This is a genomic window from Rhodococcus maanshanensis NBRC 100610, assembly GCF_001894865.1.
GTDB classification, from domain to species: Bacteria; Actinomycetota; Actinomycetes; order Mycobacteriales; family Mycobacteriaceae; genus Rhodococcus_G; species Rhodococcus_G maanshanensis.
This window is the reverse complement of the sequence record NZ_BCXA01000015.1, coordinates 57,672-98,794: the sequence shown is the minus strand read 5'-3', so window position 1 is coordinate 98,794 and position 41,123 is coordinate 57,672. Positions and strand designations below refer to the sequence as shown.

Here is a 41,123-nt window from a genome sequence, read left to right as displayed (position 1 = left end):
CAGTTCAAAACGGACGGACCCCCTCGTCCGGCCTCAGCGTCCCGGACGCGCGTGTGTCAGGTGGGACACCGATCCGTTCGCCGGCCACTTCTTCAGGCCGACGCGGTCGGGCGTGACCCGCTTCTTCACGAACCGGTCCTCGAGTTCCGGGTCGGCGGTGCCCGTGAACCGCCACAGCGCGGTGTCGGTGGTGCGCGAGACCATCGCCCACGACTCGGCGCGGTACACGGACCGAACGATGTTGTCCGCGAACACGATCACCGGAATCCCGGCCGATTCGCGTACCGCGGTACCGGCCGCCCACGACTGCCGCGCCATCGCGTAGATCTCGTCCGGCGTCGCGCCCCGCTTGGCTGCGCCCTTCACCTCGACCAGGAAGCACGGCGTGGGCAGGTCGGGTACCGGTTCCGCCTCATACTGCAGCACCAGGTCGTCGACAGGCACGGCCCTGAGGTCGGATGCGCCGCCGGCGAGGTTGGTGAGGCCGGGGGTCTCGGTCTCCGGCTCGATCAGGCCGAGCACGCCGACGAGCGCCCCGCCGATGCCCTCCGCGGTCCGATCGTCGTCGGCGGACGCGACCCGATGCGCCGCGATGTAGTGCTCCACCTCGTGGCCGGAGTCGTAGATGTCGCGGATGCGCGTGGTGGTCGCGGCCGTGACCTCGGCGAGGTCCGATTCCTGGCCCTCGAGCAACCGGAGGCTCTCGGTTTCCTCCAGCGCCGCCCAGACATGGCCGAACACGCGGTTGCCGCGACCACTCCCCACGTAGAAGACCGATCGATTGCGTGGATCCAGCAGCGCGTACACGTACACCCCGAGTTGCTCGGTCACCCTCGCGGGCAACGGCTTCGGCGCGGGGCGGGTCTGGTGGACCGCCGTCACGATCAGACGTAGCGCGGCGAGCCGCAAGGCCACCGGGACACCATGGCCTGCACCGTCGATCCGATCGAACAGCGCCGCCGATGCCGCGTGAACCGAGGTGAACGTCCGGCCCACATGTCGCCCGAGGGCCGAGGCCACATCGGCGAACTGCTCCAGCCGCACCCGCGGATCCGCGGATGCGTCGGCCAGGTCGTTGGATGCGAGGAAGGTCTGGACCTCGGGCGAGTGGAGCCAGCGGGTGTTGATGTCGATAGGAACTGTCCAGACGGTAGCCATCCCCCGACTCTAGTGAAGGTCGCCGGGGAGGTAGCCGGTCCCTATGAGCCCACCCGGATCCACTCCTCGAGATGCGGCGATTCGGTACCGATCGTGGTGCCGTCGCCGTGACCGGTGTGCACCTTCGTCTCCGCAGGCAGTGCGAACAGCTTGTCGCGGATCGAGCCGATGATCGTCGGGAAGTCGGAGTACGAGCGCCCGGTCGCCCCCGGCCCGCCGGAGAACAGGGTGTCGCCGGTGAACAACTCCCCCGCCTCCGGCAGGTACAGGCACGTCGAGCCCGGGGAGTGTCCCGGCGTATGGATGGCCTGGATGTCGGTGCCCGCCACCGCGATCCGCTGCCCGTCCTCGAGCGATCCGTGCCGCACACCCGGATGCGTCATCTCCCAGAGCACGTCGTCGGCCGGGTTCAGCAGGATCGGCGCGTCCAGACGCTCCGACAGCTCCGGGGCCACCGTCACGTGGTCGTTGTGGCCGTGCGTGCAGACGATCGCGACGACCTTCCTGCCTGCGACCGCGTCGATGATCGGCTGTGCGGTGTGCGCGGCATCGACGATGACCACCTCGGAGTCGTCACCGATCAGCCAGATGTTGTTGTCGACGTCCCAGGTGCCGCCGTCGAGGCTGAAGGTGCCGGACGTGACGACCCGATCCACCCGCACGCCGCTCACAGCACGACCACCGAACGCAGCACCTCGCCGCGGTGCATGGACTCGAACGCCTGCTCCACCTCGTCGAGTGCGATCCGCTCGGTGACGAACTTCTCCAGCGGCAGCCGGCCCTGCTGGTACAGGTCCACGAGCATCGGGAAGTCGCGTTCGGGCAGGCAGTCGCCATACCAGGACGACTTCAGCGATCCGCCGCGAGAGAAGAAGTCCACCAGCGGCATCTCCAGCGTCATGTCCGGGGTCGGCACGCCCACCAGGACCACGGTGCCTGCCAGGTCGCGCGCGTAGAACGCCTGCTTCCAGGTCTCCGGCCGCCCGACCGCGTCCACCACCACATCGGCGCCGAAGCCCCCGGTCAGCTCCTGCACGGCCTCGACCACGTCGTCGACCTCGGCGGCGTTGATGGTGTGGGTGGCACCGAGCTCGACGGCCCACTCCAGCTTGCGGGGGTCGCGGTCGATCGCGATGATCGTGCCCGCGCCCGCCAGCCGCGAGCCCATGACGGCGGCGTCGCCGACTCCGCCGCAGCCGATGACCGCGACCGAATCGCCGCGCCCGACGTTGCCGGTGTTCATGGCCGCGCCCATGCCAGCCATGACGCCGCAGCCGAGCAGGCCCACCACCGCGGGATCCGCGGTCGGGTCCACCTTCGTGCACTGGCCGGCGTGCACCAGGGTCTTGTCCGCGAACGCACCGATGCCCAGGGCGGGAGTGAGCTCGGTGCCGTCCTCGAGGGTCATCTTCTGCGTCGCGTTGAAGGTGTCGAAACAGTACTGGGGGCGTCCGCGCTTACAGGCGCGGCACTGACCGCAGACGGCCCGCCAGTTCAGCACCACGAAATCGCCGACCGCGACCGAGTCGACGCCCGCGCCGACGCTCTCGACGATGCCGGCCGCCTCGTGGCCGAGCAGGAACGGGTACTCGTCGTTGATGCCGCCGTCGCGGTAGGTGAGGTCGGTGTGGCAGACGCCGCAGGTGGCGACGGCGACGACCACCTCGCCCGGCCCCGGATCGGGGATGGTGATCGTCGCGATCTCGACCGGCGCTCCCTTCGAGCGGGCGATGACACCCCGAACCTGCTGCGACATGGCGTTGTCTCCTTCGAACTCGTGTGGATTCATGGCGGTACGAGCGCCGGGGTCGACGGTAACCCAACCGCCGTTCGCCGTGCTCGGACCGCGTCGAACGGACATAGTTGGCGGGGACCGATGAGTTTTCCGATCGGCGTCGGTCTAACTCTTCGACGACCTCGGAAGCCGAGGACGCAGCGACGCGTACACCCGATGACAGGAGCAGACAATGTCCCGAATGCTTTTCGTGAACCTGGCCGTGAAGAACATCGAGGCGACCCGGAAGTTCTTCGACGGGCTCGGCTTCGGGTTCAACGAGACCTTCAGCGACGAGAACACCGCCTCGATGCTCGTCAACGACATGACCACCGTGATGATGCTGACCGAGGCCAAGTTCAAGGAGTTCATCGCCGACGACATCTGTGACACGTCGACCTCGCGTGAGGCCCTGCTGTGCTTCTCGGCCGAGAGCCGCGAGGAGGTGGACTCGCTGGTCGAGACCGCCATCGCGGCGGGCGGTTCGGCGTGGATGGAGCCGCAGGATCACGGGTTCATGTACGGCCGCGCGTTCCGCGACCTGGACGGGCACGTCTGGGAGGTCATGTGGATGGACCCCGCCGCCATCGGGTGACAGCGGCTACGCCACCTGTGCGCGTGTTTCACCCCACGTGGGACGAAACACGCGCACAGTTGTCTGCATGGCCGAAGCGATCGACGAGCAGTTCGTCGAGACCGTCGCGGCGATGGCGGGCCCGACCTCCCGGCGCCCGCCCGCCCCGACGGAACCCGTCCGCGAGGGTTCGATGCTCACCGTGGCCCGCTGCCTGGAGCTCTTCGATGCCCAACTGGGCAGCAGACACCTCGATCTCGCGGCCCGCGTGCTGCGGGCCGGTGGGACGGGTTTCTACACGATCGGTTCGTCCGGTCACGAGGGCAACGCGGCCGTGGCCGGCGCTCTGCGGCCGACCGACCCGGCGTTGTTGCACTACCGGTCCGGTGGCTTCTTCCTCGAACGCGCGCGACAGGTGGGTGGCGGCGATCCCCTGCGGGACGTGCTGCTCGGGGTGGTCGCGGCCGCCGCCGACCCGATCTCCGGCGGGCGGCACAAGGTGTTCGGGCGCCATGACCTCGCGGTGATCCCGCAGACCTCGACCATCGCCTCGCACCTGCCGCGCGCGCTCGGTGTCGCGTTCGCGATCGGGAGGGCCCGCAGGCTGGGTGTCGATGCGCCCTGGCCCGCGGACGCCGTGGCCGTGTGCAGCTTCGGGGACGCCTCCGCCAATCACTCGACGGCGGTCGGTGCGATCAACGCGGCGGCGTTGGGCGCGTACGAGGGGATGCCGCTGCCACTGCTGCTGGTCTGTGAGGACAACGGCATCGGCGTCAGCGTGCCGACCCCCGGTGGCTGGATCGAGTCCGCGTACTCGGGGCGGGCGGGGCTCGAGTACTTCGCCGCGGACGGCTGCGACCTCGCCGCCGCCGCCGACGCGGCAACGCGGGCCGCGCACTGGGTGCGCGAGCGCAGGCGCCCCGCGTTCCTGCACTTGCGCACGGTCCGGCTGATGGGTCACGCGGGCTCGGACGTCGAATCGGCCTACCGATCTCCCGCGGTGATCGCAGCCGAACAGCGCAGGGACCCGCTGCTCGGCACGGCCCGGCTGCTCGTCGAGTCGGGCGCCCTGACGCCGGCCGAGGTGCTCGCCCGGTACCAGCGCAAGCGTGACGAGGTGCTTGCAGTCGCCCGCGAGGTCGCCCTGCTCCCCCGGCTGACGACGACCGCCGAAGTCATGGCGCCGCTGCGCGGGCCGGACCCCGAGCGGGTGGTCGCCGAGGTCGACGTCAACGCCGGGATGCGATGTCGAGCAAAGGTTTTCGATGGCACACTGCCCGAGCAGGCGGGCCTTTTCACCCTCGCGCAGGCGATCAACCGTGCCCTGCTCGACGTTCTCGCCGCCCACCCCGAGGCGATGGTCTTCGGTGAGGACGTCGCCCGCAAGGGTGGGGTCTACGGTGTCACCCGAGGGCTCGCGAACCGGGTGGGTGCCGCCCGGGTCTTCGACACGCCGCTCGACGAACAGACCGTGCTCGGGCTCGCGCTCGGCTCGGGCGTTTCCGGGCTGTTGCCCATTCCCGAGATTCAGTACCTCGCCTACCTGCACAACGCGGAGGACCAGATCCGAGGTGAGGCAACGACATTGGGATTCTTCTCGGTAGGACGCTACCGCAACCCGATGGTGGTGCGGGTTGCGGGCTACGGCTACCAGAAGGGTTTCGGGGGGCACTTCCACAACGACGACGCGGTCGCCGTGCTGCGTGACATCCCCGGCCTGGTGGTGGCCTCCCCCGCCCGGCCCGAGGACGCCGCCGCCATGCTCCGCACCTGCGTCGCCGCCGCGAAAACCCAAGGCGCGGTGTGTGTCTTCCTCGAGCCGATCGCGCTGTACCACGAGCGTGACCTGCACGTGCCGGGGGACGAGGGCTGGCTCGCGCCGTACGCGGGGCCGGACCGCTGGGCCGCGACGCACGTACCGATCGGGAGTGGGCGCACCCACGGGGACGGAACGGACCTGACCATCGTGACCTTCGGGAACGGACTTCGGATGAGCCTGCGGGTCGCCCGGCGGCTGCGTGCGCGTGGTCTCGACGCGCGGGTGTTCGACCTCCGCTGGCTGGCGCCGCTGCCGGTGGCGGACCTGATCCGCGAGGCGCGTCTGACCGGGCGGGTGCTGGTGGTCGACGAGACCCGCAGATCCGGCGGCGTCTCGGAGGGGGTGATCGCGGCGCTCGTCGACGCGGGTTTCGAGGGCCGGATCGCGCGGGTCACGAGCGAGGACAGTTTCGTGCCGCTCGGCGAGGCGGCGCGCCTGGTGCTGGTCTCCGAGGAGCAGATCGAGCAGGCGGCGGTCGGGCTGGTCGGCCGTCGCCGGTGACGGTCAGGGCCGGTCGAGCTCCATCGCGACCGCCCGCACGGGCGCGCCGTCGCCGCCCGCCAGCTTCAGCGGCAGGACGCTGATCAGCGGGTCGGGGAAGTCGACGAGCTCGAGGTTGCAGAGGTTCTCGGCGATCACGCCGCCGGCGTCGGCGATCAGGTGGTGCGCCGGATAGTCCGTGTCCTCGTCGCCGGACGGGTCGATGCTCGGCGCGTCGAGGCAGAACACCCGCACCCCGCGCTCGAGCAGCAGCACGCAGGCGTCGGCGCCGAGGAACGGGTGACCGTAGTAGGCGTCGGTGCCGTAGTGCCGGTCCCACCCCGTGTGGATCAGCGCGATGTCGCCGGGCCGCACCGATTCGGCGGGCCCGGCGACCATCGCCGGGGTGATCGACTGCCGGGGCGCCAGTCCGCGCACGTCGATGACGATGCCGCGGCCCACGAAGAGAGACAGGTCCATTCGGTCGATCGGGGTGTCGCCGTCCCGCAGGTGCGCCGGCGCGTCGACATGGGTGCCGGACTGGGATCCCATCTCCACGCGCAGGACGTTGTAGCCGTCGCGGGCCACGGTGCAGTGCGGGGTCAGTCTCGGTACCGGGTCGCCGGGGTACACCGGCATGCCGGTGTCGATCGGATGTGTCAGGTCCACGATCCTGCGCACCATGCTCATCGGCCTCACCTCCATCGGGTGTCGACCAGTATCACCCGCGCAGCGGGTACTCGAAGCCGGGCACGATCCGCCCTGCCGCCGCCGCGGCCACCAGCACGATCGCCACCGCGGGTATCAGGGTGTGCGGGAGGTAGCCGAGTCCCGGGTCGGTGAGCCCGATTCCACCTGCGCACAACGCCGCAGGGATGTGCGGTGCCCGCAGGATGGCCATCAGCGCGACCGTCGCGACGACCGAGACCGCGACGGCAGTCTCCGACGGGCCGAGGACCGCGGTGATGGGCAGGGCCGTCGCCGCGGCGGCCGGGTAGGCCCGCAGGATCGCTCCCGGTCTCGCCGGTGGCCCGGAGGGGGCGAGGGCGATCAGGGCGGCCGATGCCACGAACGGCAGCGCGAAGACCGCGAGGCCGAGCAGGTGTCCGGCCGTGGCCAGGGACGCGATGATGATCAGCGCCGCCGCGGCCGCGCTGAGGGCCGAGACGGTGGTGCCCCGGCGGGCGATCGTGGCGGAGGCGCTGGTGAGCACGGACATGGGGGCTCCTTCTGGCAAGCGTTGCGGGATCAGAGGTTTCGACGGAGGAAGTCCCGGATCAGGTCGGCGATCTCCTGTCCGTGGGTCTCCAGTGCGAAGTGGCCGGCGTCGAGCAGGTGGATCTCCGCGTCGGGGAGATCGGTCGCGAACGCCTCGGCGCCCGCGGGGCCGAAGATCTCGTCGCCGCGGCCCCAGGCCACCAACGTCGGCGGACGGTGGGTCCGGAAGTACTCCTGGAACGCGGGGTACCCGTCGAGGTTGAACTGGTAGTCCCAGAACAGCTGGAGTTGAATCTCCTTGTTGCCCGGTCGGTCCAGGCCCGCCTGGTCCGTCAGCCAGGTCTCGGGCGCGATCCGGTCCAGCCGGTCGGCTGGGACGCCGTGGGTGTACTGCCATCGCGTCGCGTCGAGCTCGAGCAGTTCGCGGACCGCGGGCTCGTGTTCCGCGCGGTTCTGCGCGTGCGCGAACAGCACGTCCCAGAAGGGGGTGAACCCCTCCCGGTAGGCATTGCCGCTCTGGGTGATCAGCGCGGTGATGCGGTCCGGGTGCTTGGCGGCGATCCGCAACCCGATCGGTGCGCCGTAGTCCTGGATGTAGAGCGCGAAGCGGTCGATGCCGAGCCGGTCGAGGAGCTGGTCGGTGATCTCGGCGAGGCGGTCGAAGCTGTAGTCGAACTCGTCGACCGTTGGCATCGCGGAGCGGCCGAAGCCGATGTGGTCGGGCGCGATCACGTGGAACTCGTCCGCGAGCTCGGCGATCAGGTTCCGGAACATGTGCGAGCTGCTCGGAAACCCGTGCAGGAGAACGAGAGTCGGGCTGTCCGGGTGGCCGGACTCCCGGTAGAAGACCTCGAGCCCATCGATCGTCGCGGTGCGGTGGCGGGTGTCAAAGCTGGACATGGCTGCTCCTGACGTTCGTGGGAGAACGATCGTTCTCTGTCTGACGTGTACAGTAGAGAACGATGGTTCTCCGCGCAAGTGTCGAGGTGAGAGATGGATCCGGATACCGCAGACGCCCAGCTGCTCGACGCGGCCGAGGCGCTGTTCAACGAGCGCGGCGTGCAGGCCGTCGGGATGGACGAGATCCGCTCGCGCTCCGGGGTCTCGCTCAAGCGCCTATATCGGCTGTATCCGGCCAAGGACCGGCTGGTGGAGGCGGTGCTGCACAGGCGCGACCTCGCCGTGCGGGAGGAGCTGGCCCGTTTCCTCGACCCGATCGACGACCCGCGCGACCGGATCCTCGCTGTGTTCGACTACCTGGACGACTGGTTTCGGCGGGAGGACTTCCGGGGCTGCACGTTCATCAACACCTTCGGTGAGCTGGGCGGCGGTAACCAGGCCGTCGCCGACATCGCGAAGGCGAACAAGGCGGCACTGCTCGGGTGTCTGCGCGAGCTCGTCTCCGCCGCGGGCCTGGCGGCGCCGCTGGCCGACCAGCTCGCGATCCTCGCGAACGGGGCGATGGCGACCGCGGCGATCGCCGGCTCACCCCTGCCCGCCCGGCAGGCAAGGGATGCCGCCCGCGTGCTGCTCGACGCGGCGCGCTGACGACCGAACGGGGCATCACCCCCGCCGGCGGACCCGCCGGTCGATCACCCGCGCGGCCGCGATCGGGTCCCACACCCCCGGGCGGGCACGAACGAGGGGATAGCAGGCGAGACCGAGGAATGCGGCGGTGAGGTGGCCGATGTCGGTGAAGGTGACGCCACCGAGCAGCGGTACCGCGTAGAAGACGAGCACGCCGGCCAGGTAGGCGTAGCGCCATGGCGCGGCGATCCGATACGTCAGCACCGCTACCACCCCCGCGAGGGCATAGCTGACCCCGTAGTCGAGGGTGTCGACCGCGGACTCAGGGGCGCGACCGTGCTGGATCGCCCAATACAGGACGCCCTCGCTGACGTAGGTGGCTCCGACGTGCGCGATCACGACGACGCCGAGCCACCGCAGCGTGCCGAGCCAGCGTTCGGCGGGCACATGGAAGACGTTGTAGACGACGAAGTAGGTGATCCAGCTGCCGCCGGCGAGCCAGAAGGCGCTGGTGATCAGTACCCGTACCGGATCCTCGGCCAGGTGGTGCAGGTTGGTCGACCGATCGCCGAGCACGTCGGTCAGCAGGTCGGGCGCGAGGTGGCGGCCCACCACGGACGTCACGAGCAGGATCGCCAGCCAGACGAACGTGCCCGGCGCTCTCCGTACGTAGGCCCACGCGGCCCTCGGGGCCGAGGTGAGGCGCCGAACCCTCGTGGCCGACCCGCCGCCCATGCCGCCGCTGACGTCAGCGACCTGGCGGACGGTAGCTCGCAGGCCGCTTGGCCGCGTCGTCGATCTGTTCGGGGGTCAGCAGGGTGACGGTCACTGTACGGGCCGCGCCGCTCGCCGCGGTGCGGATGCTCAGCGCCGCCGCGGCGACCTCGTCGGGCACCTCCCCGATGACGTAGAGATCGTGGCCGCCGAAGGCGAAATAGCAGCTCTCGACGGTCCCACCGACGCTCTCGACCGCCTGCACGATCGCGTCGCGGCGTCCCGATCCGCCTTCGGCGAGGAGGCCGTTGGCGCCATCCTGGGTGTAGCCGACCTGCCACAGATATTTGGGCATGATCATGTCCCTCGGCTCGGTTTCTGGTGCATCCATCGTCCTCCTCTCGTCCTGCGACCGGTGCGGTATCGGGGAAACCGCAGCGGATCTACGCTCTGCTCATGGCGGAAGTCCGTATCGGGATCTCCGGATGGACGTATCCCGGATGGCGGGGGGATTTCTATCCCGCCGGTCTCGTGCACCGGCGGGAGTTGGCGTACGCCGCGGCCAGGATGGCGTCGATCGAGATCAACGGATCCTTCTATGCTCTCCAGACCCCGGAGTCCTTCGCCCGGTGGCGGGACGAGACCCCCGACGGCTTCGTGTTCGCGGTCAAGGGTGGCCGCTTCATCACGCACATGAAACGCCTGCGCGACGTGGATACCGCTCTGGCCAATTTCTTCGCATCCGGCCCGCTCGCGCTGCACGCCAAGCTCGGCCCGATCCTGTGGCAGCTGCCGCCCACGCTCGCGTTCGACCCCGACCGCGTCGCCGGCTTTCTCGCCGCGCTGCCACGGACCACGACCGACGCCGCTGAGCTCGCCGCGCGCCACGACGACAAGGTGCCCGAGGACAGTGCGCTCACCGTCGCCGATGCGCCACGCCCGGTCCGGCACGCCCTCGAGGCGCGCCACGTCAGCTTCGGCGACCCGGAGGCGGTGGCGCTGATCGAGCAGAACGATGTGGCCCTCGTGGTCTCGGACTCGGCGGGCCGATATCCGATGTTCGACAGGAGCACAAGTGATTTCACGTATGTACGGCTGCACGGCGATACCGAGCTCTATGCGAGCGGCTACAGCGATCGTGCCCTCGACGGGTGGGCGACGAGGATCGGCGGTTGGCGTGCAGACGGTCTCGACGTGTTCGTCTACTTCGACAACGACGAGCACGGCCGCGCGCCGTTCGACGCAATCGCGCTACGACACAGGCTGGGCCCGGGCTGACGGCTCGGACACCGGCTCCCCGGTGGGGCCGATCTCCGCTCAGTCGTCGGGCAGCGCGACGCCCGAGGTGGCCACCCGCTCGGCAACCGCCTCGGGGAAGACGTTCCGGAACAGGTAGGGGTCCTTGCCGATCACCCACCCGGGAGCGAGCCGCGTGGCATACCGCTCGAAGTAGCCGAGCTGCTTGCCGAACAGGACCAGCTCCTCCGGGCTGGCGACTCCCCACTGCTTGCCGAGCTGGACCAGGGCCATGATGAGCGCGCCCAGATTCAGTTCGGCCAGGTCGTTGGTGAACACCGGGGCCAGGACGGCGGCGACCTGCATGCCGATCTCGGCGTCGCCCGCCTCGACCTCCGCGGTGTAGCCGAGGTCCCGGATGCCGCGCGCCACTCGGGCGAAATCGCCGTCGATGAGGTTGGCGTAGAACATGTCCCGCAGGATCGACCGCCATACCTCCGGCAGCTCACCGACGATGCCGAAGTCGAGGAAGGCGATGCGTCCGTCGTCGAGCGCCCACAGGTTCCCCGCGTGCACGTCGCCGTGGAACGGGCCGTGGACGGTGATCGACTCGATCCAGGCCTTGACGCCGCGCCGGATCAGCATCGTGGTGTCGTGGTCGGCGTCGGGGACGAACCGGTCGAGCGGTACGCCGTGCAGCCGTTCCATGCAGATCACGTGGGGGCCGCAGTAGTCCCAGTACACCTCGGGTGCCGTCACGCCCTTGTTGTCGCCGAATGCCCAGATGGCGTCCCGGAACCGGGTCTGCCTGTCGGCCTCGACGGCGCTGTTGAGCTCCGTCATCGTGGCAGCGTGGAGGTCCCGGATGATGGCCGTCGCGTTCGCGATCCGGAAGAACTCGAAGAGTCGCTCGAGCAGTTTGGCGCCGCCGTACGCGGTGCGCAGGTCGACGAGCATTCGGTGATAGATGCCAGGCCGCTGCACCTTGATCACGGCCTCGCGGCCGTCGGGGAGCACGCAGGCGTGCACCTGCGCGACGGACGCCGCGGCAAGGGGCTCGTCGTCGAAGCTCGCGAAGATCTCATCGACGCGCCCGCCCAGGTCGCCCTCGATCACCTCCCTGGCCTTCCGTGCCGACACCGGCGGCACGTCGTCGAGACAGCGCAGGCAGGCGTTGGCGAGCGGGGCGGGGAACACCCCGGAGGAGGAGGCCATCAGCTGCCCGAGTTTGACGAAGGTCGGGCCGAGCGCCTCGAAGGCGTTGACCACACCCTCCGATGCGGCGTCGGCCCAGGTCTCGCCGCGCCGCAGGAACGGCTTGGTGAGCACCGCGTATCCCGCGCAGGCGATGATCACCACCCCGACCACGAGGGCGCGCCACAGCTGGGCCGGGCCGAACTTGTTGAGGTCGGGCATGTGGACCGACAGCGCGGCCGCGGGCGGTCCCGACGCGTAGGGGCCGACGGGACTCGACTGGTTGGACTGTGACACCGTTCACCTCGATTCGGGTGCAGCCAGCGTAGGGGTGGTGGCGTTTCCAGTCGACACCCGGCCCGGGAGACGTGGAGTTCCCGCACGTCGATGTTAGATTCCGACGGCAACGTGGTTAGCCCGGTGGCGGGTCTGCGGGCCCGAGCAGTGCTCAACGCGGAGGTGCCATTGACACGCAGGCTTGCCGTCGCAGTCGCGGCCGTGGTGATCGGTTCCTGTGCGGTGGTCTACGCGGAGAAACCGGATGCCGTCGCCGCTCCGTTGGGTTCGGACCGGACAGGAGCGCAGGGGAGCGGATCCTGCGCCGCCGATCTGGTTACCACCACGGCGGCGTTGCTGCCGGAGAAACTCGAGATCCCGATCCCGGTCCCGGTGGTCACCGCGGTGCCGTTCCCGGCACCGACGACCACCCCGACCCGGATTCCCGCACAGGCGCTGCCGCAGGACACCTGCGTCGATCCCTGCCCTGACCTGACAGATGCGGGGCCTCCCGAGCCCGACACACTGGCGAAGGCGTTGCGGATCCCCGAGATCGGTCTCAAGTTCCAGCCGTTCCATCTGGGTATTCCGGTGCCAGGGCCGGATCCGGGGCAGCAGGCCGCGCGCCCAGCTCCTGTGTTCCCGCCGACGGAGGCGGCGGCGCACTCGACCCCCCGCCCGACGCCTGCGGTCGGCGCGGTCACCCGGGTCGCGAAGGAGACGGGTGCCGGTTCGATCAACCGCACCGACAAGCGCTGGCAGGTGAACGGCACCGATCTGGGCATCATGTGGGAGAGCGCGCCCGGCGAGGTCGCCGTCGCGTTCGGCGACACGGTCGGCAGGGGATTCCACCCGCCGGGCGGCCAGGGCGGCGACTGGCGCAGCAATGTGCTGGCCTTCAGTAGCGACGAGAACCTCTCGGACGGTATGAGTTTCGACTCCATGGTGCAGGACGGACGGTGTCACGCCGCGGAGCTGCTCGGCAGCCGGAAGCTGGACAACGTGGAGATCACCACCATCCCGACGTCGGGTTTCGCGATCGGCGACCGGCAGTACATGAGCTATATGTCCATCCGCACGTGGAACAGCATCCCCGGCACCTGGTTCACCAATCACGGCGGCATCGCCTACTCTGACGACCACGGTCAGACCTGGGTCAAGGATCCGTATGCGCGGTGGGACAACATATTCGGGCTCTCCAACTTCCAGGTGAGCGCGATGGTCCCGCAGGGCGGGTACGTCTACATGTTCGGCACCCCCAACACCCGGCTCGGGGACCTGGGGTTGGCCCGGGTGCCGGTGGGGGACGTGCTCAACACGTCGGCGTACCAGTACTGGCAGGACGGGGTCTGGACCCCGGTCGGCGGGCAGGCGGCCGCGACGCCGGTGGTGCGCGGCCCGGTGGCCGAGGTCTCGGTCCGATACGACGAGGTCAGGCGGGTCTGGCAGATGGTCTATCTGGACACCGCCAGGACCGCGATCGTCCTGCGCGAGTCCGATTCGCCGCAGGGGCTGTGGTCGGAGCCGGCGCCGCTGGTCAGCGTCACCGAGTACCCCGAGCTGTACGGTGGCTTCATCCACCCCTGGTCGACGGGTGACGACCTGTACTTCACCATCTCGACGTGGTCCGACTACAACGTCTTCCTCATGCGCGCCGAGCTGAACTGAGTCGTCGGATCCCACCCGCCGCCCGGAACTGGCGGGATCGGAATATGGTGCCGCCGGAATGAATTCGAAGGAGCAGAACCGCCCGATGTGGCCCACCGAATGGCCGTCCGCCGCCCGTGAGATCGCCGACGCGACCGACGCCGCCGTCGCCGCGGCACGCGCCACCGAACCCGAGCCCTTCGCCGAGGCGTCCGTCCGGCTCGCCGCCCTCGATCAGGAGCAGGTCACCGTGGTGCACGCGTCGATCGTGCGCGAGCTGCTCGAGGAGCTGCACCCCGACGGCCTGACCGGTGACGACGTGCAGGCCGTGCTGGGGCGCTGCGCCCGGTCCGCCGCGCCGTGGGTGCCCGATCTGGACGTATCGGTGCTCGTCGTTGTGCTCACCGGTGCGCTGGGGCTGACCGATCCCGAGGAGGATCCGCGCCCGCTGGCGCGTGCGGATCTGCCCCGGTACGCGGCCCTGGTGATCGCGGACCTGCTCACGGCCGCGGATGCGCCCGGGTCGGGCTACATCCGGCGGGCGATCGGCGAGGTCGCCCGCGCGGAGACCGTGGAGATGCCCTGACCGTCTAGCCGTGCAGCATGTTGGCGGCCGCGATCATCGCCTCGACGGACGACTCGGTCGCGGTGTCCGCGAGGCCGGCCGCCCAATGCCTGCGCCCGCCGTGCTCGCACAGCAGGAAGGTCGCGATGCGGCCGTCTCCGAGCTTCTGCTGGTGGAAGGACAGGATCTCCAGCGGCAGGCCTGCGTCGTAGAGCATCGAGGTGAGCGCCGCGATCGGTCCGGCGGCGGTGGCCTCGGCCTGGTGGATGGTGTCGCCGATGGCGAGGGTGGCCCGGTATTCGGAGCGGCCGGCGCCGAGGGTGTGCGCGGACCACCGGCCGAAGCGGATCGGGCCGCCGGAGGGCGAATAGGTGGCGAGGAACGTGCGCCAGCTCATCCCCGCGGCCTCGGTGCGCAGCGCGCGGGGGAGCGGCATGCCGAAACGCAGCGCGAACGGGTCAGACGCAGTGGTGGCGGTGTGCGAGGCATATGCCTGAAGAGAGTTCATTGAAGCGGTCTTCCTGAATGGAGAGGAAGGACCAACAGATAGCTCGACGACCCGCAGCGAGGGGTCGGTCCGAATCAGACCCCGCTACGGGCGGAATACGAGCTTGATGCGCTTCATGGGCACCGAGGGTAGACGGTCCGCGGCGGGGGTGCAACCGGCTCAGTAGGCGATCGGATCCACCGGTTTCGGCGATGGCTCCGCCGCAGCCGCTCGATGTTTGTTTCCTCTAACGATTTATCAAGTGCGACAGTAATATTCGGATTCATGCGCGGGGAGGGGTGTGCATCCATACGATGGCGCGACACGCGTTCGGGGGCGCGTGCCTCACCTACCGAACGGAGATCCCGCATGTCCCGTCCCATGATGCGCCGCCTCGTATCCGCCGTCGCCGCTTCGGCCCTGCTCGCCAGCGGTGGCCTGGCCCTCGGCACCGGCGCCGCGTCGGCCGCACCCAACCTGTTCGACTTCGGTTCCTCGGCGGGCGGCCCGGCTCAGCTGGACCTCGGTTCCACCGCGAACGGCCAGGAGTTGCCCGCCTCCGCCACGGTGACCAGCGACAACCTCGCGGTGACCAAGGCCGTCGTCGGCAGCAACAAGATCGCGACCACCGGCCAGGTCACCTATCGGACGACCATCGCGGCCACCGGCGGCCCGGACCGGATCGTCAACAAGATCACCGACATCTTCCCGTTCGCCCTCAGCTATGTGGCGGGGACCGCGACCGTCACCTCGTGGCAGGACGGCCAGATGAAGACCGAGGGTGTCGTTCCCGCCCAGGCCGGCGGGCGACTGGCCGTGACCAAGGATGTGGGCTGGGTCGTCTCGGCGACGGGCAACAAGACCGTCACCTTCGAGGTCACCTACCGCGTGCGTACCGACATCTCGTTCGACATCGATGTCTTCGACAGCGGCACCGCCATCGAGGTCAGTGGGCAGGCGGCCCAGGAGTGGCCCGAGATGGGCGTGAAGATCGGGCTGCTCGGACCGAGCGGCTCCTAGTCCGCGTCGAGCGCAATGGTGCCACCCGTGTCCCGGGTGGCACCATTGCGTTTAATGACAAACCCAGCGTGACAACAGTATTCGCATTCCATGTCGAAGTCGGGTGCCGGGCCATCCGTCGCCTTCACCGTCAGCTACCGTGTACCGCTGTTCGCACGGTACGGTGACGCGTTCGACACCGGAGTCGCCCTCGACGTGGCCGGGCATGAGGGCAGCGTGGGGTGGAATCCGATGGGCTTGCGCGTCCACATCGGAGACAGCCCCGGTGGCTCGACGGACCATCAGTAGTGGGCGGACGAACCCTGTTGGGTGATCGCGTGTGAGCCGGTGGGCGCGGCTCAACTCGCTTGACGCGACTCGAGTGTGAACGGGGCCGTCCGGGAATTCCCGGGCGGCCCTCGTTGCTCAGGCCATGTCGTCCTCGTCGCCGGGGGTCACCCGCCGCAACCCGCGATACGCCTCCGCGGGGGTGCGGCGGCCGGCGACCACCGCCTCCACCTCCGCGGCGATCGGCATCTCGACCTCGTAGTCGCGGGCCAGTTCCATGACCGTCGGCGCGGTCTTGACACCCTCGGCGACCTGACCGAGTTCGGCGAGGGTCTGCTCGATCGTGAGCCCGCGGGCAAGCGCCTCGCCGACCCGGCGATTGCGGGAGGCCGGGCTGATGCAGGTCGCGATCAGGTCGCCGACGCCGGTGAGCCCGGCGAACGTGCGCGGGTTGGCCCCCATCGCCTCGCCGAGCCGGGTCATCTCGGCGAGCCCGCGGGCGAGCACCATCGCCCGGGTGTTGTCCCCGACCCCGAGGCCGTCGGCCATGCCCGCGGCGATCGCGACGATGTTCTTGAGGATCCCGCCGAGCTCGCAGCCCAGCACGTCGGTGTTGCGGTACACGCGGAACACCGGCGAGGCGAACAGCGGCTGTAGCGCGGTGGCCACCCGGTCGTCCTGGGTCGCGACCACCGACGCGGCGGCAAGGCCGTCGACGATCTCCCTTGCGATGTTCGGTCCGGCCAGCAGACCGACCGGGTGTCCCGGCAGGCATTCGGCGATCACCTCGGTGGGGCGCTGCCTGGTGCCGGGCTCGAGCCCCTTCGCGAGCGAGAGCACCGGCACCCAGGCGCGAACCCCGTTGGAGATCTCGCTCAGCGTCGAGCGGACCGCGTGCGAGGGCACCCCGACCACCAGGACGTCGGCCGCGTCGGCGGCCTCGGCGATATCCGACGTCGCGCGCAAATCCGAGGGGAGGGCCCGGTCGCCGAGGTAGCGGGAGTTGCGATGCTCGGAATTGATCTCATCGGCGGTATCCGGGTCCCGGGACCACAGCAGCGTCGGGGTATTGCGCGCGGCGAGCCCCGCGACCGTGGTTCCCCACGAGCCCGCCCCAAGCACCACCACCTGTACCGGCCGCGCCATCACCGATCACCCAGTCCGCCATCGACAATTGCGATCATCGATTCAGGTTCCCACCCGCGCCGACGGCGCGGTGCGAAAATCTTGAAACTCGCTGCCCGCTCAGGGGGCGACGACACCCGCGATCGGGATGCGGCCGCCGACCGCGACGCGGAAGTCGACCATGGCGCGCTGCAGATGGTCCGGCGAGGTCACCACGACGGCGCTGGTGGCGCGGCGCTGAGCGAGGATCGCGTTGGTGTTCCGTGCGTTCTCGACCGTGGAGCGCGAGGTGTACTCCTCGGTGATCCGGAAGGCGGGGATGCCGTGCCCGATCAGCCAGTCGCGCATCGCGCGGGACTCGGTGATCCCGTTCTGCGGCACGCCGCCGCTGACGATGATCGGGGACAGCGGGTAGCGGTGGGCGACCTGCAGGGTGGCCTGCATCCGGGACTCGAGCACCGGCCGCATCGTGCCGTTCGGGAACAGCCCCGCGCCAAGTGCCACGATGTTGGTGCCGAAGGGATTCAGGTCGAGGACCACCGGGAACTGGGGGGTGAGGGTCTCGAGCCGGGTGCAGGTGAGGATCGCCTCGCGGAAGGGGGTCTGGCAGCCGCCGACGGTCGAGAGCACGCCGTTGATGAGCGTGGTCGGTGTCACGTCGGCACTCGCCGTCGCGGGCAGGGCAGCGCCCGCCGCAGCGGCGATGGCGGTGGCGGCGAGGATCCTGCGGGCAAGCAGAGACGGCGAACGAAACGACATGGCACTCCTTTACGAGCGAACGGCTCCTCCCCCGCAGGAGGGTGACGATCGGCGTTCATTCTGGACCAGGACGCGTGTCGGCGGTGGGACTTTCGGAAATCTGTGCTCTCCGAGCGCCATTCAAACACGCAACACGTCGGTATGTCGGGACGTACGCCCCCGGCGTTTCAGTCCTTCGCCTTCGCCAGCGCCGACGGCCACCAGATCCGCTTGCCGATGTCGTAGGAGAGGGCGGGCACCAGCACGCTGCGCACGATGATGGTGTCGAGCAGGACGCCGAACGCCACCGCGAACCCGATCTCCGCGAGGAACACCAGCGGGAGAACGCCGAGCACCGCGAATGTCGCGGCGAGAACCACACCCGCGGAGGTGATGACGCCGCCGGTGACGGCCAGGCCGCGCAGCACGCCCGAGCGGGTTCCGTGGGTGAGCGATTCCTCGCGCACCCGGGTCATCAGGAAGATGTTGTAGTCGATGCCGAGCGCGACCAGGAACACGAAGGCGAACAGCGGGAAGGCCTGGTCGGCACCCGCGAAGTGGAACACATGGGTGAAGAAGAACCCGCACACGCCGAGCGTGGCGGCGAACGAGAGCACCACGGTGGCGATCAGGATCAGCGGAGCGAGCAGCGCCCGGAGCAGGACCGCGAGCACCAGGAAGATCACCACCAGCACGATCGGGATGATCAGGTTCCTGTCGTGCACCGAGGCGGTCTGCACGTCGAGGGTGGCCGCGGAGTTCCCGCCCACCAGGGCGTCGGCGCCGGGGACGGCGTGCACCGCGGTGCGCAACCGCTCGATCGTCTCCAGCGCCGCAGGCGAGTCATAGGAATCGGCGAGGGTGGCGGTGACGACGGTGCGGCCGTCGATCGGCTGCACGGTCAACTGCGGCGGCGGGCAGCCGGTCGGTGCGGCCGCGGGTGCGCCTGTGCCCAGGTTCAACCCCGCGACCTTGGCGTAGTCGATCTGCAGGCACACCGAACCCGGTGCCGTCGCCACGCCCTCGACCCCGCTCGCGACGGCGATCACCTGCTCGGCGGCGTCGGCGTTGGTCATGATGATGGCGGGAGCGCCGGTGCCCTGAGGGAACTTGGCGTCGTAGATCGCCTGGCCCTGGGCGGCCTCGGGGTTGTTGGTGAAGTTCTCGGTCGCGGTGAGCCCGTCGGTCTGCAGGCTGCCGATCCCGATGGCGCACAGCGCGATCAACAGCACCGTGGTGCCGATCCACGCCGGCCGGGCCCGGTTGCCGACGGCGGTGGCGATCCGGCCCCACATGCCGCGCGCGGCGAGATCCGCCGCGTGATCGACATGAGGGACGCGCGGCCAGAACACCCACCGGCCCGCGGTGGCAAGCGCAACGGGGAGGAACGTCATCATCACCAGGTAGGTGCAAGCGATGCCGATGGCGGTGACCGGACCGAGGCTCTTGTTCGAGTTCAGTTCGGAGAAGGTCAGGCACAGCAGCCCGAGGATGACGGTCACCGCGGATGCGGTGATCGCGGGGGCCGATTCGCGCCAGGCCCGGATCATCGCGTCGAACCGGTTCGGGTACGCGTGCAGTTCCTCCCGGTACCGCGCGATCAGCAGCAGGGCGTAGTCGGTGCCCGCGCCGAGCACGAGGACCATCAGGATGCCCTGACTCTGGCCGGTCAGCGTCAGGACGTCCTGCTTGGCCAGGAAGTAGATGACCATCGAGGAGAGGCCGAGCGCCAGCATCGCGGACAGCAGCGGGAAGATCCACAGGACGGGGGAGCGGTAGACGACCAGCAGGATCAGGATCACGACGAGGAGGGCCGCGCCCAGCAACGCGCCGTCGAGTCCCTGGAAGGCGTCGATGAACGCGACGAGCAGCCCGCCGGGGCCCGCGGGCAGCACCTCGAGTTCGGCCGCGGCGGCGGATCTGGCCGCCTCCATCACGTGCTGCTCGGTCTCGGCCAGGATGTCGCCCTGGACCTGCGCGCCATCGGACTTGGCCACCAGGGGCACGAACAGGGCCGCGGTGGTGCCGTCGGCCGAGTACTGGACCGGGGCCATCCCGGTCTTGTCGACACCCGGCACCTGGGTCACCGCTGTCGCGGCGTCGGCGATCGATTCCTTGTCCTGCTCGGTCAACGGGCCGTCGCGGTGGAAGACCACGAATCCCGGGATGGTCTCGACCGTGACGAACTCCGCGGATTCGTTGGCGACGATGGTCGATTCGGCGGAGGCGGACAGGTAGCTGGCGTTGTCGTTCTTCTGTACCTCGGCGAGCTTGCTCTGGAACGAGCCGCCGACGCCACCGGCCAGGAAGGCGATCAGCGCGATCGCGACGACGGTGAAGACCGGCCAGCCGCGCCGGGGCTTCCTCGGCGTCACCGTCGAAGGCTCGTCGCTGAGGTCGAGTTCGGCCATCGGTTCTCCTCGGAAATGCCCGTCATCGCAGGTCTCCAACGGGTTCAAGTAGACCACGTGGTGAGCCGGGGATTCCGGGATTCCCGGGACCAGGTACGCGTTTCCCGACACGATGACGGGAACATGTTCTAACTTTGTCCTCGCTCGTGGTGCGCAGGCCGCGCCACCCACCTAGAGAGGGACATGTCGATGGCCGCAGGTCGTTCGGACCAGCAGACGGGGGGCGTCTCGCGCAGAGGCTTCCTGACCGCCGCGGCGGGGGCCGCCGCCCTCGCCGGACTCGGCTGGACGCCCGCGCAGGCGATCCCGTTCGGTGACGTCAGGGCGACCCTGCCCGCCCCGCCCGCCTTCCCCGACGGCATCGCCCTCGCCCAGCAGGGCTACGAGAACTGGGCGCAGGAGATCCGTTTCGACCAGGTCTGGACGTGCACGCCCCGCGATGCGCGGGACGTGGTCCGGCTCGCGAACTGGGCGCACGCCAACGGCTACCGGCTGCGGCCGCGCGGGACCATGCACGGGTGGAGCCCGCTGACCCTGGAGGCAGGCCAGAACGTCGACCGGGTGCTGCTGGTGGACACCATGGCCCGACTGAACGCCGTTCTGGTCGACCCGGCGGGCGCCGCCGAGGGCCGTGCCACGGTCACCGCGGGCGCGGGCGCCACCGTCGAGACCATCCTCACCGAGCTGCAGGCGCACGGGCTCGGCTGGGCCAACGCCCCCGCGATCGGCGGGCTCACCATCGCTGGGGTGCTCGCGATCGACGCGCACGGGGCCACGCTGCCCGCCGATGGTGAATCCGCGCTTCCTGGAGCATCTTTCGGGTCTCTGAGCAACCTGGTGACCGCGATGACCGCGGTGGTCTGGGACGACGTGGCCGGTCGGTACGAACTGCGGGAGTTCAGCAGGGCCGACGCCGCCATCCGGCCGCTGCTCACCCATCTCGGCCGGTCCTTCGTCACCTCGGTGACGTTGCAGGCCGGCCCGAACTACCGGCTCCGCTGCGAGTCCGTCACCGACATCCCGTGGCGTGAGCTGTTCGCGCCTGCGGGGGCGCCCGGCCGGACGTTCGAGAGCTACGTGGCCCGGTCGGGGCGCGTCGAGGCGATCTGGTTCCCCTTCACCGAGACGCCGTGGCTCAAGGTGTGGACGCCAACCCCGGTCAAGCCGCCGCAATCCCGGGAGGTGACCGGTCCCTACAACTACTGGTACTCGGACAACATCCCGCAGGCGGTCACCGATCCGCTCGGGCTCATCACCAGGGGGATCGGCAGCGCCACTCCGCTGTTCGGTCAGGCGCAGTTCGCGACCATCGCCTCCGGGCTCGCCGCCACCGGAACCGCGGACCTGTGGGGTTGGTCCAAGGACGTGCTGTTCTACCTTCGCGCGACGACCCTGCGGATGAACGCGGGTGGTGGTGTGGTGATCACCCGCAGGTCGAACATCGCGCGGGTGATCAACGAGTTCACCGGCTGGCATCACCGGCGCCAGCACGAACTCCAGGCGGCCGGCCGCTTTCCGATCAACGGGCCCTTCGAGGTGCGCCTGTGCGGTCTCGACGACCAGGGCGAGGTGACGGTGGAAAGCGCTGGCCCGCCGACCATCTCGGCGCTGCGTCCGCGTCCCGATCACCCCGAGTGGGACACCGCCATCTGGATGAACGTGGTCGGGGTGCCCGGCACGCCCGGCCAGGCCGCGTACTTCCGCGAGATGGAGCTGTTCATGCGGGAGAACTACAGCGGCGACTACGCCACCTTCCGGCCGGAGTGGGCCAAGGGCTGGGCGTTCACCGACCGGGCCGGGCACTCCGACGGGCCGTCCATAGAGACCGTCATCCCCGGCACCTACCGCGCCGGGGTGCCCGCAGGCGACGACTGGGACACCGCCCGCGCCGCGTACAACGCCAACGACCCGCACCGCATCTTCAGCAACGACTTCCTGGACAGACTGCTGCCATGAGCCGCGGCCGCACGGGCTGATCCCGCGCTAGCGGCCCGACCTGGGCCGGATGTGCTCGAAGATGAGGATCGTCTCGGTCGCCGCGACCTCCGGCCGGGCGGAGAGGTGGTCGAGCACGAAGTCGCGCAGCGCGCCGGTGTCGCGCATCGCGACGTGCAGCAGGTAGTCGTCGGCGCCCGCGATGAAGTAGACGTCGAGCACCTCGGGCGTCGCCGACATCCGCTCCGCGAACTGTGCCATGTGCGGGCGGGCGTCGGCGCGCAGCCGGACCGAGATCATCGCCTCGAGGTCGCGCCCGAGGGCCGCCGGGTCGATGTCGGCATGGAAGCCCCGGATGACGCCCTTCTCGACCAGTGCGCGTACCCGGGCCAGGCAGGTGGACGGCGCGATCCCGGCCATCTCGGCGAGCGCGTTGTTCGGGGTGCGCGCGTCGCGGGTGAGCTGTGCGAGCAGGACGTGATCGATCTCGTCGAGCCTGACCCCCCGAACATCGTTCGGGCGGGCGCCCCGCGAGGGCCCCTGCATCGAAGAATCACTAGCCATGAGCCGATTCTAGAGAATTATCAACACAAATCTGTGCACAGAATCGATGGAAATTCATACTTGACCCAGCGTCGATCACGCTAACCCCCAACCGAACCGCCCCCGAAACCCGAGGAAGTGTCATGAGGATCGGAATCCCCCGCGAGGTCAAGAACCACGAGTACCGGGTCGCCATCACGCCCGCAGGCGTCCACGAACTCGTCTCCCGCGGCCACCAGGTCGTCGTCGAACAGGAGGCCGGTGCCGGGTCCTCCTTCGCCGATGCCGACTACCGCGCGGCAGGCGCGCAGATCCTGTCCGACGCCGACGATGTGTGGGCATCCGCTGAACTGCTCCTGAAGGTGAAAGAGCCTATCGCGGAGGAGTATTCGCGGTTGCGTCAGGACCTGGTGCTGTTCACCTATCTGCACCTGGCGGCGTCGAGGGACTGCACGGACGCGCTGATGGCGGCAAAGACGACCGCGATCGCCTACGAGACCGTGCAGGCCCCCGACGGTTCGCTGCCCCTGCTCGCGCCGATGAGCGAGGTCGCCGGGCGGCTCGCGCCCCAGGCCGGCGCCTACCATCTGATGGCCAGCTCCGGCGGCCGCGGTGTCCTGATGGGCGGCGTGCCAGGGGTGCGCCCGGCCAACGTGGTGATCCTCGGCGGCGGGGTGGCGGGTCAGAACGCGGCGGCGATGGCCGTCGGGATGCACGCCGATGTCACCGTCCTCGACCTGAACGTCGCGCGGCTGCGCGAGCTCGACGACCGGTACCGCGGCCGGCTGCGGACCGTCGTGTCCAACGCCTTCGAGGTGGAGCAGGCGGTGCTCGGTGCCGACCTGGTGATCGGGGCGGTGCTGGTCCCGGGGGCGAGGGCGCCGAAGCTGGTGTCCAACGAACTGGTGTCCCGGATGAGGCCGGGGTCGGTGCTGGTCGACGTGGCGATCGACCAGGGTGGGTGCTTCGAGGACTCGCATCCGACCACTCATGCCGAACCCACCTACCGGGTGCACAACTCGGTCTTCTACTGCGTGGCGAACATGCCGGGTGCGGTGCCCCGCACGTCCACCTTCGGGCTGACCAATGCCACCCTCCCGTACGTCCTCGAGATCGCGGAACTGGGTTGGCGACGGGCCACCGCAGCCGACCGGGCGCTGGCCGCCGGGCTGAGCACTCACGACGGCGAGGTGCTCTCCACCGCCGTCGCGGACGCGCACGGCTATCGCGGCTTCGCCGCCGGTGCGCGCGTCTCACCCCACCTGGGGTAAGACACGCGCACGGTCGCGCACCGCCTACCCTTGGCCGCGACCGGAAGGAGTGCGCAGTGACCGAGGCAATCGTGGTGGAGCGGGACGGGGACATCGTCACGTGGACGCTGAACCGTCCGGAGACCCGCAACGTCATCTCCGAGCCCGACATGATCGAGGCCTTCGAGGCGGCGATCGCGGACGTCAATCGGGACGTGACGGTGCGCGCGGTGGTCTTGACCGCCGCAGGGCCGTCGTTCTCCTCGGGGGGCAACGTCAAGCACATGCGCGACCGCGAGGGCATGTTCGGCGGCTCGCCCGTGGAACTGCGCGGCGGCTACCGGCACGGCATCCAGCGGATCCCACGAGCGCTCTATCACTGCGAGGCGCCGGTGATCGCCGCGGTGAACGGCCCGGCCATCGGGGCGGGCTGTGACCTTGCACTCATGTGCGACATGCGGATCGCGGCGACCACGGCCACGTTCGCGGAGAGCTTCGTCAAGCTCGGCATCATCCCGGGCGACGGCGGTGCCTGGTTCCTGCCGCGCGCGGTCGGACTGGCGCGGGCCGCCGAGATGGCCTTCACCGGCGACGCGATCGACGCCGCGACCGCGCTCGAGTGGGGCCTGGTCTCCCGGGTGGTCGAGCCGGATGAGCTGGTGCCGACCGCCCGTGCGCTGGCCGAACGGGTCGCGGTGAACCCGCCGCAGGCCCTGCGGATGACCAAGAAGCTGCTCCGCGAGGGGCAGCACCAGAGCCTCGAGAGCCTGCTCGAGCTCTCGGCCTCGATGCAGGCGCTGGCGCATCACACGCAGGATCACCAGGAGGCGGTGGCCGCGATGCTCGAGCGCAGGCCGCCTCGGTTCACGGGGGCCTAGCCGGGGCCGGGGGCGGGGTGCCCGCCGCGGACCCGGCGCGGGCCCTTCGCAATGTCGGGGGGCCACCGTAAGGTGTCGGACGTGATCATCGTCAGCACGGACGGCTCCTGCCTTCGCAACCCCGGTGGCGCGATCGGCTGGGCGTGGGTCAACCACCTGGGGCCGAGCCGCTCCGGTGGCGAGCGGTCGGGCACCAACCAAATCGCCGAGCTGCGTGCGCTTTTGGAGGCCATCAAGGCGCATCCGGGTGACGAGCCGATGTTGATCGAGTCCGATTCGCAGTACGCGATCAAGTGCGCCTCCGAGTGGGTGTCCGGCTGGAAGCGCAGGGGCTGGCGTACGGCCTCCGGCGAACCCGTGAAGAACCTGGACCTGGTGCGCTCCATCGACGAGGCGATCGCCGAGCGGACCGGCCCGGTGCGCTTCCGCTGGGTGCGGGGCCACGTCGGCAACCATTACAACGAGGAGGCGGACAAGCTGGCCGGTGAGGCCGCCCGTGCCGTCGCGGCCGGGGCCGCCTCCGCCCCGGTGTCCACCCCGCGGGCGCAGGCGACGACGCACTCCGCGCCGGTGTCGCCGGCGAAGAAGGTCTCACGAGCCAAGTCGGTGGCGGCGCACACCGCCGTCCAGGCAGAGAGGGAGCCGACGCTGTTCGAGGTCTCCGAATCGGACGACTCGCTCACCCTGTTCTGATCACAGGTCGAACAGGCGCACTCCGTTGCCGTGGCACACCGCGCGGACCCACTCCGCCCCGAGGTCGAGCCGAGAAACCGCCTCCAGGGCATGGGCATACGGGTACGGGATGTTCGGGAAATCGCTGCCGAACAGGATCCGCTCCTGTAGGTCGAGCAGACGCGGCAGGTCGGACGGCAGCAGCGGCGCGGCATCGTTGATGAAATCGGTGAACGCCATCGTGGTGTCGAGCAGCACGCGGTCGTGACGCTCGGCGAGCGCCAGGAACTCCGCGTACTCGGGCATGCCCATGTGCGCGATGACCAGCCTCAGCCGGGGGTAACGGGTCAGCAGGTCCGCGATCGGTCCAGGGCCGGTGAAGCGCCCGGGCGCGGGCCCGGAGCCACAGTGGATCACGATCGGGGTGCCCGCGTCCTCTAGCACGCCCCATACGCCGTCGAGCAGCGGATCGTTCGGGGAGTAGTCGCCAACCTGGATGTGCGACTTGAACACCCGGGTTCCGGCCTCGAGCGCTTCGGTGACGTACTCGGCGGCGCCGGGCTCGGGGTAGAAGGTGGAGGTGTGCAGGCAGTCGGGGTTGCGGGCCGCGAACTCGACAGCCCATTCGTTGAGCCAGGCGGCCATGTGCGGCTTGTGCGGATAGATCATCGAGGTGAACGCACGGACCCCGTAGGACCGCAGCCGGTCGAGCCGGACGTCCTCCTCGTGCCGGTAGGCGATCGGCCACTCCATGCCGGTCAGCGGTCCGGCCGAGTCGAAGTACCTCCACACCTTGTCCATCACGTTCTTGGGCATGAAATGCGTGTGCACGTCGATGATTCCGGGCAGGCTCCACTGCTCACGGAACGCTGTCACCGCATCGATGTCGGCCTGCCGGGCTTCGGGTTCGTCGATCACGTGACCCACCCTGTCATGCCCGGTATCGCTTCGGCCAGAGCGGTCGACAAGGTCATGGCCCATCGTTACCGTAGCTGAGGATCGCGGTCCCGCGGTCCTCATCGGAGTGCTCTCGAGGAGAAATTCAAGCATGCTGACCAACGTGATCAACGGGTTCCTGGGTGTCGTCGGCGGAAGCTCGGCCGGCAGCAGCGGTTACGAGATCGCCCCGGGCACACTGCCGTTCGGTAGCTGAACCCAGCGTTGCCGCTGATCGGGTGGACCGGAGCGTCCCACCCGATCAGCTCGGCGCTCAGAATCCGCCGTCGACTCGGACCACGGCGCGCCCGGTATGGTCCCCGGCCCGTATCCGGTCCAGCATCGGGGCGACATCCCGGATCGGCACCTCGTGCGCGATCGAGGACAGGTGTCGCGGTCGCAGATCGCCCGCGAGGCGCGCCCACAGCGCACGGCGCTTGTCGATCGGCAGCTGCACGGAGTCGATGCCGAGCAGCGAGACGCCGCGCAGGATGAACGGCAGCACGGTGGTCGGCAGCGCCGATCCGCCGGTCAGTCCGCTCGCCGCCACCACGCCGCCGTACCTGATGGTGCTGAGCACGTGCGCGAGCGTCCGACCGCCGACGCAGTCGACCGCGGCCGCCCACTCCGCCTTGCCGAGCGGGCGGGGCTTCGCGTCCGGGTCCTCGGGCAGCCGGCCGATCACGGCCGCGGCGCCGAGCGAGGTCAGCAGGTCCGCGGCCTGCGGCTTGCCGGTCGACGCGATCACCTCGAACCCGGCCGCGGCGAGCAGGTCGACGCTCACGCTGCCGACGCCACCGCTGGCACCGGTGACCAGGACCGGCCCGTCGGCCGGGGTGATGCCGCGGTCGAGGATGGCCTGCACGCTCATCGCCGCCGTGAAGCCCGCGGTGCCGATGGTCGCCGCGTCGCGGGGGGAGAGCTCCGAGAGCCGGACCACCCAGTCGGCGGGGACCCGGGCGAGCTCGGCGTAGCCGCCGTGACGGCCGGTGCCGATCTCGTATCCGTGCGCGAGGACCAGGTCGCCGGGCGCGAACGAGTCGTCGTCGGAGGCGACGACCTCGCCTGCGAGGTCGATGCCGGGGACGATCGGGTACTCGCGCACCACCCCGCCCCGTGGCGTCACGGCGAGGGCGTCCTTGTAGTTGACGCTCGAGAAATGCACCTTGATGGTGACCTCGCCCGCCGGCAGGGCGCCGGTGTCGAGGATGTCGGGGGCGAGGGTGATCTCCCCGTCCTGATCGCGTGCGATGAGAGCCGAGAACGTCGTGGTCACCGTGCCGAGCCTAGGGCGTCCGCCACCTCACGGCCAGGTTCTACTTGCGCTCGGCGAGGAATCCCACCGCCTCCGCGACCAGGACCGGTTTGGCCCCGCCCTCGCGCTCGAAGGTCAGTTTGTTCAGGATCTGCGCGCCCCCTGCGATCTCATGGACCGCGACGATGGTGGCGCGCATGCGAAGTCGGGAACCGACCGGAAGCGGCGCGATGAACCTGACCTTGTTGTAGCCGTAGTTGAGTGCGTGCGCGAAGCCGTCGAAGGCGATCAGCTGCCCGGTGAAGAACGGGCCGAGCGAGAGGCTGTAGTTCCCGTGCGCGATGGTGGTGCCGAAGGGCCCGTCTGCAGCCCGCTCGGGGTCGACATGGATCCACTGATGGTCGCCGGTGGCGTCGGCGAAGGCGTCGATACGCTGCTGCGTCACCTCGTGCCAGGCGGTGGGGCCGAGCACGGTGCCGACCAGCGCGGTGAGCTGGGCGAGGGTGCTCGGCCGGACCGGGTCGGCGCTGGAATTCGTCATGTCTGTCGCTCCCCATGCTCCGCGTGGCGTCACGCCTTCCTCTCAGTATGGGCCGCAGCTGGGGAGCAGGCCACGGGCGCCGACGACCCGCGTTGCCGTATAAATACGGCATGTCAGGATCAGTTTCCGGGGACGATCGCGACGACGCGCCGCCGTCGATGGCGCGGTCCGGTCTGCTTCGGGAGCTACCCGCCACCGAGCGCGGGCTGCGGACCCGGGCGGCGCTGATCGCGGCCGCCAGAAAGGTGTTCGAGCGCTCGGGCTACCTCGACACCCGCCTGATCGACATCACCAAGGCGGCCAAGTGCTCGGCCGGGACGTTCTACACCTACTTCGCGAGCAAGGAAGAGATCTTCGCCGCGGTACTCGAGCTGGCGCAAGAGGACATGATGCACCCGGGCATGCCGCACGTGGAGGCCGAGGACGATCCCGCCGCGATCATCGCGGCCAGCAACCGGGCGTACTTCGAGGCATACAAGCGGAACGCGAAGCTGATGGGGCTGCTCGAACAGGTTGCCAGCATCGATCCGGAATTCCGCGTGTTGCGGCAGCAGCGCGCCGACGCCTTCATCCGCCGCAACGCCCGCAGCATCGCGAACCTTCAGCAACGCCGACTCGCGGATCCGGATCTCGATCCGTTGCTGGCATCGTCGGCGCTGTCGGGCATGATCAGCCGCCTCGCGTTCGGGTACTTCGTCACCGGTGGGAGCGACGCGGCGTCCCTCGACGACATCGTCGACACCGCCACCCGCCTGTGGGTGAACGCGCTCCGCATCGCCGCCCGCGGCTGACCCTCACTTCACCCGTTTGGCCAGGTCCTGGCACTGAAATAGTGCCATAGTTGAATCTGAACTCATATTTAAATACGCTGCGGCGATACTCGGATCACGACACTGATCACCGTGAGGGAAGAGGAATTGCTGTGAAGGTTGCGCAGAAGGTCGCCATCGTCACCGGTGGCGGCGGAGGAATCGGTGGCGCGCTCGCTGCACGGCTCGCTGCCGAGGGCGCGAAGATCGTCGTCGCGGACCTCGACGAGGCCGCCGCGCGTTCCGTCGCCGCGAGTGTCAATGCCGAGCATCCCGGTTCCGCGGTCGGCGCGGGCGCGGACGTCTCCGACACGTCAGCGATCCAGCAACTGATCTCCCTCGCGGAGTCCGAATTCGGCCCGGTGGACCTGTATTTCGCCAACGCGGGCATCAGCGGCGCGCCCGGGCTCGAGGCGACCGAGAGCGACTGGGACCTGTCGATCGACGTCAACCTGCGGGCCCACATCCGCGCCGCGCAACTGCTGGTCCCGCAGTGGCTCGACCGGGGCGAGGGCTACTTCGTCAGCACCGCATCGGCCGCGGGCCTGCTGACCCAGATCGGCTCCGCCACCTACTCGGTGACCAAGCACGCAGCGGTGGGCTTCGCCGAGTGGCTCAACGTCACCTATGGCGACCGCGGGATCCGGGTCAGCTGCCTGTGTCCGATGGGGGTGAACACCAAACTGCTCTACGAGGGCGAGGAGTCAGGGGATGTCCGCGGCGTCGCGGCGACACGCGCCGTGACCGCGGCGGGTGAGGTGCTGGAACCCGCGCAGGTCGCCGACGACGTGCTCGCCGCGATGGACGAGGAACGCTTCCTGATCCTCCCGCACGCGGAGGTGCTCGAGATGTACCGCCGCAAGGGGGCCGACTACGACCGGTGGCTACGCGGGATGCGGCGCTTCCAGGCCGGACTGCTGCCGGGCGCCTGATCCGCCCTCCCACGATTCCTCCCTCTCCACCTGTCAGGAGTTCACATGTCCCTGTTCGATGTCTCGGACCGCGCCGAGAAGATCCGGACCGACCTGCTCGAGTTCATGGACTCGCACGTCTACCCGGCGGAAGCCGTCTACGAGGAGCAGATGCGGGCCGCGGGAAACCCCCACTTCCAACCACAGATCATCGAGGAACTCAAAGTCGAGGCGCGAAAGCGGGGACTGTGGAACCTCTTTCATCCGCATCCAGGAACCGGGGCGGGCCTTTCCAACCTGGAGTACGCGCCGCTGGCCGAGATCATGGGGCGCAGTCACCTCGCCTCCGAAGCGTGCAACTGCAACGCGCCCGACACCGGCAACATGGAGGTCTTCGAGATCTTCGGTACCGACGAGCACCGCGAGAAGTACCTGAAGCCACTGCTCGACGGGAAGATTCGGTCCGCCTTCGCGATGACCGAGCCCGAGGTCGCCAGCTCCGACGCCACCAACGTCGAGATGCGGATGGAGCGTGACGGCGACGAGTTCATCCTGAACGGCCGTAAGTGGTTCGCCTCCAACGCAATGCACCAGAACTGCCGGGTTCTGATCGTGATGGGCAAGACCGATCCCTCGGCCGAGATCCATCGCCAGCAGTCGATGCTCGTGGTGCCGATCGATGCGCCTGGTGTCACCGTCGTGCGCAATCTGCCGGTCTTCGGCTACCACGACCGCGAGGGCCACGCGGAGATCACCTTCGAGAACGTGCGGGTTCCGCGGGGGGACGTGCTCAAGGGCGAGGGCGAGGGCTTCGCGATCAGCCAGGCCCGCCTCGGCCCCGGCCGCATCCATCACTGCATGCGGGCGATCGGTATGGCCGAGCGTGCGTTGGAACTGATGTGTACGCGCGCGCAGTCCCGGGTGACGTTCGGTCGCCCGATCGCCGATCGTTCCAATATCCAGGACTGGATCGCCGAGGCGCGCATCGAGATCGAGATGAACCGCCTGCTCACGCTCAAGGCCGCGTATCTGATGGACACGGTGGGCAACAAGGAGGCGCGCACCGAGATAGCCGCGATCAAGGTGGCCGCCCCGCAGATGGCCCTGAAGATCGTCGACCGCGCCATCCAGGTGCACGGCGGGGCGGGCGTCACCGATGACTTCCCGCTGGCGATGGCGTACGCGCACCTGCGGACCCTGCGCCTTGCTGACGGGCCCGACGAGGTACACAAGCGGGCCATCGCGAAGCAGGAACTGCGCAAGTACCGGGCCCACCGGCCCACCGGTGCCTGAGGTGGGGGAGATCGTCGGTCTCGACCCGGCCGCGGTCACGCGGTGGTTCGGCTCGCTGGGCGTGGAGTTCACCGCCCCGCTGAGCTTCGACCGGATCGGGCTGGGCCAGTCGAACCTGACCTTCCTGGTCCGGGATGCGGAGGAGCGCAGGTGGGTTCTGCGACGCCCGCCGTTGGGGCACCTGCTCGCCTCGGCGCACGACGTGGCACGCGAGGCGCGGATCATGGCCGCGCTCGCCGAGACCGAGGTGCCCGTGCCCCGGATCTTCGGGGTCGCACAGGACCCGTCGGTGTCCGAGGTGCCGCTGGTGTTGATGGAGTTCCTCGACGGCCAGGTCGTCGACACCATGCCGATCGTGGAATCGATTGCCCCGCAGCGGCGCAGGGCCATCGGGGTCTCGCTGCCGCGGGCCCTGGCCAAGATCCACGCCGTGGACCTCGAGGCGACCGGCCTGACCGACCTCGCCAGCCACAAGCCGTACGGCCAGCGTCAGCTCAAGCGGTGGTCCGGTCAGTGGGAGGTGTCCAAGACCCGCGAACTGCCCGAGCTCGACGACCTCACCAGGCGGCTGGCCGGGGCGGTCCCGGAGCAGCGCGAGGTCGCACTGGTGCACGGAGACTTCCACCTGCGCAACGTGATCGTCTCGCGCGAGACCGGCGACGTGATCGGGGCGCTGGACTGGGAACTGTCCACGCTCGGTGACCCGCTGGCCGACATGGGCAGCATGCTCGCCTACTGGCCGGAGCCGGGCGAGCACGCGATCGGCGACTTCCCGGCGTCGACGCTGGCGGGCTTCCCCACCCGTGCGGAGCTCGCCGAGATCTATCTCGACGAGACCGGACGGGACGCCGCGGCGTTGAAGTTCTGGCACGTGCTGGGTCTGTGGAAGATCGCGGTCATCGCGGAGGGCGTCAGGCGCCGGGCTATGGAGAACCCGCAGAACAGGGCGGCCGCGGGCACGCCCACCGTCGAACAGATCGACGCGCTCGTCCGCAGGGCCCGCGAGGTCGCGGCGGACGCCGGGATCTGATCGACTCCCATCCATCACCCAATCGACGTAGTTGTCAGGAGAGGCATCATGAAGGCTTGGCGCGTCAACGAACTCGGCGAACCCCGCGACGTACTGAGGCTCGAGGAGATCGCCGACCTCACGCCCGGCCCGGGCCAGCTCATGGTCCGGGTGCTGGCGGCGCCCGCGAACTTCCCCGACGTGCTGCTGTGTCGTGGCGAGTACCAGATCAAGCCGCCGCTGCCCTTCACCCCCGGCGTCGAGCTGTGTGGTGAGGTGGTCGCGGTCGGCGACGGTGTCACCGCGTTTACGGTCGGGGACCGGGTGATCGGCAACCCGAGCCTGCCCGGTGGCGGATTCGCGGAGCTGGCGGTGATGGAGGAGGCGAACACCTTCCCCGCGCCCGCCTCCCTTGACGACGCCGAGGCGTCCGCGCTGAGCATCGGCTACCAGACGGGCTGGTTCGCGCTGCACCGCCGCACCCAGCTGCAGCCGGGCGAGACCCTGCTCGTCCACGCCGCCGCGGGCGGGGTGGGGAGCGCGGCCGTGCAGCTGGGCAAGGCCGCGGGAGCCACGGTGATCGGGGTGGTCGGAGGGCCCGAGAAGGCCGAGTACTGCCGCAGGCTCGGCGCGGACCTCGTGATCGACCGGCACACCGAGGACATCGTGTCCGTGGTCAAGGACTTCACCGGCGGCCGCGGCGCAGACGTGGTGTTCGATCCGGTCGGCGGCGACGCCTACACGAAGTCGACCAAGTGCATCGCCTTCGAGGGCCGGATCATCGTGATCGGGTTCGCGGGTGGCACCATTCCGCAGCCGGCCCTCAACCACGCACTGATCAAGAACTACTCGATCATCGGGCTGCACTGGGGCCTGTACAAGGCGTACAACCAGCAGGCCATCGACGACTGCCACGTCGAGCTGACCCGGCTCGCCGACGAGGGGGCGATCAAGCCGCTGATCAGCGAGCGGCTCTCGCTCGCCGAGGTGGCCGACGGCATCGGCAGGCTCGGCGACGGCACCACCGTGGGACGGATCGTGTTCCAGCCCTGAGACGGAAGGCAGCGACCGATGGCTGACGGTGACCCCGAAGTGAGCGACTCGTTGACGCTGATCCGCGGCGTCAACGAGACCGCCCCGTTCAATCGCTGGGCGGGGTTCGTGGTGAGCGCGGCAGGCGACGGCACGGCCGAGCTCCGGCTGCCATGGCGAGCGGAGCTGGGCAGTACTCCGGATTCCTCCACGCCGCGGTGGTGGCCGGGATGATCGACACGGCTTGCGGTTTCGCGGCGGCCACAGTGGTCGGGCAGGTGCTCGCCGCGCAGTGTTCGGTGAACTTCCTCTCCCCGGCCGTCGGCGACGAGTTCGTCGCGCGGGCTGCGGTGGTGAAGGCGGGCAAGCGGCAGGTGTTCACCACGGCGGAGCTCTGTGCCGTGCGCGACGGGGTCAGCAAGCTTGTCGCAACCGGGACCACACTGCTGGCGATCCCGTCCTGAACTCGCGCCGCCGAGAGCGAGAGAGGGCATCCGGTGGTCGGTCGGGGAAGACGACCACCGGATGCCCTCCGCGGGAGCGGAACTCCGTTGTTACCGCTCGATCCCCAGCTCGCGCAGCCGCTCCCAGTAGAGCTCGACGTTGCCGAGCTTGACTTCCTCGTAGCCGCGGACGACGTCGGGCAGCGCGGCGATCTCGGTGGCGTTGTCGTAGTTGCCCGAGTCCAGTTCGTCCGCCAGTCGCAGCACCGTCGCGGTGTAGTGCGCCAGCAGTTCGCGCTCGACCTTGCGGACATGGGCGTAGCCGAACGGGTCGAGCTTGGTCCCGCGGAGCACCTTGCCCTTGGCCAGCATCTTCAGTGCCACATGTGACTTCGGTCGGAGGCCGATCTTCTTCTTGCGGCCCAGTGCCCGCAGTGCGGGCGGGTGCAGCTTGTAGGTGAGGTTCTCGCCACCGGGGACCTGGGACGCGACGTCCTCGAGGAAGGCGGGATCGACCAGCATCCGCGCGACCTCGTACTCGTCCTTGTACGCGGTGAACTTGAACAGCCCGCGGGCCACGGCCTCGCTGAACTCCATCCGGTCGGTGACCGCGCGCTCCGCGGTCCAGATGGACTGCACGGCGTCGATGTACCGGCGCGCGACCTTCGCGTTCTGGAACTCGACCAGCTCGCCGGCGCGGAGCTCCACCAGCCTGCGGACCTCACCGTCGAAGGTGCTGTCGGCGAGCAGGTGCGCCGGTGCGACGGCGGGGGTGCGCGTGACCCGCGAGGTGACCGCGGCGAACGCATCCGGATCGGCGAGGGCGATCCGACCCCAGCGGAAGGCGTCGATGTTCGCGGCGACCGCGATGCCGTTGATGCCGATGGCCTCCTCGATGGCCTCGGCGGGCAGCCTCAGACCACCGCTCTGGAAGGCCGCGCCGATCAGCAGGAAGTTCGCGGCGGCGGTGTTGCCGAACAACTCCTGCGCGGCGGCGAGCGCGTCGAATGCGGTGAGCGACTTCGATGCCGAGCCGAGGCGGTCGAGCAGCCCCTGCTCGTCCGGGTACCGGACGGACTTGTCGTAGACCATGTCGCCGGTGGGGGTCTGGCTGGTCGAGGCGACCGCGACGGTGGCGGCCGCATTGCCGTAGCCCAGGTTCTTGTTGTCGGTGGCGGTGAGCAGGTCGAAGGCGACGATGCAGTCGGCGCTGCCCGGCGTCAGCCGGTTCGACGGCTCCAGCGCGCCAGGGGAGAAGCGTAGGTGCGAGACCACCGGTCCGGCCTTCTGGCTGAGGCCGATCTGGTCAAGGGACTCGACCTCGTAGCCGGCGCGCAGCGCGGCGGTGGCGAGCACCTGGTTGACCGTGACGATGCCGGTGCCGCCGATGCCCGCGAGGAAGACGTTCTGCGTCGAGGTCAGCTCGCCGAGATCCGGTTCGGCCGCGAGCGGCGGCACGGGGCGCTCGGCCCGGGCGGATTTCTTCTTACCCGGCACCACCTCGACCGTGACGAACGACGGGCAGTCGCCGTCCAGACAGGTGTAGTCGGTGTTGCACGAGGTCTGGTCGATCCGGGTCTTGCGGCCGAACTCGGTGTCCACCGGCTGCACCGACAGGCAGTTGCTCTTGGTGCCGCAGTCGCCGCAACCCTCGCAGACGGCCTCGTTGATGATCACGCGGGTGTTGCGGGTCGGCAGGGTGCCGCGCTTGCGCTGGCGGCGGGCGTCGGCGGCGCAGTGCTGGTCGTAGATCAGCACGGTGACGCCCTCGACCTCGCGCAGCTCCTTCTGCGCCTCGTCGAGGCGGTCGCGGTGCCACAGCTTGGTGCCCTTGGCGAGCTGTCTCTTGTTGTGCCGCTTGGGATCGTCGGCACAGATGATGATCCGCTTGACGCCCTCGGTGGTGAGCTTGTGGGTGAGCTTCGCGACGGACAGCGCACCCTCGGCGTCCTGGGCTCCGGTCATGGCGACGACGTCGTTGTAGAGCAGCTTGTAGGTGATGTTCACGCCCGCCGCGACGCAGGCCTGCACGGCGAGCTGGCCGGAGTGGAAGAAGGTGCCGTCACCGACGTTCTGGAACAGGTGCTTGACGTCGGTGAACGGGGCCTGGCCGATCCACTGGCTGCCCTCGCCGCCCATCTGGGTCAGCCCTGTGACGGCGCTGTCCTCGCGATTGGAGATGGTGACCATGGTGTGGCAGCCGATGCCGCCGCCGCCGATCGAACCCTCGGGCAGTGCCGTGGAGCGGTTGTGCGGGCACCCGCTGCAGAAGTACGGGGTACGGGTGGCCGAGAGCACCTCGAGCGAGAGCTGCGGGGGCAGAGCCTTCTTCAGCTCGACGCGGTTCTTGAGTACCCGACGCAGCGGGCCGAGCAGCCGGCCCGCGGTCAGCTCACCGTCGACGGGCATCAGCGGCCGCCCAGCGGCGTCGCGCTTGCCGAGGATCTGCGGGGTGTGCTCGCTGCCGTAGAGGATCTCGCGGATCTGCGTCTCGATGAAGGCGGTCTTGTCCTCGACCACGATCAGCTGCTCGAGGCCGGCGGCGAACTCCCTGACCTTGTGCGGGCCGAGCGGGGTTGGCATGCCGATGCGCAGTAGCCGGATCCCGGCGGCGTGCAGCGCGGCCTCGTCGACGCCGAGGTCGAGCAGGCCCTGGCGCAGGGAGTCGAAGGTGGTGCCGGTGGCCGCGAAGCCGATCGTCGCGCCGGTGGGGTCGACCTCGATCACATCGAGATCGTTCGCGGCGCCATAGGCGCGCACCACCTCCCAGCGGGGCCCGTACAGGTCGGCCTCGGCGATGACGCTGTCCGTCGGCACCGCCATCGGGCGCTGCTTGTAGACGAACGGTTTACCCTCCCATTCGATCTCGGGGACGGTGATGTCGATGTTCGACACCCTGCCGTCGACCGTCCAGGCACCGTCGGCGACATCCGCGACGACCTTCAGCGCGACCAGACAGCCGGAGGCGCGCGACAGCGCGACGCCGTGCATGCCCATCGTGATCATCTCTTCGGCGTTGCGCGGGAACAACACCGGGATCCCCAGCGCCGCGAGGGACCGCTCGCTGACCGCGGGGACAGTGGAGGACTTGGAGGCGGGGTCGTCGCCGACCAGTAGCAGCACCCCGCCCTTGGGATTCACCCCGTACATGTTCGCGTGCCGCAGAGCATCGGTGGCGCGATCGACTCCGGGGCCCTTGCCGTACCAGACACCGATGACGCCGTCGTGCGTCGCCTGCCCGGCGGGCAGGTCCGCCTGGCTGCCCCAGACGGCGGTGGCGGCGAGCTCCTCGTTGAAGCCGGGCACGAAGGTGATGTCGTGCTCGGCGAGCACCTGCGGCATCCCGTGCAGCATCTTGTCGACGCCGCCGAGCGGGCTGCCCTGGTAGCCGGAGACGAAGGTCGCGACCCGTCGGCCCGCGCGGATGTCGTGCACGTGCTGCTCGACGAGCTGGCGCGCGATCGCCTGGACGCCGGTCAGCAGCACCGGGCCCGACCCGGACCGGTAGCGGTCGTCGAGGTCGTACGGGGCGGGCAGCGTCGCCGTCGGGGTGACGGGACGATCGGCCAGTTCAGTCATCGCGGTCCACCGTTCCTTTGCCGCATCGGGTCACGTTGCGCGCATTAATCGGGCATGGGGTGTAGCAATGATTTGCCCAGGTGGCGGGACCGTCAACACCCACTGAATGAGCTGACGGATATGATCAGTTGTGACCCACGACACTGGAATGAGGTCGACATTGTGATCAGCATCGATCGGCTCGACGCCTCGCTGCTCAAACTGCTCACCGAGGATCCGCGCGCCGGGGTGATGGAGTTGGCCGCCCGACTTGGCGTCGCCAGGAACACCATCGCCTCCCGGATGCGGCGCCTGGAGGAGACCGGGGTGGTCACCGGGTATCGCCCGGAGGTAGACCTGCCCACCCTCGGGCTGCCGGTGCAGGCCTTTGTCGGTGCCGAGCTGGAGCAGGGCCGCATCAACGACGTCATCGAGGACCTGCGCGGGGTCCCCGAGGTGCTGGAGGTGCACACCACGACCGGCCGGGAAGACCTGCTGATCCGCATCGCGGCGCCCTCGCACGAGGAGTTGCTGCACGTGCTCGAGAGCGTCCTCGGTCTCGACGGCGTCGCGCACACCACGACCACGCTCGCGCTGACGACGCCGGTGAAGTACCGGACTCAGCCGCTGGTCGATCACATCACCCGCGAGGCGGGTCACGGGCGGTCGGCCGCGTCCTACCGGGGTGAGGGCGACGAGGGTTCCCGCGGCCGCGAAGAGTCCTAGACTGTTCGAATGGAGCCGCCGGGGGTCCGGTATCTCGATCGTGACGGTCACGCGCTGGCCTACCAGGTCGTCGATGGCGCGCCGCACAACGTCGTGGCGTTCCTCGAAATCGGGATGCATCTCGATCTGATGTGGACAGATCCCCACATCCTCGCGCTCCTCGAGCGAGTCGCCGCCTATGCGCGAACCGTTTACGTACAGCGCAGGGGTTTCGGGCTCTCGGATCAGGTCGACCACGTCCCGACCGTGGAGCAGCAGGCCGACGACATCGCCGCCGTGATGGATGCGGCGGGCATGCGGCGGGCGACGCTGATCGGGTATGTCACCACCTGCGGCCCGCTGGCCCTGCTCGCGGCACGTTCCCCCGCGCGCGTCGCGGGGCTGGTGCTCGTCAACCCCGTCGCCCAGGGGCCGCTGTGCGGCGCAGCAGAGTTACACGGGTGGGAGGCCGCCGAGGCCGAGCACTTCGTGGCCGGTTACCTGGAGGCGTATCGCAACTGGGGCACCGGCCAGACGCTGGAGATGTGGGATCCGGCGCTGATGTCGCCGCACAACCGGCGGCTGATGGCGATGATCGAACGCTGCGCCGCCACCCCGGCGGCCGCCAGCGCCTTTCTCGACTGGGCGTTGCGGCTCGACCTCAGCGAGGTGCTGCGTTCGGTCCAGGCGCCCACCAGGGTGCTCTGCAACCCGGCCAATGCGGCCTCCGAGGGAGCCGTGAGGTACGTCGCCGAGCTCATACCCGGTGCGAGCTTTCACCTGCTGCCGCCGACGCGGCCGGGCGCCTCGATCGGCGAGGGCTCGATACCCATCTTCGACCAGTTTGAGGAGATGGTCACCGGAGCCAGCCATCCCGCCGACGTCGACCGGTTTCTCGGCTCGGTCGTCTTCACCGACATCGTGGGCTCGACCGAGTTGTTGTCCGGGCTCGGGGACGTGAGCTACCGGGAACTCCTGGCCGCGCACGAGCGACAGGTCCGACTGGAGGTTGCGAACTCGGGCGGTCGGGTCGTCAGCCTCATGGGAGACGGCACCTTCAGCGTCTTCGACGGCCCGAGTTCCGCGGTCCGCTGCGCACAGGCGATCTGCGTGTCCGCGGCGGAACTGGGCATCGCGGTTCGCGCCGGTGTACACACAGGGGAGATCGAACACATCGGCACGGACCTGGCCGGGATGACGGTGCACATCGGTGCCCGCGTAGGTGCCGCCGCCGGCCCGGGTGAGGTGCTCGTGTCGAGGACGGTTCGGGATCTGGTCGTCGGATCGGGACTGGTGTTCGAGGATCGTGGTGAGCGTGACCTCAAGGGCGTTCCTGGCCGCTGGGCCCTGTATGCGCTCGCCGACGGCGACCACAGTCCTATTGCTGTTCGCCAGGAAGCGCGAGGGCTCACCCCGATCGACCGCGCCGTACTCCAGGTCGCTCGCCGCGCCCCGCGTCTGGCGCGTGCCGCTGTCAGCATGGCAAACGCCAGGCAGCGACGACGGATGGGACCGGCCGGCGGCGGTTGATCGACCGGACCAATCGGCGGATGACATGTACACCCCGGGTGCCCGTTGCTTGACTGGACCTGTCGGTCTCATCGGAGAACGACAGGACACGGGAGGTGTCTCATGTCAGGTGAGCAGAACATCGAGATCGCGAAGAAGGGGTACGCGGCGTTCGCGGCCGGCGACGCGGAGGCGGCGATGACCGACCTCGCGGACGACCTCGAGTGGATCGTGCCGGGCAACAGCGCGGTCTCCGGCACCTATCACGGCAAGGTCGAGGTCGGCGGGTTGTGGGCGAAGTTGGCCGAGAAGTCCCTGACCACCACGCCCCAGCATTTTCTCGCCGACGAGGAGAGGGTCGTGGTCCTGACCCAGGTGAGTGCGGGCGGGGAGAGCTGGGACTCCGCCGACGTGCTGACCTACCGGGACGGGAAGGTCGTCAAGATCCAGACCGCGGGCGACACGGCCAAGTTCGAGAAGGTGTTCGGCACCCGATAGCCGGGTGGTGGGTCGTGAGGCCGCGCGAGTCCGCCGGCAGTAGGCGACCTATCGTCGGGGGATGACCACCCAGGCCGCACATCCCGATGCGGTGGAGACGACGCTGGTCAGCGCCCGACCGCTGGCGCTGGCCAGCACGCTCGCCCCGCTCGGCCGCGGCCCCTACGACCCCTGTCACCGGACCACCGCCGACGGTGCGCTCTGGCGGACGTCGCTGATGCCGACCGGCGCGGTGACCTATCGGCTGACCCAGGCGGGCGCGACAACGGTGTCCTGCCGGGCCTGGGGTCCCGGCGCGGCGGAGTTCGAGACCACCCTGGCCGACCTGCTCGGTGAGGCCGACGACACCGCCGGCTTCGCGCCCGAGCACCCGAAGGTGGCCGAGGCGCATCGGCGCTTCCCCGGGCTCCGGATCCCCCGCACCGGCCGGGTGTTCGAGGCGTTGGTGCCCGCGATCCTGGAGCAGCGGGTGCACACCGTGGCGGCCCGTGCCTCCTGGCGGCGGCTGGTCACCCGCTACGGCGCACCCGCGCCGGGCCCGGCACCGGACGGAATGCGGGTGCCACCCCCTGCCGAGGTGTGGCGCCGGATCCCGTCGTGGGAGTTCCATCGGGCGGGCGTGGATCCGCGCCGCTCCCGCGCCATCGTCACCGCGGCGGCGGTGGCGAACCGGCTCGAGGAGTCCGCGGCGATGTCGGCTCCGGACGCGGCGGCCCGGCTCCGGGTCGTCCCTGGGATCGGGGAGTGGACGGCGGCGGAGGTCGCCCAGCGGGCCCTCGGCGACGCCGACGCCCTCTCGGTGGGCGACTTCCACCTGTCCGCGATCGTCGGGTGGTCTCTGCTCGGCCGCCCGCTGGACGATGCGGAGATGGTCGAGTACCTCGAATCGGTCCGGCCGCACCGGCATCGGGTGGTCCGGCTGCTCCAGGTCAGCGGCCAGGCGGTCAAGCCCAAGTTCGGGCCGCGCACCCCGATCACCGATCATCGCGGGCGCTGAGTTCGCGGCGAGGGAGGTTCTTTCCCAGGCGACGGGTTCGTCTCGCCGAACCGGCCCGGCCGGGTGCACGATGGTGTTCGATTGACGACGGCGCGCTACCGACGCCACGGCAGTGGGAG

The 41,123-nt window shown here is 69.5% G+C and carries 41 protein-coding genes; 23 read left to right on the top strand and 18 right to left on the bottom strand.

Annotated features, from left to right (window positions below; genetic code table 11):
• Nucleotides 1-33: 33 nt before the first annotated feature.
• The 3 genes from RM1_RS08535 to RM1_RS08525 are packed head-to-tail and all read right to left on the bottom strand — an operon-like array spanning nucleotide 34 to nucleotide 2,914.
• Complete coding sequence (locus tag RM1_RS08535; RefSeq protein ID WP_072750889.1) at nucleotides 34-1,158, bottom strand: hypothetical protein; 1,125 nt, start codon at nucleotides 1,156-1,158, stop codon at nucleotides 34-36.
• 41 nt (nucleotides 1,159-1,199) lie between these two features.
• The gene (locus RM1_RS08530) at nucleotides 1,200-1,829 is read right to left on the bottom strand and encodes an MBL fold metallo-hydrolase (protein WP_072750888.1); all 630 of its coding nucleotides are present in this window, start codon (nucleotides 1,827-1,829) and stop codon (nucleotides 1,200-1,202) included.
• Nucleotides 1,826-2,914, bottom strand: a complete 1,089-nt coding sequence (locus RM1_RS08525; RefSeq protein WP_072750905.1) for an S-(hydroxymethyl)mycothiol dehydrogenase — start codon at nucleotides 2,912-2,914, stop codon at nucleotides 1,826-1,828. Before RM1_RS08525 ends, RM1_RS08530 begins: the two co-directional genes overlap by 4 nt.
• A gap of 211 nt (nucleotides 2,915-3,125) precedes the next feature.
• Here RM1_RS08525 and RM1_RS08520 point away from each other — a divergent pair, with 211 nt between their 5' ends.
• Both RM1_RS08520 and RM1_RS08515 read left to right on the top strand, forming a co-directional pair.
• Nucleotides 3,126-3,527 (top strand): VOC family protein, encoded by a 402-nt coding sequence (locus tag RM1_RS08520; RefSeq protein WP_072750887.1) that lies wholly within the window; start codon nucleotides 3,126-3,128, stop codon nucleotides 3,525-3,527.
• A 172-nt stretch (nucleotides 3,528-3,699) separates the two neighbouring features.
• Nucleotides 3,700-5,826 carry a thiamine pyrophosphate-dependent enzyme gene (locus tag RM1_RS08515; protein ID WP_439958205.1) on the top strand — a complete coding sequence of 709 codons (2,127 nt, stop codon included), beginning with the start codon at nucleotides 3,700-3,702 and terminating at the stop codon, nucleotides 5,824-5,826.
• A 3-nt stretch (nucleotides 5,827-5,829) separates the two neighbouring features.
• Here RM1_RS08515 and RM1_RS08510 read toward each other — a convergent pair whose 3' ends face one another.
• The 3 genes from RM1_RS08510 to RM1_RS08500 are packed head-to-tail and all read right to left on the bottom strand — an operon-like array spanning nucleotide 5,830 to nucleotide 7,923.
• A complete protein-coding gene (locus tag RM1_RS08510; protein WP_072750904.1) occupies nucleotides 5,830-6,495 on the bottom strand; it encodes a cyclase family protein in 666 nt (221 codons plus the stop codon).
• A 31-nt stretch (nucleotides 6,496-6,526) separates the two neighbouring features.
• Nucleotides 6,527-7,024: an HPP family protein gene (locus tag RM1_RS08505; protein ID WP_072750885.1), complete on the bottom strand. Its 498-nt coding sequence runs from the start codon at nucleotides 7,022-7,024 to the stop codon at nucleotides 6,527-6,529.
• A gap of 29 nt (nucleotides 7,025-7,053) precedes the next feature.
• Nucleotides 7,054-7,923 (bottom strand): alpha/beta fold hydrolase, encoded by an 870-nt coding sequence (locus RM1_RS08500; protein WP_072750884.1) that lies wholly within the window; start codon nucleotides 7,921-7,923, stop codon nucleotides 7,054-7,056.
• A gap of 93 nt (nucleotides 7,924-8,016) precedes the next feature.
• Here RM1_RS08500 and RM1_RS08495 point away from each other — a divergent pair, with 93 nt between their 5' ends.
• Nucleotides 8,017-8,571 carry a TetR/AcrR family transcriptional regulator gene (locus tag RM1_RS08495; protein WP_072750883.1) on the top strand — a complete coding sequence of 185 codons (555 nt, stop codon included), beginning with the start codon at nucleotides 8,017-8,019 and terminating at the stop codon, nucleotides 8,569-8,571.
• A 15-nt stretch (nucleotides 8,572-8,586) separates the two neighbouring features.
• Here RM1_RS08495 and RM1_RS08490 read toward each other — a convergent pair whose 3' ends face one another.
• Both RM1_RS08490 and RM1_RS08485 read right to left on the bottom strand, forming a co-directional pair.
• Complete coding sequence (locus tag RM1_RS08490) at nucleotides 8,587-9,285, bottom strand: rhomboid-like protein (RefSeq protein WP_072750882.1); 699 nt, start codon at nucleotides 9,283-9,285, stop codon at nucleotides 8,587-8,589.
• A gap of 13 nt (nucleotides 9,286-9,298) precedes the next feature.
• Entirely contained in the window at nucleotides 9,299-9,619 is a 321-nt protein-coding gene (locus RM1_RS08485; RefSeq protein ID WP_027503562.1) for a GYD domain-containing protein, read from the bottom strand.
• 101 nt (nucleotides 9,620-9,720) lie between these two features.
• Here RM1_RS08485 and RM1_RS08480 point away from each other — a divergent pair, with 101 nt between their 5' ends.
• Nucleotides 9,721-10,542 (top strand): DUF72 domain-containing protein, encoded by an 822-nt coding sequence (locus RM1_RS08480; protein ID WP_072750881.1) that lies wholly within the window; start codon nucleotides 9,721-9,723, stop codon nucleotides 10,540-10,542.
• Nucleotides 10,543-10,581: 39 nt separating this feature from the next.
• Here RM1_RS08480 and RM1_RS08475 read toward each other — a convergent pair whose 3' ends face one another.
• A complete protein-coding gene (locus RM1_RS08475; protein ID WP_083576607.1) occupies nucleotides 10,582-11,916 on the bottom strand; it encodes an AarF/UbiB family protein in 1,335 nt (444 codons plus the stop codon).
• A 243-nt stretch (nucleotides 11,917-12,159) separates the two neighbouring features.
• Here RM1_RS08475 and RM1_RS08470 point away from each other — a divergent pair, with 243 nt between their 5' ends.
• Both RM1_RS08470 and RM1_RS08465 read left to right on the top strand, forming a co-directional pair.
• A complete protein-coding gene (locus RM1_RS08470; RefSeq protein WP_072750903.1) occupies nucleotides 12,160-13,638 on the top strand; it encodes a glycoside hydrolase family 183 protein in 1,479 nt (492 codons plus the stop codon).
• An 85-nt stretch (nucleotides 13,639-13,723) separates the two neighbouring features.
• Nucleotides 13,724-14,203 carry a hypothetical protein gene (locus tag RM1_RS08465; protein ID WP_072750902.1) on the top strand — a complete coding sequence of 160 codons (480 nt, stop codon included), beginning with the start codon at nucleotides 13,724-13,726 and terminating at the stop codon, nucleotides 14,201-14,203.
• Between the two features lie 4 nt (nucleotides 14,204-14,207).
• Here RM1_RS08465 and RM1_RS08460 read toward each other — a convergent pair whose 3' ends face one another.
• On the bottom strand, nucleotides 14,208-14,690 hold the full coding sequence (locus RM1_RS08460; RefSeq protein ID WP_072750879.1) for an alpha-isopropylmalate synthase regulatory domain-containing protein: 483 nt from the start codon (nucleotides 14,688-14,690) through the stop codon (nucleotides 14,208-14,210).
• A gap of 348 nt (nucleotides 14,691-15,038) precedes the next feature.
• Here RM1_RS08460 and RM1_RS08455 point away from each other — a divergent pair, with 348 nt between their 5' ends.
• Nucleotides 15,039-15,689: a hypothetical protein gene (locus RM1_RS08455; RefSeq protein WP_143069506.1), complete on the top strand. Its 651-nt coding sequence runs from the start codon at nucleotides 15,039-15,041 to the stop codon at nucleotides 15,687-15,689.
• A 90-nt stretch (nucleotides 15,690-15,779) separates the two neighbouring features.
• A complete protein-coding gene (locus RM1_RS08450; protein WP_072750877.1) occupies nucleotides 15,780-15,977 on the top strand; it encodes a hypothetical protein in 198 nt (65 codons plus the stop codon).
• 117 nt (nucleotides 15,978-16,094) lie between these two features.
• Here RM1_RS08450 and RM1_RS08445 read toward each other — a convergent pair whose 3' ends face one another.
• From RM1_RS08445 to RM1_RS08435, 3 genes are all read right to left on the bottom strand, one after another.
• A complete protein-coding gene (locus RM1_RS08445) occupies nucleotides 16,095-17,102 on the bottom strand; it encodes an NAD(P)H-dependent glycerol-3-phosphate dehydrogenase (protein ID WP_072750876.1) in 1,008 nt (335 codons plus the stop codon).
• A 99-nt stretch (nucleotides 17,103-17,201) separates the two neighbouring features.
• Nucleotides 17,202-17,840: a YdcF family protein gene (locus RM1_RS08440; RefSeq protein WP_072750875.1), complete on the bottom strand. Its 639-nt coding sequence runs from the start codon at nucleotides 17,838-17,840 to the stop codon at nucleotides 17,202-17,204.
• A 167-nt stretch (nucleotides 17,841-18,007) separates the two neighbouring features.
• Complete coding sequence (locus tag RM1_RS08435) at nucleotides 18,008-20,230, bottom strand: MMPL family transporter (RefSeq protein WP_072750874.1); 2,223 nt, start codon at nucleotides 20,228-20,230, stop codon at nucleotides 18,008-18,010.
• A 189-nt stretch (nucleotides 20,231-20,419) separates the two neighbouring features.
• Here RM1_RS08435 and RM1_RS08430 point away from each other — a divergent pair, with 189 nt between their 5' ends.
• The gene (locus tag RM1_RS08430) at nucleotides 20,420-22,186 is read left to right on the top strand and encodes a cholesterol oxidase substrate-binding domain-containing protein (protein WP_072750901.1); all 1,767 of its coding nucleotides are present in this window, start codon (nucleotides 20,420-20,422) and stop codon (nucleotides 22,184-22,186) included.
• A gap of 27 nt (nucleotides 22,187-22,213) precedes the next feature.
• On the opposite strand, the gene RM1_RS08425 is transcribed toward RM1_RS08430, so the two are convergent.
• Nucleotides 22,214-22,729: an Lrp/AsnC family transcriptional regulator gene (locus tag RM1_RS08425; RefSeq protein ID WP_027503575.1), complete on the bottom strand. Its 516-nt coding sequence runs from the start codon at nucleotides 22,727-22,729 to the stop codon at nucleotides 22,214-22,216.
• Nucleotides 22,730-22,851: 122 nt separating this feature from the next.
• On the opposite strand from RM1_RS08425, the gene ald reads away from it, so the two are divergent.
• The 3 genes from ald to RM1_RS08410 all read left to right on the top strand — a co-directional run bounded on the left by ald (nucleotide 22,852) and on the right by RM1_RS08410 (nucleotide 25,529).
• Nucleotides 22,852-23,979, top strand: a complete 1,128-nt coding sequence (gene ald / locus RM1_RS08420) for an alanine dehydrogenase (RefSeq protein ID WP_072750873.1) — start codon at nucleotides 22,852-22,854, stop codon at nucleotides 23,977-23,979.
• A gap of 56 nt (nucleotides 23,980-24,035) precedes the next feature.
• On the top strand, nucleotides 24,036-24,836 hold the full coding sequence (locus RM1_RS08415) for a crotonase/enoyl-CoA hydratase family protein (protein ID WP_072750872.1): 801 nt from the start codon (nucleotides 24,036-24,038) through the stop codon (nucleotides 24,834-24,836).
• Nucleotides 24,837-24,917: 81 nt separating this feature from the next.
• Nucleotides 24,918-25,529 carry a ribonuclease H family protein gene (locus RM1_RS08410; protein ID WP_072750900.1) on the top strand — a complete coding sequence of 204 codons (612 nt, stop codon included), beginning with the start codon at nucleotides 24,918-24,920 and terminating at the stop codon, nucleotides 25,527-25,529.
• On the opposite strand, the gene RM1_RS08405 is transcribed toward RM1_RS08410, so the two are convergent.
• From RM1_RS08405 to RM1_RS08395, 3 genes are all read right to left on the bottom strand, one after another.
• Complete coding sequence (locus RM1_RS08405; RefSeq protein WP_425528724.1) at nucleotides 25,530-26,426, bottom strand: amidohydrolase family protein; 897 nt, start codon at nucleotides 26,424-26,426, stop codon at nucleotides 25,530-25,532.
• Nucleotides 26,427-26,718: 292 nt separating this feature from the next.
• The gene (locus RM1_RS08400; RefSeq protein ID WP_072750871.1) at nucleotides 26,719-27,720 is read right to left on the bottom strand and encodes an oxidoreductase; all 1,002 of its coding nucleotides are present in this window, start codon (nucleotides 27,718-27,720) and stop codon (nucleotides 26,719-26,721) included.
• Nucleotides 27,721-27,760: 40 nt separating this feature from the next.
• A complete protein-coding gene (locus tag RM1_RS08395) occupies nucleotides 27,761-28,240 on the bottom strand; it encodes a MaoC family dehydratase (protein WP_072750870.1) in 480 nt (159 codons plus the stop codon).
• A gap of 110 nt (nucleotides 28,241-28,350) precedes the next feature.
• On the opposite strand from RM1_RS08395, the gene RM1_RS08390 reads away from it, so the two are divergent.
• The 7 genes from RM1_RS08390 (at nucleotide 28,351) to RM1_RS26755 (ending at nucleotide 33,758) form a co-directional block, all read left to right on the top strand.
• The gene (locus RM1_RS08390; RefSeq protein ID WP_072750869.1) at nucleotides 28,351-29,031 is read left to right on the top strand and encodes a TetR/AcrR family transcriptional regulator; all 681 of its coding nucleotides are present in this window, start codon (nucleotides 28,351-28,353) and stop codon (nucleotides 29,029-29,031) included.
• Between the two features lie 131 nt (nucleotides 29,032-29,162).
• Nucleotides 29,163-29,981, top strand: a complete 819-nt coding sequence (locus tag RM1_RS08385) for an SDR family oxidoreductase (protein ID WP_072750868.1) — start codon at nucleotides 29,163-29,165, stop codon at nucleotides 29,979-29,981.
• Nucleotides 29,982-30,026: 45 nt separating this feature from the next.
• Entirely contained in the window at nucleotides 30,027-31,253 is a 1,227-nt protein-coding gene (locus tag RM1_RS08380) for an acyl-CoA dehydrogenase family protein (protein WP_072750867.1), read from the top strand.
• A 1-nt stretch (nucleotide 31,254) separates the two neighbouring features.
• Nucleotides 31,255-32,283 carry a phosphotransferase family protein gene (locus RM1_RS08375; RefSeq protein ID WP_072750866.1) on the top strand — a complete coding sequence of 343 codons (1,029 nt, stop codon included), beginning with the start codon at nucleotides 31,255-31,257 and terminating at the stop codon, nucleotides 32,281-32,283.
• A gap of 48 nt (nucleotides 32,284-32,331) precedes the next feature.
• Nucleotides 32,332-33,315 carry an NADPH:quinone oxidoreductase family protein gene (locus tag RM1_RS08370; protein ID WP_072750865.1) on the top strand — a complete coding sequence of 328 codons (984 nt, stop codon included), beginning with the start codon at nucleotides 32,332-32,334 and terminating at the stop codon, nucleotides 33,313-33,315.
• Between the two features lie 18 nt (nucleotides 33,316-33,333).
• Complete coding sequence (locus tag RM1_RS26760) at nucleotides 33,334-33,528, top strand: hypothetical protein (protein ID WP_245816149.1); 195 nt, start codon at nucleotides 33,334-33,336, stop codon at nucleotides 33,526-33,528.
• Nucleotides 33,525-33,758: a PaaI family thioesterase gene (locus RM1_RS26755; RefSeq protein ID WP_245816148.1), complete on the top strand. Its 234-nt coding sequence runs from the start codon at nucleotides 33,525-33,527 to the stop codon at nucleotides 33,756-33,758. The genes RM1_RS26760 and RM1_RS26755 overlap by 4 nt, the downstream gene beginning before the upstream one ends.
• Nucleotides 33,759-33,848: 90 nt before the next feature.
• Here the strand turns inward: RM1_RS26755 and RM1_RS08360 are convergent, their stop codons facing one another.
• Nucleotides 33,849-37,316 (bottom strand): indolepyruvate ferredoxin oxidoreductase family protein, encoded by a 3,468-nt coding sequence (locus RM1_RS08360; RefSeq protein ID WP_072750864.1) that lies wholly within the window; start codon nucleotides 37,314-37,316, stop codon nucleotides 33,849-33,851.
• A gap of 162 nt (nucleotides 37,317-37,478) precedes the next feature.
• Here RM1_RS08360 and RM1_RS08355 point away from each other — a divergent pair, with 162 nt between their 5' ends.
• The 4 genes from RM1_RS08355 (at nucleotide 37,479) to RM1_RS08340 (ending at nucleotide 41,004) form a co-directional block, all read left to right on the top strand.
• Nucleotides 37,479-38,021, top strand: a complete 543-nt coding sequence (locus tag RM1_RS08355) for an Lrp/AsnC family transcriptional regulator (protein ID WP_072750863.1) — start codon at nucleotides 37,479-37,481, stop codon at nucleotides 38,019-38,021.
• A gap of 9 nt (nucleotides 38,022-38,030) precedes the next feature.
• Nucleotides 38,031-39,530, top strand: coding sequence for an adenylate/guanylate cyclase domain-containing protein (locus tag RM1_RS08350; RefSeq protein WP_072750862.1), 1,500 nt, complete (start codon nucleotides 38,031-38,033; stop codon nucleotides 39,528-39,530).
• 102 nt (nucleotides 39,531-39,632) lie between these two features.
• Nucleotides 39,633-40,007, top strand: coding sequence for a nuclear transport factor 2 family protein (locus RM1_RS08345; protein ID WP_072750861.1), 375 nt, complete (start codon nucleotides 39,633-39,635; stop codon nucleotides 40,005-40,007).
• A gap of 61 nt (nucleotides 40,008-40,068) precedes the next feature.
• Complete coding sequence (locus RM1_RS08340) at nucleotides 40,069-41,004, top strand: DNA-3-methyladenine glycosylase family protein (protein ID WP_072750860.1); 936 nt, start codon at nucleotides 40,069-40,071, stop codon at nucleotides 41,002-41,004.
• Nucleotides 41,005-41,123: the final 119 nt, after the last annotated feature.

Coding starts and splice junctions, on each gene's coding strand:
- RM1_RS08535 (WP_072750889.1), bottom strand. CDS start 1,158: ATGGCTACCGTCTGGACAGTTCCTATCGACATCAACACCCGCTGGCTC.
- RM1_RS08525 (WP_072750905.1), bottom strand. CDS start 2,914: ATGTCGCAGCAGGTTCGGGGTGTCATCGCCCGCTCGAAGGGAGCGCCG.
- RM1_RS08520 (WP_072750887.1), top strand. CDS start 3,126: ATGTCCCGAATGCTTTTCGTGAACCTGGCCGTGAAGAACATCGAGGCG.
- RM1_RS08515 (WP_439958205.1), top strand. CDS start 3,700: ATGCTCACCGTGGCCCGCTGCCTGGAGCTCTTCGATGCCCAACTGGGC.
- RM1_RS08510 (WP_072750904.1), bottom strand. CDS start 6,495: ATGAGCATGGTGCGCAGGATCGTGGACCTGACACATCCGATCGACACC.
- RM1_RS08505 (WP_072750885.1), bottom strand. CDS start 7,024: ATGTCCGTGCTCACCAGCGCCTCCGCCACGATCGCCCGCCGGGGCACC.
- RM1_RS08500 (WP_072750884.1), bottom strand. CDS start 7,923: ATGTCCAGCTTTGACACCCGCCACCGCACCGCGACGATCGATGGGCTC.
- RM1_RS08495 (WP_072750883.1), top strand. CDS start 8,017: ATGGATCCGGATACCGCAGACGCCCAGCTGCTCGACGCGGCCGAGGCG.
- RM1_RS08490 (WP_072750882.1), bottom strand. CDS start 9,285: ATGGGCGGCGGGTCGGCCACGAGGGTTCGGCGCCTCACCTCGGCCCCG.
- RM1_RS08485 (WP_027503562.1), bottom strand. CDS start 9,619: ATGCCCAAATATCTGTGGCAGGTCGGCTACACCCAGGATGGCGCCAAC.
- RM1_RS08480 (WP_072750881.1), top strand. CDS start 9,721: ATGGCGGAAGTCCGTATCGGGATCTCCGGATGGACGTATCCCGGATGG.
- RM1_RS08475 (WP_083576607.1), bottom strand. CDS start 11,916: ATGCCCGACCTCAACAAGTTCGGCCCGGCCCAGCTGTGGCGCGCCCTC.
- RM1_RS08465 (WP_072750902.1), top strand. CDS start 13,724: ATGTGGCCCACCGAATGGCCGTCCGCCGCCCGTGAGATCGCCGACGCG.
- RM1_RS08460 (WP_072750879.1), bottom strand. CDS start 14,690: ATGAACTCTCTTCAGGCATATGCCTCGCACACCGCCACCACTGCGTCT.
- RM1_RS08455 (WP_143069506.1), top strand. CDS start 15,039: ATGTCCCGTCCCATGATGCGCCGCCTCGTATCCGCCGTCGCCGCTTCG.
- RM1_RS08450 (WP_072750877.1), top strand. CDS start 15,780: ATGTCGAAGTCGGGTGCCGGGCCATCCGTCGCCTTCACCGTCAGCTAC.
- RM1_RS08445 (WP_072750876.1), bottom strand. CDS start 17,102: ATGGCGCGGCCGGTACAGGTGGTGGTGCTTGGGGCGGGCTCGTGGGGA.
- RM1_RS08440 (WP_072750875.1), bottom strand. CDS start 17,840: ATGTCGTTTCGTTCGCCGTCTCTGCTTGCCCGCAGGATCCTCGCCGCC.
- RM1_RS08435 (WP_072750874.1), bottom strand. CDS start 20,230: ATGGCCGAACTCGACCTCAGCGACGAGCCTTCGACGGTGACGCCGAGG.
- RM1_RS08430 (WP_072750901.1), top strand. CDS start 20,420: ATGGCCGCAGGTCGTTCGGACCAGCAGACGGGGGGCGTCTCGCGCAGA.
- RM1_RS08425 (WP_027503575.1), bottom strand. CDS start 22,729: ATGGCTAGTGATTCTTCGATGCAGGGGCCCTCGCGGGGCGCCCGCCCG.
- ald (WP_072750873.1), top strand. CDS start 22,852: ATGAGGATCGGAATCCCCCGCGAGGTCAAGAACCACGAGTACCGGGTC.
- RM1_RS08395 (WP_072750870.1), bottom strand. CDS start 28,240: ATGACGAATTCCAGCGCCGACCCGGTCCGGCCGAGCACCCTCGCCCAG.
- RM1_RS08390 (WP_072750869.1), top strand. CDS start 28,351: ATGTCAGGATCAGTTTCCGGGGACGATCGCGACGACGCGCCGCCGTCG.
- RM1_RS08380 (WP_072750867.1), top strand. CDS start 30,027: ATGTCCCTGTTCGATGTCTCGGACCGCGCCGAGAAGATCCGGACCGAC.
- RM1_RS08370 (WP_072750865.1), top strand. CDS start 32,332: ATGAAGGCTTGGCGCGTCAACGAACTCGGCGAACCCCGCGACGTACTG.
- RM1_RS26760 (WP_245816149.1), top strand. CDS start 33,334: ATGGCTGACGGTGACCCCGAAGTGAGCGACTCGTTGACGCTGATCCGC.
- RM1_RS26755 (WP_245816148.1), top strand. CDS start 33,525: ATGATCGACACGGCTTGCGGTTTCGCGGCGGCCACAGTGGTCGGGCAG.
- RM1_RS08360 (WP_072750864.1), bottom strand. CDS start 37,316: ATGACTGAACTGGCCGATCGTCCCGTCACCCCGACGGCGACGCTGCCC.
- RM1_RS08350 (WP_072750862.1), top strand. CDS start 38,031: ATGGAGCCGCCGGGGGTCCGGTATCTCGATCGTGACGGTCACGCGCTG.
- RM1_RS08345 (WP_072750861.1), top strand. CDS start 39,633: ATGTCAGGTGAGCAGAACATCGAGATCGCGAAGAAGGGGTACGCGGCG.
- RM1_RS08340 (WP_072750860.1), top strand. CDS start 40,069: ATGACCACCCAGGCCGCACATCCCGATGCGGTGGAGACGACGCTGGTC.